This is a genomic window from Kibdelosporangium persicum, assembly GCF_013280595.1.
Taxonomy (GTDB): domain Bacteria; phylum Actinomycetota; class Actinomycetes; order Mycobacteriales; family Pseudonocardiaceae; genus Kibdelosporangium; species Kibdelosporangium persicum.
Map to the genome: position 1 here is coordinate 113,168 of NZ_JAAATY010000021.1, position 47,952 is coordinate 161,119.

Here is a 47,952-nt window from a genome sequence, read left to right on the forward strand (position 1 = left end):
ACTCGTAGCCGTGCACTACGTGAATCCGTCGCTCGTGGACGGTCCTGGCCAAGGTGGCGAGCACCTGGGGAGACGGCCGACGACGACTCAACGGGATCTCGATGTGTTCCAGACCGAGGTCGTGCACGCGTTTCACCAACGGGCCCGGCTCGGACAAGACGATCACCTCGTGCCCACGGTCCCGCACCGCGCCCGCCAGCTGGATGGCGTTCAGCTGGGAACCGCCGATCTCCATGGCGTGCGGGTAGACCAGAATCCGCATCAGAGCGTGACCCATCGCTCGTCCGGCAGGAAGATCCGCTCCCGGACACCCGGATCACACGCCACGAGACCAGCGTCCGGCAGTTCGTAGACCAGGTCGAGCGCGCCGAGCACCGGCACACCGTCGATGTCCTTGCCTTGCAGAGCGGTATCGTCGTCCAGGAAGCCGACCGGAATCCAGGCGTGCGGCCGTTGCCGGACTGCCGCCAGAGCTGCTTTCGCGCGCTCGCCCGCACCTAGCAGGAGTATGGGAGCCACGCCTGCATCATCGTTGCGAGACCGGGGTTTCTTACCGTTCATGGGACCAGACCGGCCAGACGGGTGAACGTGTCGGCCCGGGCGGCCCAGGAATGCCGTGCCGCGACGGAACGTCGTTGCCCGGTCACGGCCGGCGACGCCTCGTCGATCGCGGCTTTCACCACCGCGTCGGCGAATCCCCGCGGGTCGCCGCCGATCTGGATGCCGTCCGTTTCCTCGGCCAAGCGTTTGCTCGCGGGCAGGTCGGTGCTCACCACGGGCAGTCCCGCCGCGAGGTACTCCAAGGTCTTGAGCGGGATGGACGCCCGGTTGAACGCACTGTCCGCATAGGGCGTGAGGCCGACGTCGATCCGCGCGAACCACTGCGGCAGTTCCTCGAACGGCACCGCGCCGACATGGTGGACGTTCGGCCGTCGCAGCAAACCGTCCGACCGGCCGGGTTCCCAGCCGGGCTCACGCGGGCCGACCAGCAACAGGCCGAGACCGGTCTCCGCGACCGCCTCCAGCAACGAGATGTCGATCCGATCGCTCAACTGGCCGATCACCCCGGCGATCCTGGCCGGGAACCCGTCCGGCACCGGCCCGGGTTCCACGTCCCCCTGATACGCCCGCGGATCGCACCCGTTGGGGAAGACCACGGGATGTGCCCCGAGTTCCTGCCAGCGTTCCGCGAGCTCCGGTCCGACGGCGAGCACCAGATCCGCGCGGACGATGGCCTCCCGCTCCTCGCGCAGCACGAAATGCGCGTCCTGGTTCATCAGTGACGCCCCGGCGACCCAGTCGTCCGTGCCGTACAACACGTCCACGCAACGATCCCCCCACCTGCCGAGAAGATCATGTTGCGTGCACGCGACGAACACGTCCGGCCTGCGCCGGGCCCGGCGCAGCGCCCAGCCGATCTGTGCCCGGACCATCGGCCACGTCAGTGACCTGACGCCCGGCCGGGTCCAGCCAGGCGGACCGACCGGAGTGAGGCGGGCGATCCCTAACCGGAGCGGCCGCAGCAGCGGCCGCCACACTGGGCCTGACTCGCCCCGGAACCGCGCCGGTGTCACCGGGGACACCGGCGGGTCCACCCACAGCACGTCGGCGTGCCGGGTCAGGGCCTCGGCGAGTTGCCGTTCCGAGCCCTTGACCCCGTCCCACGTCACTCCCGACGCGACGACTACCAGTGGTCTCATGGTGTGAAGATCACGTCCACCCAGTAGTTGCCGCCCTGGAACGTCGACGTCGGGAAGCCCGGCCCGACCTTGTAGACGCCGTTGGCGTTGCCCGGCCCGGACAGTGGTGCGCTCAGCGGGTTGCTGGTCACCGCGGTCCGGTTGAAGTACCCGTTGTCCGCCGCGTACCGGCCGTTCGGCGCGGTGTACGAGGCGATGTAGGTCTGGTTGGCCTGGACAGGCACCGGTGTGGCGAACATCAGCGTCTGCCAGCCCGTTGCCGTCTCGTTGACGAACGTACCCGTGGCGAGTTGCTCGCCGCCGGCCGTCCACAGTGAACCGGTGTGCGTGCCGGTGTTGCCCGTTCCCTTGTAGAACTTCACGCCGGTGACGAAGCCGTTCGCCGAGGTGGTGAACCTGACACCGAGCTCGTAGTTGCCTGAGTCGTTGGCTGCCGTGACCGTCGGAACGGTCGCGTCGCTGAACAGGCCGCACGGGCATGTCTGCGTGAGTGTCGTGGTGAACGACCATGTCGTGGCGTTCGTCATGATGTTGCCGTTCACGTCAGCGATCTTGACGCTGCCCGTGTACGTCGCACCGGCCGTCAGGCGTGCCGCCGGGGTCCAGGAAACCGTCATCTGGTCCGCGGACAACAAAAGCGTGCCGTTCAGTTTGGCACCACCGGAGTCGGCCACCGTGAACTGTGCGGTCGACAGGTCCACCGGCTCGCTGAACGTGGCACTGAGCGGAGCTGTCAACGACACACCCGCGCCTGCGTTCGGCGGGTTCGTGCTGGTGACGGACGGTGGCGTGCTGTCGCCGTTGGCACCGGCCTGCCAGATCACGTCGACCCAGTAGTTGGTGTTGCCGTACGAGTTCGTCGGGAACCCTCCGCCGGTCCCGTATCGGTACACACCGTTGCTGCCGTCGACACCGCTCGGCAACGCGTGCATCGGGCCGTAGTCGGCGCCCACGCCGTTGAAGAACCCGTTTGTACCGGAGTAACGGCCATTGGGCGCGTAGTAGGAGACGACATACGTCGTTCCGGATTGGACACTCACCGGCGAGCTGAACAGCAGCGTCTGCCAGCCGCCGCCCGACTCGTTGGTGAACGTGCCGGTGGCCACTCGATCGCCGTCTCTTGTCCACAGTGAACCAGTGTGCGTCCCGGTGTTGCCGGGTCCCTTGTAGAAGCGGACGCCGTGCACGGTCCCCCGGCTGTCGAACCGGACCTTGACGCCCAGTTCCACCGCGGCTGGATCGTTCACCGCGGCGACCGCCGGGGTGGCGAAGTCGTCCCAGATCGTGCACGGACATGTCGCCGGACGCGGGTTTCCTGTCGTGAACGACCAGGTGTACGGCGGATTCGCGATCGAGTTACCCGCGTTGTCGGTCGCACGGACCTGCGCGGTGTACGTCGTCCCGGCCACCAGCTGTTGGCTTGGTGTGAACGTTGCCGTCTTGCCGTCGCCGGACAGGGCGTACGTGCCGGACACCATCCCGTTTGGACCACTCAAGGCGAACTGCAGCGACGCCGGGGCGATCGGCTCGTCGAAACTGATCGTCGGTTTCGCGTTCAGCGCCACGCTACCGCCGTTGGTGACCGGGTTGGTCGACGCCACCAGGGGTGCACGGGTGTCCGGCCCGGGGTCGTAGCCGTAGACGACGTCGACCCAGTAGTTCGCGTTCTGGTAGCTGCGGTTCGGGAAGCCGGACGCGCCGACCTTGAACACACCGTTCGGGTTCGTGGCCGTGCCTTGCGGAGCCGTCAACGGTTCCAGGCCGGTCGCCGAGTTCGTGAAGTAGTTCGCGTCGGCCGCGTAATGACCCGTGCTGGTGTGGTACGAGGCGATGTACGTGGTGTTGGCGGTGATCGGCACCGACTCCGGGAAGGTCAGCGTCTGCCAGCCCAGCGCCGTCTCGTTGAGGAACGTACCGGTCGCCATCAGCGTGCCGTCGGTCCTCCACAGTGACCCGGTGTGGGTGCCGGTGTTGCCGGTCCCCTTGAAGAACCGGACACCGCGGACGTAACCGTCGGACGACGCCTGGAACTTCACACCGAGTTCGAGCGCGGCCCCGTCACCGGAGTCGGGTGTCGCGGGCACCGCGTTGTCCGGCCAGATACTGCACGGACAGGAGCGCGGGTTCACCGTGACCGACTGGGTGAACTCGCCGGACAGGTTCGCCGAGTCGTCGACAGCACGGACCTTGAGCGTGGCCGGACCGGACTTCGACGGCGTGTACGTGTAGTTCCATGTGGACGCTCCGGCCTGCCAGTTCGCCGCGTGCCAGGACGTTCCGTCCACCGAGACCTCGACTCCGGCGGGCTTGCCACCGACGTCGAGGACCGTGCCGGAGAACGTGTACCCGGAACCGACAACCGGCGACGGAGTCGTTCCAATGGTGACTGTGGGCGCGATCGTGTCCGTTGTCATCGTCGCCGGCGTGATGTCACGCGGTGTCCTCGGCTGGACGTCGTCCATGTCCGCCAGGAGGTTCGCCGTCGCCTGCTGAATCCGCGGATCGGCCGTGTCGCCGTGGTTGCGGATGTGCTTGTTGTCCAGGCCCCACGACCACTGCACGGAGCCGGCGGCGAAGACGAGCGCGCCACTGGGCTGGTGTTTGTAGAGCGTCAGCGCGTGCGTCTTCGTTCCGGGGGCGTAGACGTCACCCTCGTTCTGCAGAACGTAGTTCCCGTCCGACATCTCCACGGTGGTACGAGACAGCTGCGCCACACCCGGAGGCTGGAAGCTGTTCTCCTCAACGGTGTCCCACTCGTACCCGAGCGTGCCGGGCTTGAAGACGTACGCCTCGGTCAGCTGGGTGCCCATGGTCGGGGTGTTGCGCCACAGCCGCTGCTGCCGGTTGCCCGGCGGGACGACCAACTGGTCCCAGCGCTCGCCGTTGACCGTGAAAATCTGGCCCAGCAGCGCGTTCTCCGGCCTGTTGCCGTCCTTCGGCGGGCTCTTGCGGCCGTCCCGCCAGGTCCCGGTCCACTCGGTCGGGTGCGGGTCGACCTGGCCGGGCTTGGTCTCCTTGTAGCAGACCAGGGTCCGCCAGTCGGTCGCCGGACCGGCCTGGCTCGGTTCCCAGCGGGTCTTCCAGAAGATCTCGTTGCCGGTCATGAAGGCCATGTTCACGCCGGCGTCCCTGGCGTCCTCCACGGCCGCGCGCTGTTCGTTCGACCAGTACTCGTCGTGCCCGACCGGCATGTAGACCTTGTGGTTCCTCAGCAGGTGCCCGCGACGCGACATGTCCACGTTGGTGGTGTAACTGACGTCGTAGCCGTTCTTCTCCAGCCAGCGCAGCATCGGGTACTCGGCGTTGAAGAAGAAGTTCTCCTGCTCGCCACCGATGATCGGCCGGTTGTAGCTGACCTTGTACGCCGAGCCGCCGTTGCCCTGCGCGGTCCCGGTGTAGAAGCTGTTGCCCCTGAGGGTCCCGGTCTGCGGATCGCGGTTGCCGAACGTGTTGTACGCCTGCCAGGTGGCGTCGGCGGTCTGGAAGAGGATGTCCGAGTGACTGGCGTCGTCGCGCACGATGAAAACGATGTCGCTCTCTCCGATGACACCATTTCCGTAGTCACGTCTGAGCACGGTGTAGTAAATTCCGGAAACCGATTCGGCCGGCACGGTCCACGTCATCGAGGTGGACCAGTTCCCGCAGTCCACAATTCCGGTGTCCTGCGCGGCGGTCGCCGGATTGTCCTCGAAGCAGTCCGGCTGGACGACCGAATTCTCCACCTGCTGGTTGTCCACGATCTTGCGGGCACCGGCACCGCCGTAGTACCCCAGCCGGTAAATGTCGAACCAGAACCGCGGCGCATCGGTCCTGACCTTGAAACCGACCGTCTCACCGGGCAGGTAGCTGATGTTGTCGGTGAAGCCCGCGATGGTGTCGTCGATCGCGCTGATCATCCAGTTGTCGCCGGTGTTCGGCGCCAGGGTGTTCTCGCAGGCCACCGGGTTCGCGGGCAGGGCACACGGCGGCGCGGGGGTCTCGGCGGCACCGGCGCCGGGCAGCACGCCGAGCACCGTCACGTTGGCCGCGAGCACCGCGGCACCGGCGAAGTGAGCAATTTTTCGTCGCGATCGTCTGAATACCGAACGCATTGTTCCGCCTTCCAGCCCACACCTCTGCACCCCTGCCATCGCTGGAAAAATCGGCTGCCCGGCAGGTGACGTTACGACTTTCGGGGGAGACCGCCCGGCAGGGAGGTCAAGATTCCGTCACGCCGCGTTCACAGGAATCTCGTGGATTCACCGAATGGCGAACCCACGAGTTTCTTTCCACCGCGGCCGGGGTCAGCCACAGCTGACCAGCAGCGGCGTCAGCACCTTGCACGTGGCCGACGCCGAATCGTTGGCACTGTTGGGATCATTCGGGCTTGACGCCGTTCTCGTCGCCGAGAACTGGTACGGCAGTCCGATGTGGAGCAGTCCGAGCGGGACGGAGAACGTGGCCGTCGCACTCGCGCCGGGCGCGAGCTCGCCGTACGCGCAGACCGGCACCGAGCCGCCGGTGCACCCGGGGCCCGCGTTCGCCGTCAGGCCGGGCGTGAGCCCGCCCCGGACTTCGGCGGAACGCAGCTTGCCGGGCCCCTTGTTGGTGATCCGCACGGCCACGTCGATCTTCGGCACCAGCAGGCTCTGCTTGGTCGTCGCGGTGATCCCGACCGCGACGTCGGCCTGGGTGAACACGGTCAGCGTCGCGAAGCCGACCGGGAAGATCCCGTAGTTGCGGCCGAACAGCTGGGCCTGCAACGTGTGCGTGGCGTCGGCCGCGTTCTGCTTGACACGCAGGGTGAACGTGGCGGTCGCCGGCTGGAAGCCGCTCAGCGCCTCGGCGAGCACCGCCTGGTATCCGACCGGTCCGCTCGGTCCGTCCACAGTGGTGCATGACGCGACACCGGCACCGGCGCAGCCGATCAACTCGGCGTAGTCGGTGAGGTTCGTCGGCGTGCTGAGCACCCGGATGGTCGGGTTGAGAATGCTGAACGAGTGGATGTTGTGCACGGTTTCGGTGACCGTGAACGTGTCACCCGGTTGCACTTCGTTCGGCGACACGGTCGCCTCCACCTCGGCGGGTTCGGCGAAGGCCGGTGTCGCCGCACACAGCCCGGCGACCACCGCGAACACGAGCAGAACGGGCCTGATCCTCATCGGTGAGTTCCCATCAGTAGGCCCCCTGCCCGGTAACCACGGCTCGCACTGTCTTCCACAGGATCACCGCGTCGAGGGTGAGCGACCAGTCCTCCACATACCGCAGGTCCAGCCGGACCGACTCCTCCCACGGCAGGTCGCTCCGGCCGCTGACCTGCCACAGGCCGGTCATGCCCGGCTTGACCAGCAGCCTGCGCCGCATGTCGGGGCCGTACTTCTCGGTCTCCTCCGGCAACGGCGGCCGGGGCCCGACCAACGACATCGACCCGGTGAGCACGTTGAACAGTTGCGGCAGCTCGTCCAGTGAGTACCGCCGCAGCACCGCGCCGACCCTGGTGACCCTGGGGTCCTTGCGCATCTTGAACAGCGGCCCGGCCCCTTGGTTCGGCAGACCGCCGCGCAGCGCGTGCGCGTTGCGCACCATCGTCCGGAACTTGATCATCATGAACGTCCGGCCGTCCTTGCCGACCCGGCGCTGCCGGTAGAACACCGCACCCCGGCTGCCGGTCACGATCAGCAGGCCGATCAGCAGGATCAGCGGGGAGAACAGGGTGAGCAGCAGGGCGGAGCCGACCCGGTCGACGATCTCCTTGACCAGGCGGCGCGCACCGCTGAAAACCGGCGCGCTGACGCGTAACAACGGCATGCCGAGCACCGCGCTGACGTGCAACCGCGGTCCGGCCACCTCCATCAGCACCGGCGCGACGACCATCTCGGCCTCGCTGCCCTCGAGGTTCCACGCCAGCTCCTGGAGCCTGCGCGGAGTCCAATATGGATCCGAGGCGATCGCGACCACGCGATAACCACCGCGGCGCACGTGCTCGGCGAGATCCCTCAACCGTCCGACAACGGGAACGCCTTCGAGGTCGGCGTCGGTGTCGCCGCGGCCGTCGAACGTGCAGACGGCTTCCACCTTCCACCCGAGGTGTGGCGTCAGCTTCGTCCGCACGATCAGGTCACGCGCCGTTTCGGTGCTTCCCGCGACGAGCACGGGCAGCATGCACCGGCCCTCCTTGCGGGACTTGTGCAGGAACCGGCGCAGAAGATAGCGCTGGGGGAACGAAACCAGGGCGATCACGGGGATCGCCACGAAGACCCATAACCGGATGTTGGTGGAGTCGACCGCGAGGCCTCCGAGGGCGAGCACCACCGCCGCGGAGAACAACCCACGGCCGAGCCTGCCGAACTCGTCGGCGCCGTGCCCCAGGACGTTCGGGCTCCAGGCCCGGTTCATCAGCAGGGAACACAGGACGAGAGCCACGGTGGTCACGCCGAGCACGATCCACAGGTGCCGCCAGTTGTCCGCACCCCGTGCGCCGAACAGCAAACCCACCACGGTGACTGAGAACACAGTGGCGATGACGTCGCTGAGCACAACCGAACGGCGGTAGCGCGGCTCCCACGCCGCGATCGGAGCCTGACCGGGTTCGCCGATCGGCAGCACCGGCCGTGCCCTTTCCGGCGACAGGCGGCCGTGTACGCCATGGCGAGTCGGACTGACTTGCTCACCCATCGTCTTGATCCCCCCGGTTATCGGGTTCGGGCAACGGCTTTCCGCACGGATGACCGGTGATCACCCGCCTCGTTCGGCGAAATCATTGGTAGCTAACAATCTGGTTGCCGGTGCTGCGGCGCGTCGGCAAACCATCAGTCGCTCGGGTAGTTCCAGCCGTTACGGGCGGCCTTAACCGGTTTTTCGGCGGCGTGGCACCACATCCGGTCGGTGAGTTGCCGACTGATCAACGAACCGGCCCGTGGATTCACCCGAACCGGACCGGAAAACGGGCAAATGGTCCTGCCATCCCCGGCACGGGGTAGGCCGAACGGGGCCTTGCCTCACCGCGGGTGCCGGGCGGAACACCGCGTGACGTCAGCAAATACGCCCGGCCAGGCGGGTGTCAAGCTGAGAATATTTACCTTTGTCATGTCGGCTGTTAAGACGAGCGGCCGCGTTCCAACCGGCGCGGAGCGGCGAACCGGCGCAGTGCCGGGGCAACCGGACGGCCGTCGAGCAAGCCGGTCACGCTCCCGGCCTCCAACGCCTTGCGATAGACAGACAACGCTTCGGCGGCAGCGTCCACTGTGTGCTGTACGTCCGACTCGGTGTGCGCGGCCGAGATCACGAAGGACTGGCCGAGCACACCACGGCGCAACAACTCCTGGAGGAACAGCGTCCGGAACGCCTGGGACGGGTGGCCTTCCGGGTCCCTGGTAGTGAAGACGAGGCACGACGGCCTGCCGATCACCGAGACGTGCGCGGCGATCCCGAGGTCGGTGGCGGCGGAATTCACGCCATCAGCGAGAGTTCTGCCCGCCCGTTCCATTGCCCTAACGGGCTCTTCCGAGGCGTAGGCCTTGACAACGGCCCGGAAAGCCGCCAGCGACATCGATTCAGGGCCGTGTGTGGTGGACAGCAGGAAGACCCTCGGCTCACCGGTGCGCAACCCGCCGAGTTCCATCAGCTGCCGCTTGCCCGCCAACGCGGAGATCGGGAAGCCGTTGCCCATCGCCTTGCCCCAGCAGGACAAGTCCGGCGTCACCCCGTAACACTTCTGCGCACCACCGGCCGACCAGCGGAAACCCGTGATCATCTCGTCGAAGACGAGCACCGTCCCGTGGTCGTCGCACAGTTTGCGCACCCCTTCGAGGAAACCCGGTGCCGGCTCGGCGAGCGCGGTCGCCGCCTCCAGCACCACCGCGGCGAACTGTCCACTGTGCGCGGTCAAGAGGTCGTGCAGGGAATCCAGGTCGTTGTACCGGAATCGGTGAACGCTGTCGACCGTCGACTGTGGTATGCCCGCGTCCATCGGGGTCGTGCCGATGAACCAGTCGTCCACGGAGTAGAACGGCTGGTCGCAGATCGCGACCAGCTCCCGGCCGGTGGCCGCGCGCGCCAGCCGGACCGCGGCGGTCGTCGCGTCCGAGCCGTTCTTGGCGAACTTCACCATGTCGGCGCCGGGCACCAGGCTCAGGAAGTCCTCGGCCGCCCGGAGTTCCAGCTCGGTCGGCCGGGAGAAGCTCAGCCCGTTGGCCAGTTCGTCCCGTACGGCCTCGATGACCGGTTCGTAGGCGTGTCCCAAAGTGACACTGCGCAGGCCCATGCCGTACTCGACATAGGAGTTCCCGTCGACGTCCCACACGGTCGCCCCTTTGCCCCTTGTCAGGACGGGAGCCATGCCCTCCGGGTACTGGTCGGCACCGCGCGCATAGGTGTGCGCACCGCCGGGCACCAGTTCGTGCAGACGTTGTTGCAGCTCGGTGGACCTGCGGAAATCTCCGTTCACGTGCACAACCTCCCACACTTCGTAGCCGCGCTGACACGGAGCGGTACCCTGCGCCGGTGACGAGGCGCGTACCAATTGGCACGGTAGTGGTCGACGCCCTGACCGAGGCGGAGGTCGTCCACCAGGTACGGGAGACCTGGCAGGACGGCGGCTGGATCCTGACGGCCAATGTGGACATCGTGCGTGCCATCAGCCGTGACCGTACCTTGGTCGAGCTGGCCTCCACCGCCACGCTGACCGTCGCCGACGGCATGCCGCTCGTCTGGGCCGGCCGCATCGCGGGCGAGGAGATCCCCGAGCGGGTCACCGGAAGCTCGTTGGTTCATACGCTCAGCCGCGCGGCCGCACTCGACGGCCGGTCGGTGTTCCTGCTCGGCGGCGCTCCTGGCGTCGCGGAGCGTGCGGCTGCCGTGCTTCAGGCCAACTCACCCGGCCTCAAGATCGCCGGTATCGCCGCGCCGCCCGTGGGCTTCGACGAGGACAAGGACAGCCTCCAGTCGGTGATCGACTCGGTCGTGCTGGCCCAGCCGAACCTCGTGCTGATCGGGATGGGCTTCCCCAAGCAGGAGAAGCTGATCCAGCGGCTGCGCGCGATCATGCCGAACGCCTGGTACGTCGGCTGCGGCGCGGGCATCCCGATGGCGTCCGGCGACGCGAAGCGCGCACCGGAGCCGTTGCAGAGGATGGGCCTGGAATGGCTGCACCGGCTGGTCATGGAGCCACGCCGGCTGGCCCGCCGCTACCTGCGCGACGACCTGCCTTTCGCGCTCACGCTGCTCGCCGGGGCAGCCGTCCGCCGGCTCCGCCGCTGATCAAGCCTCGTGAGTGTTTATCGGTGTTCTAACCCTGATAAACACTCACGAGCAGGTCAGCGGGTTCGTGCTACTTCTTTGAGGACCTCGGCCAGGTGCTGGGCCTGGACGTCGGTGGTCAGCTCGCGCTCCAGCCGGGCACGGCCGGCCTGTCCCATGGCGTCCGCACGCTCGGGGTCGGCCATCAACGCGCCGACGGCGGACGCGAACACCTCCACATCACCTGGCGGCACCACCAAACCATCGTGCCCGTGATTGAGGTAGCCCTCCAGGCCCTCGCTGGCGGTAACGACATAGGGACGTCCGCAAGCCATCGCTTCCAGGATCACGGACATGCCCGACCCGTGGATGTTGGGTTTCGTGGCGACCGCGACCACGTTCGCCGAGCCGTAGAACTGCCGTCGCCTACGGCCGAGGTGCCCTCGGTGCAGCACGCCCAGATCGGACGGCAGTTCGACGTCGAGCTGAGTGGCCAGTTCCAGCCGGGTACCAGGCCTGTGGCGGCGAACGTCCGCGACGGCCTTGATCAACGTGTCGTGGTCGCGGTGGCCGTCGTCGCCGACGCTGGCCACGAGGTCACGGTCGACGTCGCCCTCGATCGGCCGGAACCAGTCACTGTCCACACCGAACGGGACGAACTTCAGCTTGTGCACGGGCACGTTCCACTCGTCACGCAGCACCGGGATCATGCCGTGCGCCTGGACGAACACCGCTTCCATGTTCTCGAGCGCCCGGCGAGCGGTGCGCAGGAACCTCTTCGAGCGGTTCTGCGGGTCGGTCAGCAGCTGCACACCGCTGACCACCGGTGGGCCGCCCGGCAACGAAGCCGCTGGGATACCGGTGAATTCGTCCCAGCAGAGCACGACGTCCGCACTGCGCCGGAGCGGGTTGTAGTGCGACGCGACGGCTTCGAACCACTCCAGGCCGCCGGCCCGGTCCCGTACCCGCCGGGCGATCGCGTTCGGGACCCGTCCGGTCAGGACTTCGCGGAACGCCACGTCGACACCGTGCCCGCTCAACTGGTCGATGCCGAACGGGGTCGCGTTGGGGACCTCACCGGTAGCGTTACGGGCCGGCCATCCGGCCGCGTCGAGGTAGTGGATCAGCTCCACCCAGGCACGCACGCGCGACAAAGTCAGACTCCTGATCAGGTCGTGCGGATGAGTTCGGCCAACCGGGCGGCTTGCAGCTCGGTCGAGAAGTGCTGTTCGACCTTACGGCGTGCCGCCCGGCCCATCTCCTCGGCCATGGCGTCGTCGCCGAGCAGCCGCTGCACGCATTTGGCCAGCGCATCCTCGTCGCCGACCGGGTAGACGAGCCCGGTTCGCTCGTTCTCGACGTAATCGGTCAGGCCGGGGGTATCCGGAATCACTACCGGACGGCCACTGGCCATGGCCTCGAGGGTGACGGTCAACCCCGAGGCGTGGACGTTCGGTGTCGTCGCGATCGCGACGACACTGGCTCGGTGGTACAGATCCCTGATCTGTCCCTCGTTGAGGCCGATCCTGGCGAACCGCTGGGGAATCGGCAACCGGGTCGCGATCTCCAGGCGGGCGCCGGGCACCTTGGTGACCGCACGGATCAACGTGCCGTGGTCGCGGTGCCGGTCGTTGCCCGCGCTGACGACCAGGCCTTCCTCGGTTCTCGGGCGGGCCTGGAAGAAGTCCACGTCGATGCCGAGCGGGATGTGCTGTGCCTTGCGCACCCCCCAGTCCCGTTCCAGCCTCGGGATCATCGCGCTGGAGGACGCCCAGACCCGCGCCGCCCTGGGCAGGGCCCGTTTCGCAAACCAAGCAGTTGTTCTGTCCACTTCGTCGGTCAGCCAGACGACCCCGGTGATCACCGGCTTGCGGCGCTCCCGCAGTGCGGCGGGCACTCCGGAGTACTCGTCCCAGCACAGGATCACGTCCCCGGTGTTGCGCCGGAACGCGTCGGCCCATTCGTAGCCACCGAGCCGGTGCCGTGCCGCCCGGCCGATGCGTTCGACGACACGCCCCCGGGCCGGAATTCGCATGATCGGCTGCACTCCGTGGTTCACCATCCGGTCAAGCCCATACGGCCAGTGATCGGGAACCTCGCCACGCGCGTGCCGGATACTCCATTCGGCGGGATGCAATCCATGCGACAACTCGAGATAAGCGCGCACCGTGTTGACCTCCACTCGCCCGCGGCACCGCATGGGAACTGCGGCAACGCGAAGTTACTAGACTACGGCCCGTGTCCAGGGCGGCGGCGATCGCGCGAGGGGTCGCCCTCCAAGTGGTGGCGAGGGTGACGGCGCTACCCCTCGCCATCGTCACTCTGGGTGTAGCCACGCAATATTTGGGCGAACACGGCTACGGCGTCATGACCACCGCGATCGTGTTCGTCGGCCTGTTCGAGACCCTGACGTCACAGGGCATCGGCACGGTGATCGTGCGCCGGGTGAGCGGCCGCGAACGCGCGTCGCTGTCCCACCTGATCGGTCTGGACCTGACGTTCTCGATGGTCTACGCGATGCCGTTGGCGCTGACCGCGGCGAGCATCGGGGTGCTGACGTACCCCGATCCCGAGGTGCAGGGCGCGGTGCTGGTGCTGTCCGCGGGCCTGGTGTGCAGCGCGATCTCTTCGTGCTTCGACGCGGTGTTCGACGTCCATGTCCGATATGGAACGGTCGCGACCGCCGAGTTCTTCTCGCGCGTCGCCACTCTCGGCTGCGCGGGGGCGGTGGCGCTCACCGACTCGGGCCTGCTCGCCATGTGCGCGGTGCAGATCCTGCCGCAGGTGATCAAGATGGTGGTGACGGGCTTCGCGGCGCACCGGCTCACTCCACTTCGGCCGGTCGGCGACGTGAGCGCGATCATGGGCCTGGTCCGGGAAAGCATCCCGTTCACGTTGATCATGCTGATCGCGGTGATCTACTGGCGTGTCGACGGGGTGCTGTTGTCCCTGCTGTCCGACACCCGCCAGGTCGCGGCGTACGGCATCGCCGTCCAGCTCGCGTTCACCTTGAACATGTTGCCGCAGGTGTTCTCCCGGACGGCGTTGTCGACCATCAACGAGGGCTACGCGACCGACCCGGAACGCTTCCGTCGAGCGGTGGCGAGTGGATACCGGTTCCTGTTGCTCTTCGCCACACCCGTTGCGGTTCTTGGCATTCCCCTGGCCGAACGCCTGGTGACCGCGGTCGGTTCGGACGAGTTCGCCGGCGGCGCGACACCCGTGCTGCGCCTGTTCTTCATCGCGTGCGCCATCAGCTTCCTGACGTCCATCATCAGTGACGCGATGGTCGCGGCCCACCAGCAGAAGTTCCTGACGCGGCTGTCCGCGGCGAACCTGATCGTGAACATCGCGCTGAACATCGTGCTCATCCCGCACTTCGGCGCGGTCGGCTGCGGCATCGCGCTGATCGTCACGGAGTTGTCGGGGGTGGTGTTCACCCAGGTCCGGCTGCGCAGGGTGGGCGTGGACCCGCTGCCGGTGAAGTACCTCGTCCGGCTGATCCCCGGCCTGAACCTGTCCCTGCTGGCGATGTTGCTGACGTGGTCGCTGCCGCTGGTCGTCCCGATCGTGGCGGGCATGATCGGCTACTTCGCCGGCGCGTGGCTCGGCGGCGCCATCCCCGACGAGATGCGCAGCGCCCTGCTCGGCGCGATGAAGCCCGGCAAGAGCACCGCCCCGGCATAACATCACCCGACCGTGTGATCTCGACGCATACCGGGCAACCAGTGAGAACTTTGGTGCGGCCCACCGGTTTCTCGGCACGGTACCGAGAACGCACGCGGTTCGGGTACTGGGACGCTGTCACTGTGCACATGTTCGTCGACGAGTCGGAGCGTGGTTGCTACCTGCTCGCGGCGGCGCTGATCCCGGTGCCCCAACTGCAGAAGGCTCGGACGCTGCTGCGCGGCCTGTGTCTGCCCGGAGAACGCAGGCTGCACTTCAAGATGGAGAAGGACTCGCGCAGGCGATTCATCATTTCCCGGCTGGTCGCCGCCGGGTTCCACGTCCGGGTCTACTTCGGGAAAGGACCGAGCGAGGCGGTTCGCGGGGTGCTGCTGGAACAAGTGGTCGCCGACGCGATCGATCTCGGGGTGCGACGGCTCATCCTGGACTCACGGGACCCGGGCGGAAACGCACGTGACCGGTCGCGTCTGGCAAGGACACCTGTCCGCGAACACGACCTCATGTACGAGCATCTGCCCTCATCGAGTGAACCCGGGACCTGGATCGCGGACGCCGTCGCCTGGTGCCACGGCGCGGGCGGCGACTGGAGAAGACGGGTTGACCCGCTGGTAGAGCACGTTTTTGATGCCGGAGTCATCCAGTAAGCGCGAAGCCCAGGCAGCGACCGTCCGGACGCGCACCTGGGCTCACTTCCTCCGCCTACTGGCTGAGGCACTACCTGCAGCGTACCGCTCACCGGCATGAGTCACCAACTCGACTACCACGGTGCCGGAGCATGCATCTCGGGGTGCCGGAGCGCGCATTTCGGGGTGCCGGAATGGTGGACACGGCGGGTGGGGTGGGGTGGTCGTGAGTAAGGTGGATCGACGTGATGGACGGTCAGCCTGCTCGCCCGCTCTCGGTGCTGGTCGTCAGCTACCGGCGGGCCGATCTTCTGCGGCGTTGTCTCGACAGTGTCCACAAGCACCTGTCGGGCTGCCCGGTTCTGGTGTGGGACAACCTTTCCGAGGGCACGCCCGCGATCCGTGAGTTGCAGTCGGAGTATCCCGACGTCGAGTGGGTGTTCTCCGATCGCAACGTGGGTTACGCGATGGCCGTGAACGGGCTGGCGGAACGCGTCCGGACCGACATGGTGTTGCTGAACCCCGACGCCGAGCTGACCGGGCCGCTCACCAGATCGAGGGCCGCGCTCACCCAGGAGAGGGTCGCGGCGGTGTCGCCGAAGGTGCGGGACGCCGAGGGCGGGCCGGACTGGGATGTGGCCAGGCGCAGGCAGACCGTGCTGCGCGGCCTTGTCAGCCATTCGGGTTATGGGAAGCGCCTGCGGGGCAAGGCTGTTTCCGACTACTACGCCGAGCAGCCCGTCGAGGTGGACGGCTATCTTTCCGGCTGCTGTCTGCTCATCGCCCGGGAGGCCTGGGACCGTCTCGGCGGGTTCGACGAGAAGTTCTTCCTGTACGGCGAAGAGTCGGACTGGCAGCGCAAGGCGCACGACAACGGCTGGCGGCTGGTCCTGGCGGACGAACAGGACGTCAGGCACGGCGCCGCGGGCACGCTGGCGGGCGATCCGTTGGCGGAGCGCCGCGCCCGTGATCTCCTCCGCGCCGGGCACGCCGAGATGCTGGGGATGAGCAACTACGGTCCGGGCGCGATCTTCACCGCGGGCCTCACCGTCCTCGATCGCGTGCAACGGTCACACCGCCGGAAACGGGCGACCGAGAAAGCCGCCGCACGAGCGAAGGCCGATCTAGCCAAGCCGAGCATTCTGCTGACCAGCAACGAGTTGTGCCAGGGCGGTGCGGAGCGGCAACGCGTGCTGCTGGCCAACGAGCTGAGCAGGCGCGGGTATCCCGTCACGGTGGCCTGCCTGCAGCACTTCGGGCCGCTGACGCCCGAACTCGACCCGAGTGTGCGGCTTGTCCTCACGCCCTGGTGGCAACCACTGGTCGACCTGCCGACGAAGGACGCGGTCCTGATCACCGGTGTGACGAACACCGAAGCGGGATTCGCCGCGGGCTGGAAGGTGCTCAACCCCCAGGGCCGGTGGCTCGCGGCCACACACGAACCCGCGGAGCCGGACCGCCCGACATACGGCGGGAAACTGGCCAAAGTGATCAGCCGGAGTGACGGGGTGATCGCCCTGTCGCCACGGCACTGGGCCGCCATCACCCGGCATCAGCACCTGAACGAGCGGCATTTCGTCGCTCCCAACGGAGTACCGAGGCAACAGGACCGCGGCTTCACGGCGAGCACTCCGGTACGGCTGGGCATGCTCTGCCGGATGGTCGAGCACAAGAACCCGCACCTGCTCGTCGCGGCGCTGGACAGCTTGCCGGACCTGGACTGGACCCTCGACCTCCACGGCGACGGGCCCGACCGGGCGAAACTCGAGGCCAAAACGCCAGGCCACCTCAGGGACCGGGTTCGCTGGCACGGCGCGTCGCCGGGACCGGACCACGCGTTCCGGACGTTCGACGTGCTGTGCGTGCCCAGCAGGGCCGAGGCCTTTCCGCTGGTCATCGTCGAGGCGATGGCACGAGGTCTGCCTGTTGTGTCGTCCGCCGTGGGTTCCGTGCCGGATCTGCTGGACAACGGACGTGCCGGGGTGCTTGTCGAGCCGGTCACAGCGGCGGCGTGGGCCGCCGCGCTGCGTCCGATCCTCGAACAACCGGCCCGGCTTGAGCCGCTCGCCGCGGCGGGCGCGAAGCGGGCCGCTGAGCTGTACACAGTGGACGCCATGGCGGATGCGTACGAGACCGCGATCGCGGCGGCGCGATGAGGGTTCTGTGGCTCTCGCCCTGGATGCGCACGCTGTCCAGGGTGCATGTGGAGACGTTGCAGGACGCCGGGCACGAGTGCTTGCTGGTCACGTCCGATCAGCACTACGAGAAGATGGAGCCGCTGCCGTACGAGCGCGTGCTCGATCCGCGCCCGAAAGATCCACGCACCCTCGGTCCGCTGCTCAGGACGGTCAGCGAAGCCAGGAAGTGGCGGCCGAATGTGGTCGTGGTGGAGCTGGTCTGGGATCCGCGCTGGTTGATGCTGGCCAGGCTCGCGCCGATGGTGCACCTCGTGCACGACGACGCGCCGCACGACGAAACCGAACTGCGCCCGGCCTGGCAACGCCGGTTGTTCAGCAGGTTCAGCAATCGGGCGACTCGGGTCGTGGCGTTCAGTGCCTACGTCGCCGCGCAACTGCCGTACCCGGCCAGTGTGGTTCCGCTGACCAGTGACGTCCGGGAGAAGGACCTGCCTGCTGAGGCGGCCGAACGGCACGACTTCGTGTTGTACGGCCGGATGTCGCCGTACAAGAACGTCCCGGTCGCGCTCAGGGCGTGGCAGCGGCACCTGGCTTCCGGACAGCACAAGGGCGACCGGCTGATCCTGCTCGGCGACGGACCGCTGGACGTGTCCGAACAGGACCTTCCGGCCCACTGCGAGTGGCGGCGCCGGCGGTACTCCTATCCGGAGGTTCTGCCGATCCTCGGCCGTGCCAAGGGTTCGGTCGTGCACTACCGGCAGGCTTCGCAGAGCGGTGTGCAGTTGCTGTCGATGCAGCTCGGCGTCACGCCGATCGTCTCCGATTCCGGCGGGTTACCGGAATTCCAGCCACCCGGCGAAGCGGGCATCGGCATCGACGACGTCGACGGCCTCGCCCAGGCGTTCGCCGACCTGTCGGATTCGCAGGCCGCGAAGCAGCGCGGCGCGGCGAGCCGCAAGCACTTCGAGGAGACGTACAGCGCGGCGCGGGTCGTCGACAAACTCGCCGACGTCCTCGCCCAGGCCGCCAGGTAGCCGCTGTCACCCGTTAGGGGCTCTCCCGGCGCGAGGCTGCGACAGTTGGCCTAATGTCGTGTTTTTATGGTTCGCATGGCTGAGGAGATCGGACGGCGCCGGTTCATCGCGGCAGCAGCCGGGGCGATCGCACTCGGCGCGGCCGGTGGGGTCGTGCTCGGGCAGCAGCAGTGGTTCGGGCCGGACGAAAGAGCTGAGCAGGAGACCAAGCCGGTCGCCGCCGACCCGTCGGCGACGGCGGACGCGCAGGCGGTGTTGCGCTGGTTCAAGCAGCTGCCGACCCGCGACTCGCTCCGGGTCGTCAGCGGCCAGCAGATCGACGACATCACCGCGGCTAGTTACGACCGGTTCATCGAGGCGTTGGTCAAGCGCACCGGCAGGTACCCGGCCATGGTCGGCGTGATGGTCCGCGAAGGCTGGACCAGGGCGGACACCAGGATCCTGATCGACCACTGGAAACGCGGCGGGTTGATCACCGTGGACATCCACCCGAGCAACCCGTGGAACCCGGCGGGTGGCGCGAGCTCGGCGTGGGTCAAGGACCCCAAGGCCGCCAAGCCCGATCTGCGGGCGCTGCTGGCCACTTCGGACGCCAGCCCGCCGCGCAGCGCGTGGCGCGCCCAGCTGGAGAAGCTCGGCGACCTGGTCGAAGAGCTGGGTTCCGCCGGTGTGGTGGTGCTGCTGAGGCCCTTGCACGAGGGCAACGGATCGTGGTTCTGGTGGGGCCAGGACATGGTTTCCCGCAAGACATACCTGCGTGACCTCTACCGGGATGTCTTCTTCTACATCACGCAGTCCCGGCGTCTGCACAACGCGCTCTTCGTGTACTCGCCAGGTGCGTCGTGGGACGGGCCCGCGCTCTCGTACTACCCGGGCGACGAGTACGTGGACATCGTCGCCCCCAGCCGGTACGACGACGACTTGCTGATGTTGGGCGAGCGCAGAGGCCAGTCGCCGAACAACGACTACAAGGACGTCGTGTCCACCGGCAAACCGCTCGGTTTCGGCGAATGCGGCCCGTCGACCAAACTGGACGGTTCGTGGGACGCCCGCACGATCATCCGGCGAATCCGCGAGAACTACCCGGCCATGACGTACTTCCACTGCTGGCACGGCTGGGACGACAAGATCATGGAACTGGCCAGGAACAGGTACACCGAGGAGCTGATGAACGACCCGTGGGTGATCACCCGGGACAAAGTGGACTGGCGGCCGGAGAACGGCACCACGGCCACGTCCACCTCACGGCAGGCCGTGGTCACGTCCGCGCCGCCGACCGCAACCACGAAGCGCTACACGTTCGTCCGCCCGCACGTCACGCGGTGACGAGCCGCTCCCAGTGCCGCCCGAGCGTGCGCATGTAGTTCTCGATCGCGAACGGTTCCACTGTGGAGCGTGCCGCCTTGCCGAGCCGGGCCAGCAGCGCCGGATCGTCCATCAGGGACTGCAACGCACGGGTCAGCCCGGGAACGTCCCCCGGCCGCACCAGCAGGCCGTTCTCGCCGTCCCTGACCACCTCGCCGATCGAGCCGACCGGGGTGACCACCGGGACCAGGCCGTGGCCCATCGCCTCCAGCAATGCCATCGGCAGGCCTTCGTCCTTGCTCGGCAGCACGAACACGTGTGCACCGGCCAGCAGGGCGTCCCGTTCCCCTGGCGAGATCCACGACCGGATCTGCGCGTCCACGCCCAGCCAGGCCGCCAGTGCCCTGGTTTCGGTGACTTCACCGTCCCCGGCCATCACCAGCTCCACCGGTGCCGACAGACCGGCCACAGCGGACAGTACGTCGGCCGAGCCCTTCCGGGCGCCGAACCGGCCGAGGAACACGATCCGGAAACCTGGCTTCGTGGACGGGACCGTACGCGGCAGTTCGACCGGATTGCCCAGCGACACCACGCGACGAAGGCCGAGCAGCTCGATGTACGTGGTACGCCAGGAAGATCCGAGCACGGCGACCAGGTCGGCCTGCTGGAACGTCGACGCGATCAAGCGCTTGGCCAAGCCCGGCAGGCCCTGGTACCAGTCGACGAACTCAGCGCCGTGGCAGTGCAGGAGCACAGGCTTGCCGAACAGCTTGGCGATCCAGACGAGCACACCCTTGCGGACCACGCTGCCCCGCTCGGACACGTGCGCGTGCAGCAGGTCGGCGTACCGCAACGACTTCACCACCTGAGCCGTCCCGGTGAGCCACAACCGCAGCCGCATCGCGGCCGGGCCTTCCCGGTGCGTCGGCACCATCCGGATCGATGCGACCTGGGAGCCGTGACGCAGCAACAGGTTCGTGACCGTCGCCATCCCGCCGCGCTCGGTCGGGGACGACCCGACCATCAGCACTCGGATCATGAAGCGCGCTTGTTCTTCTGCTTCGGCCGCCGCACCGGCAGCATCTTGCCGGTCTCCTCGCCGGCCGATTTCTTCTCACGCCGCAGTTCCAGCGGGAAACGCTGGGGGTACAGCCAACGCAGCAGCAGGATCGCGATCACGGCGACGACAAGACCGCCGAAGAACCCGCCGAGAAGCAGCAGCCACATGCCGGGCACCGAACGCGCGGGAGGGACGGTCGGGTCGGTGATCACGTTGACCACGACGCGGGAGGAGCCGCCGGGGATCGTCTCCAGCTTGGTGACCGCGTTGATGAACGACTGCGTCACGGCGACGGCGTTGCGCCGGGCCGTGTCCGGGTCCACGCCGGTGACTTCGAGCGACAGCACGGTCGTGTCGCCGTTGACGGTCGCGGTGATCTGCGACTCGAGCGTGGTGGCGTCCATGCCGAGCACCTGCGCGGCCGGACCGGTCACCTGAGTGCTCGACGCGATCTGCGCGTACGTGGTCATCCGCTGGTTCACGTACTGGTTGCTGGCGTACGCGGTGTCCGGCTGGGCCGGGTCGCTCTGCCCGGTCATCAGGACCTCGGACGACGACGTGTACATGGCGTTGCCGAGGCGGTTGCCGAAGTACGCACCGCCAAGCAGGCCGACCACGACACCAGCCGCGAGCAGCCACTGCCACCACGCCACGTTCCTGAGCAACCTCACCGTGTCATTATCCTTTTCGCTGATAGGGGTGTTGTCCCACCCTGCCGCACCTGCGGCCGCCAGTCGGCCGCGAGCCCCAGCATCGCCAGGGTGAGCGCGACCACCACCAACGACGGCCGGTCGATCAACGTCGTCTGGAAGATCGACTGCGTGGCCATGCAGGCCAATCCGAGACCCAACGCGACGACCAGGACCGTGCCGGGTGCGCGTCTGCGCCAACCATGCACGACGGCCGACGCGACCCGGACCATCAACAGGCCGACGGCCAGCAGTCCGAAAGCCCCGAACCACAGCCAGATCCGCAGATACTGGTTGTGAATCCACGGCCTCGGCTCGACGACCGTCCGGTCGTGCACGGCGTCGTACGAAATGATCTCTCCGCCGTACGGAACGCCGACACCGGTGCCCAGGACCGGATGTTCGAGCAAGGTGTTCAGCGCGGCCGTGTTCTCCCGGACGCGGTCGGCCAGGCTGTCCTCGACCAGCGCCTCACCACTGAACACGCTGGTCACGCGCCCCGCCAGGGCCTCCCCGGTCTGGCCGAGCGCGCCGCCGCTCGCCAGTCCGAGCGTCAGCAGGCCCAACACCGCGGCCGCGAGCAGACGCTTGACCACGCCGCGCGAACCGAACCGGGCGACGGCGACCAGCACCACGCATGCCAGCAGCGGCGCCCACGTCGACCGGTTGAAGCTCAACGCCTCGTGCGCCAGGCCCGGCAGCGCGATCAGCAGCAGCCGCCACCTCGGCCGCGCCGGGAAGGCCCCGGACGCCAGCAGGATCAGCAGCGGTCCCCAGAGCGGCAGCACAGGCGCGGACAGCCTGGCCACTTCGGCCGTGTCGTCACCGGTGATCACGGAGCTGCGCTGGTCGACAAGCAGCCGCTGCCAGTCCATGACCGCCGCGAGCAGTTCGACGGCGCTGGCGACGGCCGCCCCGACGGCCACGATCGCCACGAGTTGCGCCAGCCTTCCGGCGAAGGCGCGGTAGACGATCAGGAACGCGAGCGGCACCAACAGCAGCGCCCTCATGGCGTCGGCGACTTCGGAGAACTCGCCACCGCCGGTGACGCCCAGCATGCCGCCGATCGCCACCGCGGCCATGAGCAGCACCAACGGCACCGTGAAGATCGATTTCCCGGGCCGTTTCCAGAGCACGACCAGTCCGATCAGCACGGCGACCTCAAGCACGGTCGGCGTGACCGGGCCGATCTGCACCAGCTCCAGCTTGGGCGGGAGCACGGAAATCCCGAGCACCAGCACCGCGCCCGCGATCCACCTCGGGTCACGGACGGCCGCCAAACCCGCGACCACCAGCACGACAAACGGCGGCCCGACCGAGCCCGTGGCGGCGTAACCCGCGATCGCGAAGAAGCCCAGACCGACGACCAGCAGCCCGCGTCTCGTGCGCACGGCCGCCCACAGCGACCGCATCTCCTGGTCGACGTCGGTCGCAAACGCTTCCGCGCCCACGATCCGAGAGCCGCCCTCGGCCACCTGGGACACCCAACGGCCCGGCCTGCGAAGTGAAACACCGAGCCAGCCGAGCACAGCACCGAGCACCGCGCCCAGCACCGCGCCCCAGACCGCCCAGGCACCCGACGTGCTCTCCGGTTCGCTGCCTGTTTCGAAGACCACGCCCGACACGCGGTTGAACTCCATCCGCGTGATGACCGCGATGACCGTGTTGGCCGCGGCGGTAGCCCGTTCCGCCAAACCGTCCCGGTCGGGGCTGTCGAGCTCGATGCGGAGCGACTGGACTCCGGAGATCTCGTGCGCGGTGATGGATTCGCCGCCGCGCAGGCCCGCTTCGCCTGCCACGGCACCGCTGGCCGCGACCTTCGCCCAGCTGGGCATCCGTTGCGAGATGTGCCGGGCGACCGAGGCAGTCGCCGGCCGGGCCTGGACCTGCACGGCGGTGAACACGATCGTCGCGCCGCTGCGGTAGGCCGGCCCGCTGAACGTGGGCACGGCGAAACCGACCAGGGCCCCGAAGACCACACCGGCCAGAACGATCAGGACGGCAGGCCGATTCACCGATTGTCACCGGCCAGCCGGGCGGGCGGGATGATTCGCCGGGTCTGCGGGTCCTCGGTCGGCACCGGCTCGGCGACCACCCAACGACCGGCCAGCGTGGGCAGCGCCGTCCGGACCTCGTCCAGCAGATCCGGCACGAACAGCAGGACGGCGTCCGGCTTGACGCGGACCAGTTCGGCAGGGCTGATCACCGGGATCGCCGTGCCGGGCATCCGTCTGCCCCACTTGGCCTGTGACGCGTCGGCCACACCGGACAGCATGGTGTCGTCGATCCCCGCAGCGGCAAGCAAAGCGACCGCACGTGACGCGGCGCCGTACCCGTACACCCGGCGACCGGTGCCACGCTGCCGTTGAAGCCAACCGCGCAGCGCGTTGATGCTGTTCTCCGCCGTCTCCTGCAAGGACTTGACGATCCGCGGGTCGTCGACGCCGCAGCCGGTCTCCTCGGCCATCAGCGCACGGACCTCGGGATCACTCTGGCCGCCGCGACCGGCCGCCAGCAGAACCGTTCCGCCGTAGAGGTCGAAACGCCACGCCGTCCACGGGGTCAGGCCCGCGATCGCCAGCATCCTGGTCAGCGCCGCGGTCGAGTAGTAGGCGTAATGCCCGTGCCGCAGGGCGTTCCACTGTCCATTGCGGATGATCGTGGCCAGCGAGTGGTACTGGAGCAGCAGGACTCCGCCGTCGGACAGTTTCCTGGCGCGTTCGGTGACGGCCTCGTGCTGGTCCGGGTTGTGCATCATGCCGAAGCAGTCCAGCACGACATCCGCCTGATCTCCTGGCTGCTCCACCGCGCGCAGCCCGTGCTCGGTGAGCAGGGAAAGCCACGAACCACCGTGCGGGCTGCCGTACTCGAACACCTGGGCTCCGGCTTTCACCAGCCCTGACCGCATCACGCGGCTGATCGCGTCCTTGGCCTGCGCCACCAACGCCGCCGGTTCGACCCCGCGCGGTTCCTCCGGCACGGTCGGGTCCTCGGCCAGTTGCGCCAGCCCGCACTCCGCGCACAGCCACATCCGCAACGGGTACACCGGGTCAGGCCCTTGGTCGGCCAGCGGCGGGAAGAAGTCACTGGCCGGCTGACGACCGAGGTCCAGCACGACCTCGCCGCGCCGCGCCCGGCAGGACCGGCAGATCGGCGTCAGCATGGGCACGCCATGATGGACCGATGCATGTGCGGACCACCTCGATCGACGGCGTCCTGTTGTTCGTGCCCACCCCGCACCACGATTCGCGTGGCCTGTTCACCAGGACGTTCGACGCGACCATCGCGGCTGAGCACGGCATCGACCCGAACTCGTTCGTCCAGGACTCGCAGTCCCGCTCGAAGCAGGGAGTGGTGCGCGGGCTGCACGGCCGATCCGGGCGCGGTGAGGCGAAACTCGTGCGCTGTGCACACGGCGCGGTGTCCGATGTGGTCGTCGACGCCCGGCCGGACTCGCCCACGTTCGGCCGGCACGAGATGTTCCGGCTGGACGACGAGACCTTCGTGACCCTGTACGTCCCGCCCGGCATGCTGCACGGCTTCCAGGCGCTGACACCGGTCGCGGACGTCTGCTACCGGATCGACCGGCCGCACGACCCGCGCGAGGACATCGCGGTGCGCTACGACGACCCGACGCTGGCCATCGACTGGCCGGTGCCGGTCACCGAGATCAGCGCCCGCGACTCTGCTGCCGGCCCCTGGGCGGCTGGTCCCTGGCCCCATTAGAGGCCGCCGTTGTTCTTCAGCCACGCCAGGCGTGTGAACTTCTGCTCGAAGTCCGCACGCGTCAGGCCGTGTTCGGTGTAGGCGTCGAACAGTTCGACCGCGCCCGCCTTGACCGTCCACTGTGCTGTGAACGGCATCGCGGCGCGAATCCGGGAGAAGTCCACCCGGTACGAGCGCGGATCGGCGCCCGCCTCGCCGGTGATCACCAGCTCGGACCCGGCGACCGCTTCGACCACGTGCTGGGCGATCTGGGCGACGGTGAGGTTGTTGTCCTCGGTGCCCACGTTGAAAGCCTTGCAGTGCACGGCTTCCCGAGGCGCGTCGAGCGCCGCGGCGAACGCGTCCGCGATGTCCTGAGCGTGCACCAACGGGCGCCACGGCGTGCCGTCCGATAGGACCTTGACCTCGCCGCTGAGCACCGCGTGCCCGACCAGGTTGTTCAGCACGATGTCGGCACGCAGCCGCGGCGAGAACCCGAAAGCCGTGGCGTTGCGCAGGAAGACCGGCGTGAAGCCGGAATCGGCCAGGCCGAGCAGGTCGTCCTCGACACGGACCTTGCTTTCGGCGTACGGCGTCACCGGCCGCAGCGGCGCGTCCTCGTCGACCAGCCCGTCGCCCGCGGCGCCGTAGACCGAACACGTTGACGCGTAGAGGAACCGCTTGACCCCGGCGTCCTTGGCCAGCCTGGCCAGCCGCACCGAGGCGTGGTGGTTGATGTCGTAGGTCAGTTCGGGCGCCAGCGAACCGAGCGGATCGTTCGACAACGCCGCCAAATGGATCACGGCGTCCACACCGGACACGTGCTCGGCCGTGACGTCCCGCAGGTCGGCCCTGAACCCCGGCGGGTCCTGCGGCACGGGCCCGAGGACGCAGGTCGCGAACAGCCCGGCGTCGAGGCCGACCACCTCGTGCCCGGCGGACGCCAGCCGCGGCGCCATCACCGTGCCCAGGTAGCCCTGGTGTCCGGTCAGCAACACACGCACGTCACGCCTCCAAGCCAACGAGCAGTTTGTCCAGGTAGAACGCTTCCGCATAGCGTGCCCGGCACTGCACGCCACGGACCCTCGCCAGCCCCAGGAAGGTCTCGCGGTCGAACCAGTACCGCCCGGACTGGGTGGGGTAGTACCGGAGCAGCCTCTCCACCTTGGCCTCGGCGACGTCTTCGGGCAAGGGCTGGTACACGGTCGGCGCACCGAGGTCGCCGTCCCACTTGAGGATCTCGTAGCCGAGCGCCCAGTGGTCGCGGAACGCGGTCGGCACGAGTTCCGCCAGCGTGCGGTGGTCCTGATGGGCGTCCCGGGCGTGCGGGCCGATCACCAGGTCCGGCTCGGTCCGTGCCCGCAACTGCTCGATCGCTTCCTTGGCCCGCTCCCAGGTGGCCGGGAACCGCCCGTCCGGCAGGTCGAGAACGGTGAGCTTGAGCTCGGCGCCGGGGCAGAACGCCGCCAGCGCCGCGTGTTCCTCGGCTTCCCGCGCAGTGCCGCCGCCGCTGAGCACCAGGGCGTCGATCCTGAGGCCCGGCCGGTTCCGGCAGAGCGTCAGCAGAGTGCCGCCCGCGCCTATCGCGATGTCGTCGCAGTGCGCGCCGAGCAGCACGACCTGGTCAAGGGCATCAGGCCGGAGCGCCCGCATTGTTCTCCCACACCATCCATGGCCGGACGCCTTGCGCGTACGCGGCATCGAGAGCGGCCCGCTCCTTCACCGTGTCCGCGGGCTGCCAGAAACCACGGTAAGGGTAGGCCAGCAGCCGCCCCTCCTTGGCCAGCTCCCCGCAACCGTCCTGGACCAGGTCCCCGCCCGGCGGCAGGTGGTCGAACACGTCCTGGCGCAGGACGAAGTAGCCGCCGTTCTCCCACAACGGGAGTTCGCTGACCGGCATGATGCCGCTGACCCTGCCGTCCTCGCCCATGTCCACGCAGTGGAATGACGACTGCGGCGGCACGACCATCATGGACGCACCCGCATCGGTGTCGGTGAACCGTTTCACCATCTCGTCGAGCGGCGCGTCGGTCAGTACGTCCGCGTAGTTGGCCAGGAACATCTCGTCGCCGTCCAGCAGATGCCGCACGCGGCGCAGGCGTTCGCCGATCGGCGAATCCTGTCCGGTGTTGACGAACGAGACCGTCCAGTCGCGGATGTCCGTGGACAGCAGTTCGACCGTGCCGTCCCTGAGCACGAAGTCGTTGGACGCGGTCTCCTGGTAGGTCAGGAAGAAGTCCTTGATGTAGTGCGCGCCGTACCCAAGGCACAGCACGAACTCGGTGTGGCCGAAGTGGGCGTAGTAGCGCATCACGTGCCACAGCAACGGCCGCGGCCCGACCATCTGCATGGGCTTCGGCACGTCGTCGGCCACCCCGTTGCGCATGCGCATCCCGTAGCCGCCGCAGAACAGCACGACCTTCACGGCCGGACCTCCTCCAGAGTCGGGATCGGGAAGACCAGCCTGCCGCCCCATTCACTTATGTAGGACAGCTGCGCGGTCAGTTCGGTCCGCAGGTTCCACGGCAGGACCAGCACGTAGTCCGGCTTGTCGTCGGCGATCCGCTCCGGGGGATGGATCGGGATCCGGGTGCCCGGGGTGAACCGGCCGTGCTTGTACGGGTTGCGGTCCACTGTGTACTTCAGGATGTCCGGCCGGATTCCGCAGTGGTTGAGCAACGTGTTGCCCTTGCCCGGCGCGCCGTAGCCGACCACCGTCTTGCCGGTGGCGGCGGCGCCGAGCAGGAACCGCAGCAGGTTCTGCCGGACGGTGTCGACGTTGCGAGCGAAGTCCTGGTAGCCGGACATGTCGTGCAGACCGGCCCGGCGCTCCTCTTCGAGCACGAACCCGACGGACTTCCCCGGCTGTGCTTCGACCGGCCGTGCCCAGAGGCGGATCGAGCCGCCGTGCGTCGGCAGGAGTTCCACGTCGACCACGTGCAGGCCGCTCGAAGCAAGCGCTCGCTGGGCGGACGCGACCGTGTAGTACTGGAAGTGCTCGTGGTAGATCGTGTCGTACTGGTTGTACTGGACCAGGCTGAGCAGGTGCTGGACCTCGATGGACACCCAGCCGTCGTCCTTGACCAGTTCCCGCAGGCCCGCGGTGAAGCCCTGGATGTCCGGGATGTGCGCGTAGACGTTGTTCGCCACAACGAGATCCGCCGGGCCGTGTTCGGACCGGACACTCGCGGCGGTGTCCTTGTTCAGGAACGCCGTCCTGGTCGGCACGCCCTTGTCCCGCGCCGCGGCTCCGACGTTCACCGAGGGCTCGATGCCCAGGCAGCGGATTCCCTTGGCCACCACGTGTCGCAGGAGATAACCGTCGTTGCTGGCGACCTCCACCACGAACTCCGGCTTGATCTTCTCGACCGCCTGGTCCACGAACTTGCGGGCGTGCTCGACCCAGGACGTGGCGAACGACGAGAAGTAGGCGTACTCGGTGAACGTGTCCTCCGGCGTGATCAACGGAGGGATCTGGGCCAGCAGGCAACTCCGGCAGACGCGAAGGTGCAGCGGGTACGTGGGTTCCGGCTCGTCCAGCTGCGTGGCGGCGAGGAACCGCTCGCACGGCGGGGTGGCGCCCAGGTCCACCACGCTCTCCAGTTCGGCCGAACCGCAGAGTCGGCAGATCATCAATATGCTCCTTGGCCCTTCAGCACGGCACGAACCGTCTTCCACAGGATCAGCGCGTCCAGCGCCAGCGACCAGTCCTCGACGTAGCGCAGGTCGAGCCGGACGGCTTCCTCCCACGGCAGGTCGCTACGCCCGCTGACCTGCCACAACCCGGTGAGTCCCGGCTTGACCAGTAATCTGCGCCTGGCGTCGGAGCTGTAGCGCTCGGTCTCCTCCGGCAACGGCGGGCGCGGACCGACCAGCGACATCTGCCCGGCGATCACGTTGAACAGCTGGGGCAGCTCGTCCATGGAGAACCGCCGCAGAACGGCGCCGATCCTGGTCACCCGCGGGTCCTTGCGCATCTTGAACAACGGGCCCTCGGCCTCGTTCGCGTCCAGCAACCGGCACCGCTGGGCGTGCGCGCCCGGCACCATCGTCCGGAACTTGATCATCGTGAAAGCCTTGCCGCCCTTGCCGATCCGGCGCTGCCGGTAGAACACCGGCCCGCCGTCGCCCAGCTTGACGGCCAGCGCGATCGCCAGAAAGAACGGGGAGAGCAGCGCGACGAGGATCGCGCCGCCGACCCGGTCGACGATCTCCTTGACGACCCGGCGCGTGCCGGTGAAGACCGGCGCGGACAGCTTGAGCAGCGGCATGCCGAGCACGCCCGTGACGTGCAGCCGTGGCCCGGCGACCTCCATCAGCACGGGCGCGACGACCAGGTCCGCTGAGGTGTTCTCCAACTCCCAGGACAATCGCTGCAGGCGCCTCGGCGTCCAGTACGCGTCCGCCGTGACCGCGACAATGCGGTAACCGCCGCGTTGGACCTGCTCGACCACGTCCTCGAGGCGCCCGACCACCGGCACGCCGTCGACCCGGCCGTCCGGCCCGGTGCCCAGTCCGTCGGCCGTGCAGACCGCTTCGACTCGCCAGCCTTGGTGCGGCGCTTTGCGGGTTCGTTCGATCAGGTCCGTGACCGTGCCGACGCCTCCGGCGGCGAGCACCGACAGCAGGCAGTGGCCTGCCTGCCTGCGCTTGTGCAGCAGGCGCCGGAGCAGGTAGCGGACCGGAAAGTCGATCACCGCCATGGCCGGGACGGCGAGAAAAACCCAGGGACGCAGGCCTTCGAGGCTCAGGGCGTAACCACCGATGGCGAGGATCACCACCGCCGTGAACAGGCCGCGGTAGAGCCTGCGGAACTCTTCGGCGCCGTCGCCGAGCGCCGCGGCACTCCAGGCGCGGGACCCGCCCAGGCCGGCGAAGACGGCGGCAAGGGTGAGCGACACGAAGACACTGGCGTGCAGCGCGGTCAACGCGCCGACGACGGCGTTGACGACGATCACGACGCCGAGAATGACGGAAAGATCCGAACCGATGACGGCAAGCTGGTAACGGCGTTCCCAGGTGGCCACCATTGGCCGGGCCGATTCGGGCAAATGCCACGGGAAGACAGGAGGAAAACGACGCACCGACCCGGCCCGTTCTCTCATGCAGTCTCTCCAGGTGTCCAGCCGTGGCGGGGCGGGAGCGTCGAAAAAGATGATCAGGCCCGCGCCCCAAGGGGAGTCGCTCCATCTTCGGACACCGTTACCGCTCGCGCGAAAGATTACGAAATGGCGCGTCTCCTCATTCACGTGGGTCGCCGGAAAAAAGCCACTCAGTGTGATCACTGATGGCGACTCTCACCCGGTCAGCGCAACCCCGGCGGCCACGTTCGTCACACAGCATTACCTTCCTACGCCATCCTGGTGAACAACGCTGGGCCGTTCGCCGATCCGCGCAGCGGCCTGACAACGCCCCACATGGCCTGTTTCACCCACCAGAACACCAAGAACCACCCGTGGGGGTGACATTCGGAATTCCCGCGAGCAAATTGGCAAACGTGAACGCCACTGGTAATGCGCGACCAGAATACTCACCCACCGAAAAAGCCATCGACCCAGGTCGAGCCCCCTTTTCCCGCGAACCCGCCCCGCCTTCGCCCGCGGACCCCACCTCCGGGCCGCCCACACGCACCGAAGATCATCCCGCCCGGCCGACGCGGAGCCCTGCGGACGAGCGGACCGGCAAGGCCCGCCCAGCGTGAACACCCGGCTCCGCGTGCCGACCGCCTACCCGAAACCCTTGCGGCACAAGGAACCCAGACCCCAGCGACACTGGTGCGCCTAGGGAATGTGGGCCACGCCTAGGACTTCTTCGTCATGGCGCCGGTCAGCCGAAAATGGACAATTTTCCTGTGAGTGAATCAACGAAAGAAAACCCTGCACGTTTCACTCGGCGAGGATTCATCGGAGGCGTTACCGCCGGTGCGGCGGCCGCGTCATTGCCCGGGACGACGGCGTTCGCGCAATCGGCACCTGAGGTGACCAATCCGAGGTTCTTCGGTCGGATCTTCCGGCTTCCGCCGTTCGCGCAGCCCACCCAGCAGGTGCTGGAAGCGTTGCGGGAGCTGGGAAAGCCAGGCGGCCTGATGGACGCCAGGGATCCGCTGCACGAGGGGCCGGTCCGCTTGATCACGAACCCGGAACTGAGCCCCAACAATGTGGACAATCCATTCCATACGGCCGGGACGACGTTCTTCGGCCAGTTCGTCGACCACGATTTCACGTTCGACCTGAATTCGCGGCTCGGGGTGCCGACCGAGCCGGAGACGTCACCGAACACGCGGGTCCCGACGTTGTCCCTGGATTCGGTGTACGGCGGCGGCCCCTCCGCGAACCCTGAGCTGTTCGATCCGGGTGACCGGATCAAGTTCCGGGTGGAGAGCGGCGGCGTGTTCGAGGACCTGCCGCGGCGGTCCGACCGGGTCGCCGTCATCGCCGACCCGCGCAACGACGAGAACCTGATGATCGCCGGCCTGCATGCGGCGTTCCTGCTCGCGCACAACCGGGCCGTCGACCAGTTGCGGGCCCAGGGTGTCCCGGCCGACCAGGTCTACAACGAGGCCAAGCGGCTGATCACGTGGCACTACCAGTGGATCGTCGTGCACGAGTTCCTGCCGCAGATCATCGGTTTCGGCCTGACGCAGGACATCCTGCGGCACGGCCGCAGGCACTACCGGCCCGCCGCGGGCCGGCACTTCATGCCGGTGGAGTTCCAGGGCGCGGTGTACCGCTTCGGCCACAGCATGGTCCGGCCGTCCTATCGGGCCAATCTGGCCGGCGACAACGGCAACCCGTTCTTCGGGTTCATCTTCGACCCGGCCGGACAGGGCCAGGCCGATCCGGTGGACCTGCGCGGCCGCGCGCGGGCCCGGCGCCGGTTCATCGGCTGGCAGACGTTCTTCGACTTCGGTGACGGCGAGGTCCGGCCGAACAAGCGGATCGACACCAAGGTCTCGACGGCCTTGTTCACCCTGCCCCTGCAGGCCATCCCGACCGGCGACCCGCCGACCGCCCTGCCGCAACGCAACCTGCTGCGCCACGTCACCTGGTCGCTGCCATCAGGGCAGGCGATCGCCCAGGCCATGGGCATCCCGGTCCTCGGCCCCGACACGTTCCCCGAACTGCGCCCGCTGAACGTGGGCTTCGACGCGAGCACCCCGCTCTGGTACTACATCCTCAAGGAGGCCCAAGTCCTCGGCGACGGCCTGTCACTGGCGGGCATAGGAGCCCGAATCGTCGGTGAGGTCTTCATAGGCCTGCTCCAGCTGGACCCGTCGAGCTACCTCGCCGCCCAACCAACCTGGCGCCCAACCCTGCCCAGAAGGTCACCGGAAACCTTCACAATGGTCGACCTCCTGACCTACGCCCGCGTAGACCCCACCTCCCGCCGCCAGTAGCGAACAGAACCAAACCCCCAGAAATGTGCCGAAAGCACAAGCCCGACACCCGAAGCCACCCCAACCAGAGCGAAGCCGCGAAGCAGCGAGCAAGGACAAAGAGGTGCTGAAAGCACAAGAGATCTGTAAACAAGGGCGCCCCGCGCCCGTTCGCTGGTCAAACCAAAAGCACCCAGCGCTGGAAGGTAAGGAGCTCGCACCGTGGGGGCTTGGGGGGCTCGGCCCCCCAAAATAATCGCACGAGATCCCGAGCGAAGCCGCAAAGCGGCGAGTAAGGGACCCCAGATCGAGTGGCCAGGGGCGGGGTCGAACCGCCGACCTTCCGCTTTTCAGGCGGACGCTCGTACCAACTGAGCTACCTGGCCGTGAGGGTCCGGGATGTACCCGGACCCTCGGTGGCGACCCAGACGGGACTCGAACCCGCGACCTTCGCCGTGACAGGGCGACGCGCTAACCAACTGCGCCACTGGGCCTTGCTTCTTGCATTTTACCGCGTGCTCCCAACGGGATTCGAACCCGCGCTGCCGCCTTGAAAGGGCGGAGTCCTAGGCCGCTAGACGATGGGAGCCCAGTCCCTTTGGCTTGCCGCTGGGAGCAAGGAGAACTATAGGGCACGCCCCCATGGTCCTACAAAACGGGTTATCCAAAACGCCACGACCTGCGAAAACGTCTCCGCAACGGCGTGTTTCCGGGTCCATGGGCGCCTCGTTGAGCCCATGGACCGGCCAGGTGGTCCTCGTCACATCTTTCGCGTGACCACCGCGCCCCCCAGTCCGCGGCCGCCTGACCTGGTGTCATCGGCCGACTGGCGGGATTCCGTCGTCGCCCGGCACCAGGCCGAGCATGTCCAGCAGCAGTCGGCAGTCCTCGGCGTCCAGCGCGCCACGGGCCACGGCTAGCCGTGCCTTGCGGATCTGCTCGTCGGTCACCCGCGAGGTTTCTCCGCCGCGCTGGGCCGGGACGCCACCGGCGTAGCCGGCCCCGCTCCCGGTCATCGTGTCTTGCTGCATCAAGAAGTTGCGCACTTCGAGGGACCCGCTCATGACGCCTCCCCGGCTCGGCTGTGGCCGTGAGGTTATGGGAGGAAAAGCCCTGCCCACAGCCCCCCGCAGAGTGAACCGTCTACAACCGTGGGTAGCCGGATGAGCGCGTTTGGCAGCGGTCTCAGTGGGTACTACGCGGCTGGGTCGCGTCCGGGTAGGTCCATTCGGGTGAGCGCGGTGGACGATATTGTGTACACAAACCGTCCGCTTACCTCTACCCCCTATGGGTACTTGAGCGTTACGAAGGGATACTCCGGTGCAGACCACCTACACCGTCTCGGGCATGACCTGTCAGCACTGCGTCACCTCGGTGACCGAAGAACTGTCCGAGATCGACGGCGTCACGGACGTCACGGTCGACCTGGCCACCGGAGCGGTCACCGTCACCAGCTCGGCGCCCCTCGACGAGGTCGCGGTCAAAGCCGCCGTCACCGAAGCGGGATACGACCTGGCCGGCTAGAACAAGGCCACTTTCGCCGGGAACAAGCGAATGTCGTGTGCTTGGAACACCCAAGAACGGGGTACCCCGTACGCCTTCACCAGTCAGGGAAACATCAAGTGAACAGTTCCCCGGAATTTTCGGCGCGGACATCTCGCCTACGACAGGTGAGCGTGCAACAATCTAGGAGCTGACACACCCCCGGTCAGCGCCTGTGGAGATCCCCTCCGGCCCCCGCGTTCCTCCCCCTGGCGCGGGGGCCTCCGCATCCCTGCTCGGCTCCTTCGTCGCCTTCGCAGGTGGCCCCCGCGAATCATTTTGGGGGGCCGGGCCCTCCAAGCCCCCCACGGTGCGAGTTCCTCCGGAACCAGCGTGGGCACTTTTGGGTTGGACTAACGCAACTTTTTTGCAACAGCGCTTCCGCGCTTATTGCTAATGGTTACTACGCGTTGTCGGGTGGGGATCTTTTGTTCGTATTCAAGTTTGGGTACTGATGAGGCTGCATCTGGAGTTGCAGCTTTTTGGTGTGGACCTCACCTTATCGGGTGATCACGGACGTGTTCACTGGGGGTGTTCGGTATGTGAACGGATGGTGTTCCGTGACTGTGATGCGGGGCATGACAGTCTTCTGGTGCGGGTCCACCTGCGGAGATGACGCTTAAGTAGGCGAATGGTTGCGTCGTGTCGGTGTGTCGCGGCTCACAGACACTGTCTTCCCGCAACCGAACCGTTATCGTGACCGGGTGCCTTTGCCATCACTGGGACGCAGCCGCAGCAAGAGCGCCAGTCCTCGGCGCGCACCAGCCGACCAGCTCGCCCCCGACACCGAGCTGGAAAGCTACCTGGCCGCCATCGCGCCTGAGGCCGACGTGGAGACCACCGCGTCCGGCCGCCGATTCGGCAACGCCGAGGTCTACCAGCTGCGCCTGTCCCTCATCGCCAACGAGCAGCTCCGCGAACTGGCCGCGCACCGCCAGACCTCCCCGCACGCACTGGCCCAGGAGTGGGTCATGGAGCGGTTGTCCTGGGAGGCCCAGCAGCTGCGCTACCCGCAGAGCTGACACACCGCGACACACACCCCGAGAGAACAACAAAGGGCCCTGGGCGAACTTCGGTCGCCCAGGGCCCTTCGCTGTCAGGTCAGATCGGCCGTACGTTCGTGGCCTGCGGACCCTTGGTGCCCTGGCCGACCTCGAACTCGACGCGCTGGTTCTCCTCGAGCGTCCGGAAACCCTTGCCCTGGATCTCCGAGTAATGCACGAAGACGTCAGCCTCGCCGCTGTCGACCGCGATGAAGCCGAAGCCCTTTTCCGAGTTGAACCACTTGACAGTGCCCTGAGCCATACATCTGCCTCCGTCGCCGGATCAGCTTGGGATTACACCGTGCAACCCCGGGCCGTCCCGGGCGTCGCCCTTCGCCAACTGCAGCGAGAAAGCAGCACGCCCGCGTTTTGTTCCGCGAGCGTGATGGAGCACGAACACAGAAACTTACGGCCTGCGAGAACGAGCCTATCGCCTGCAAACGAGCCGCACTACTGCCTCAATTCACTATCCATTGGGCCGTTCGTGTGATCCTCCTTCGTTACCGAACGTACCGAGGTGCGCGCTGCCTGCCACAATCTTTCGCCTGGCGACCTTGCTGCCACCCGGCCACGAAACTGTGATGTGAGTCACAGTGACGCCCTGTCAACGTCGCCACCGTCGACGGCGTCGTGAGTGGTGTGAGGACGGGGGCAAGCACCATGACCAATCGACGTGGTTTCAAGCTGATCGCGAGCCTGGCGATCGCAGCCACACTGGGGTTGACCGCGTGCAGCGGGGATGACGGCGCGAAGGCGCCGAATGCGGGCACATCGACGGACACGGGAGTGGCTCCCGCGGCGGCACCCACGGTGCCGACGGTGACCACGCAGCCGGCCAACGGCGCGGCGGACGCGAATCCCGGCGGCACCATCCAGGCAGCCGTGGAGAACGGCACCATCAACGAGATCCGGCTCAGCAACCCGGAAGGCAAGGAAGTCAAGGGAACGCTGGCGGCGGACAAGAAGACATGGTCGGTCGGCGAGCACCTCGGGTACGGCAAGACCTACACCTGGTCGGGCACCGCGGTCGGCGGCAACGGCCAGCAGGTGCCGATCACCGGCTCGTTCACCACCGTGAAGCCGAAGCGCACCGAGCACGGCACGCTGAACGTCGGTGACAACAAGACGTACGGCATCGCGATGCCGATCAAGCTCGACTTCAAGAACCCGGTCGCGGACAAGGCATCGGTCGAGAAGGCGCTGAAGGTCGAGACCTCCGTGCCGACCGAGGGCGCGTGGGCCTGGCTGGGCGACTCCGAGGTGCACTGGCGGCCCAAGGAGTACTGGAAGCCGGACACCAAGGTGACGGTGACGGCCAAGCTGTACGGCACCTCGTTCGGCAACGGCGTGTACGGCAAGAACGACGTGTCGTCCACCTTCTCCATCGGCCGCGACCAGCGCGTCGAGGCCAACACCCAGACGCACCGGCTGATCGTGCGGCAGAACGGCAACGTCGTGCACGACTTCCCGGCCAGCTACGGCCTCGAGTCCGACAAGGGCCGCGTCACCCCGAGCGGAATCCACGTGGTGATGGAGAAGCACAACACGTACTCGATGAGCAACCCGCGCTACAACTACGAGAACGTGGTCGTGCCATGGGCCGTCCGGTTCTCCAACCACGGCGAGTTCATCCACGGCTACGCGCCTTCGATTCCCGACCAGGGCAAGCGGAACGTCTCGCACGGCTGTGCCAACCTGTCGCCGGCCAACGCGAAGATCTACTTCGACAGCGCGATGGTCGGCGACCCGATCGAGGTGACCGGCAGCAGCGTGCCGATGTCCGACACCCAGTTCGACTACTTCGACTGGGCGGTCAGCTGGGACAAGTGGCTGGAGAAGTCGGCGCTGACCTGATCCGCAGCACGGTGGCTGCCCACCTGGGCAGCCACCAGTTCCACCGGCCCATCATCGCGACCACGGCCGGGACGAGGACCGCACGGATCAGCGTGGCGTCGATCAGAATGCCCAGCCCGACCGCGGACGCGAAGATCGCGACGTCCAGCTCGCCACCGCCGGCCATCGACGCGAACGAGAAGAACAGGATCAACGCCGCGCACGTGACCAACCGGCCGGTGCGGCTGATTCCCCGCACGACAGCTTCCCGGGTCGAGCCGGTGCGGTCGTATTCCTCCCGCATCCTGGCCAGAATGAAGACCTCGTAGTCCATGGACAGGCCGTACAGGAACGCGAACACGGTCACCGGGACGAACGTGCCGATCGCACCGTCCGGCTGGATGCCCAGCAGGACCTCGGTTCCCCAGCCCCACTGCCAGAGGACCACGGTCGCGCCGAGCACCGCGCCCAGGGAGAGCAGGTTCATCACGATCGCCTTGAGCGGCAGCACGATCGACCGGAACGCCCTGGCCAGCATGACGAACGTGATCAGCGCGATCAGGCCGAGCATCCACGGAAAGGCCTGATACGTCACGTCGACGTAGTCCATCTGCTGGGTGACGTTCCCGCCGACCAGGACACCGTCCGGCACGGCTTCCCGGACCCGGTGAACAGTGTCCTTCCCGGCTTCCGCACCGCCTTCGTCGAAAGGCAACACCGTGATCAGTCCGTCCCATGGCGCGGCGACGGCGTAGACGCCTGGCAACGAACGCACGGTTTCCTCGACATTCGCTTCGCCTGTATAAACGTCGAACGACGTCAGCACACCGGAGGGAATTCCGGCCTGTGTCAGCGCGGCGAGTCCGTCACGTCCTTCGCCGGAACGCGCGAGAGTATCCGTCGTCGGGACGTTGAGATTGATACCGAATGCGGCAACGGACAGCGCCATCAGGATTCCAGCGGAAACGCCGGCAGCGAGCCACTTGTGCCCGACGATCAGCCGGGCCCACTTCGCCCACGCCGTGCTTTCCCTTTCCGGTTTGGCCTTTCGCAGCAGCAACGGAAGAACTGTGAGGGACACCAACGCACTCGTAGCCGTCACGATCATTCCGCCGACTCCGAGACTGCGCATGATCGGAATCGGTAACACGATCATCGCCAGCAGGCCGATCGCGACCGCGGCGCTGGAGAACACGATCGCGTGCCCGGCCGTGGCCATCGCCCGGTGCACACAGCCTTCCTCGCGCCACCTGGTGACCAGGATGAGCGCGTAGTCGATGGCGATGCCCAAACCGAACAACGGGATCATCGTCAACGTCGTCTCGTGGATCTCGATGACCAGACTGGCAAGCAGCAGGCCGACGAACGACGCGGGCAACGCGATCAACGCGGTGAGCAACGGGACGAACGCGAGCGCGGACCGGAAGACCCAGACCAGGATCACGATCGCGGCACCGATCGTGATCCCCAGCTTGACCGGGACGTTGAGCCCGCCGGTGTCCGCGCCGGTCGCGAGCGTGTCGAGACCCGTCACGCGCAGGGTGCTGCCGGGCGGCAGGAGCGGCCGCATGATCTCGCCGATCGTGGTGTCGAGCTCGGCGCCTTCGCCGAGCGCGCTGCCCGGGATGCCGCCCTGCTCGACCGGTCCACCGAACACCAGACCGAAGGTCGTCCGGCCGTTGACGAACCGTTCGTCCCCAGTGTTCGCATATGACGCCACACGGGCCTTGATCTGGTGTTCCAGCGCGTCGAAGGCCGGTCCGGCGTCTTGCGCGGACGCCCCCGCGGGCAAGGTGATGACCGGGATGAACGGGCGTTCGTAACCGCCTGTGCCGTAGGTTTCCATGATCTTCTGGTTGGCCTCGTACCCGGGCAGGCCGGGGTAGGCGTTGCGTTCGGAGACGTTCGGCAGCACCAGGGCCAGGGCTCCGCCGCCGAGCAGGACGACGAAGACGGTGAGCCAGCCGACCAAGCGTTTGTGCGCGACGACGTACCGGGACAGCTTTTCCATGCCTCACAGGGCACCAGCCCGATCACCGAACGGGATGTGAGTGTTCTGTGGGTTCGCTGTCACAGAGTTCTCTAAGAACGGCCTGGCACACTCCTGCCGCATGGGGCGGATCCTGGTCGTGGACGACGAGCACTACCTTGCCGATCTCGTGGCCACCGCGTTGCGGTACGAGGGCTTCGAGACGGCGATCGCGGGCACCGGCCGTGCGGCCGGTGAGCTGGCGGCGTCGTTCGGGCCCGACCTGATCGTCCTGGACGTGATGCTGCCGGACGGCTCGGGCATCGACGTCTGCCGCAGGCTGCGGCGCACCGGGTGCCTGGCCCCGGTGGTGTTCCTGACCGCACGGGACGCCACCGAGGACAAGATCGCCGGCCTGACCGTCGGTGGTGACGACTACGTCACCAAACCGTTCAGCCTGGAAGAGCTCGTCCTGCGCGTGCGGGCGGTGCTGCGCCGGACCAAGGGCGACACAAGGACACTGAGGTTCGCGGACCTGGAGATCAACGAGGACGCGCACGAGGTGCGCAGGCACGGCGAGGTGATCGACCTGACGCCGACCGAGTTCAAGCTGCTGCGGTTCCTGGTCGCGCACGCCGGGAAGGTGTTGTCCAAGCGGCAGATCCTCGACCACGTCTGGGAGTACGACTTCGCCGGCAACGACGGGGTCGTGCAGACGTACGTGTCCTACCTGCGCCGCAAGGTCGACGCGTTCGACCCGCCGCTGATCCATACGGTCCCACGGATCGGCTACATCCTGCGAGTTCGCTGATGTCGCTACGTACTCGGCTTATCCTCACCGTGCTGGGCCTGCTGGCCCTCGGGCTCTTCATCGCGTTGGGCGCGACCTGGGGCGCCTTGCAGGACTGGAAGAGCAACCGGTCGGCGGACGAGCTGCTGTCGCGGTCGTTGAACGTCGCGTTGATCTCCGGCGGCGTCGCGCTGCTCGCGGTCGGCGTGCTTTCGTGGCACGCGGTGCGGCGCGGCCTGCGCCCGTTGGACGACATCGCCGACACCGCCGCCGAGATCGGTTCCGGCGATCTGTCCCGGCGGGTGCCAGGGGCACCGGCGAACACCGAGATCGGCAAGCTTTCCACCGCGTTGAACGGGATGCTGGCGCGGCTGGAGGCCTCCGAGGACCGGTTGCGGCGGTTCGTCGCCGACGCGTCCCACGAACTGCGGACACCGATCGCCACGATCCGTGGCCACGCCGAGCTTTTCCGTCGCGGGGCGGCTTCCCGGCCGGACGACCTCGCCAAGGTGATGCGGCGGATCGAGGCCGAGGCCGAACGCATGGGTCTGCTCGTCGACGAACTGCTGTTGCTGGCCCGGCTGGACCAGGGCCGCCCGTTGGAACGATCCCCTGTCGACTTGCCGCTCCTGGCGACCGACGCCGTCACCGACGCTCTGGCCACAGACCCTTCCCGCGACATCTCGGTGGAAGCCGCACCGGTCACCGTGCTCGGTGATTCGGCGCGGCTGCGGCAGGTGCTCGGCAACCTGCTGAGCAATGTCCTGCAACACACGGATTCCCCGGCCACGGTCCGGGTTTTCGCCGACGGTCCGCGGGCCGTGATCGAGGTGCGCGACAGCGGTCCGGGGATAGCCGAGCCGTCCCGGGTTTTCGAGCGCTTCTACCGGGCCTCGGAGTCTCGTACCCATGGTGGTGCCGGGCTCGGGCTGTCCATCGTGGCCGCCGTCGTCGAGGCCCACGGCGGCACCGTCGCGGTGGAGTCGGAACTGGGCAAAGGCAGTACGTTCACCGTTTCCCTGCCGTACCGGTGAACGCGGTCAGGCCGCGGCGATGACCTCGATCTCCACGAGCCAGCTGCTGTCGAGGGTCTGCGCGACGATCGCGGTCGTCGGCACCGCCCGGCCCTGCAACGCCGTGACGCGAGCACGCGCGTTGGCCTCCGCGTAGGCGGGATCACGCAGGTAACTGGTCAACCGGACGATGTTGTCGACGGTCATGTCCGCGGACGCCAGGATCGTCCTGATGTTGTTCCAGATCAGCTCCAGCTGCTCCTCGACGGTCGCGGCGGGCGTGCCCTGCTGGTCCAGGCCCATGGTGCCGGCGAGGTACAGCAGGCGCCGCGGATCACGGACCTCCATGGCGTGCACGTAGTCGTCCGTCGCCGGGTACACGCCGGAGGTCGGGTTGTGCGGAACGAGTTCCATCAGCCGATCATGTCAGCCCGGCACCTTCGTCGGCATCGGAAAATGTCCGGAAGCACGGCTGATCACGTGAAGGCAGGGCAGAACAACCAACGGGCGAAGCAGGTGTCCTCGTCCGGCTGAGTCATCCAGCGGACCTGCAACTGGTAGTCACCACGCGGCACGTCGAAGCGCAGGCCGCTCGGGGCGGGCACACCGGCGGGTTCCCAGTGAACGGGCGCTTTCCCGGGTTTGGCCTTCGGCCAGACGCAGTCGCCGTTGAGCACCGCGCTGAAGAAGTACATGTTCCCGCTGGGCACCGGGACGATGTCGCCGCCGACATGGTCGCCGTCGATCGGGTAGGCCAGCGCCTTTCCCAGCGCCCGTTCGTACGGCTCACCGAGCGCCTGGACGATCGCGATGCCCGTGCGGTTCTGGAAGACCTCGAGCCAGCCCACGTCGTTGACCGTCCCGTCGATCGCGACGACCGCTGCCATGCCGGTGCCGACCTCGGTCGCCGTCACCGACCAGTGCAGCTCGGCGAGCGCGTCCACCTGGGCTTCGTCGCCTTTCCAGGCGTACAGGAAATACCTGTCCATGACCAGGAACTGCTCGCCGTTCGTCCACACGCGACCTATATGTCTCCACATCAGGTGAGCGTCCTCGGGCGGATGGCGTTGGCGCGGTCGACCAACTCGTGGCGTTGTTCCGGAGTGCCGGCCAGCCGCGCGAGTGCCCGGTAGCAGCGCTCCAGACCAAAGCGTAATTCACGCTCGGAAAGGCTGCAGCCCAGGACGGTTCCGGTGGCCTGGCCACCACCCGGACGGCCTGCCTTCACCCACCCGTATGCCGCCTCGAGCACCTCGGCCGACAACTGTGTGCGACGTTCCGCGTCCAGCGCCAGCCTTTCGAGCCGGCGCGCCGCGTCGTACAGGTCGGGCTCGGCGAGCTTGGCGACCTCGGTGGCCCGTGCCTTGATCTTGATCGCGGTGACCTGCGCGGCCACGTAGTGCGTCGAGCTGTCCGGAACGGACTCGAGCACCTCGATGGCACCCGCCCGGGCGCCTTGGGCCAGGTACACGCGCACCAAACCGAACGCCGCGCTCACGTACGACCTGTCGGTACGCCAGACCTGTTCGTAGAAACGAGCCGCTCCGAAATAGTCCCGCAGGTACTCGAGGCTGATCGCCAGCGCCAGCTTCGGCGCCGCCTCACCCGGCAGGGCTTCGTACACGGCCTCGAACGCGGCCCGTGCCTCGGCAGGACGGCGCATCGCGAGTTCGAGCAGGCCACGGTGCCAGTGCAGACGCCAGTCGTGCGGGTCCGACGCCATCCGGCGGGCCAGCTCCAGCTCGCCGGACGCACGGGCGATGTCGCCGAGTTCGGTACGGGCGCGCAGCATCCGCAGCCGCACCTCGACCGAGTTCTGCGGCGCGTGCGCGAGCGCCTCGGCGAGTTCGTTCAGGTCTGTCGCCACAGTCGCGGCGAGCACACCGGCGGCCGGGTCGTCGGTGTCCACCTGGGGGACCGGCAGCGCACCGACCACTTCGGACGGATCGGGAACCGCGAGCGAGACGCCCCGCTCGCCGGTCTGCACTGTGGCACCGAAAGTCCTGGGCTCCGGACCGAACACTGTGGACAGACCGGGCCGTGGCCGGTTCGTACCGAGCGCCATCACCTCGCGCAGCACACCGGTCAGCTGCTCGGCCATCTCCTCGGCCGAGTGGAACCGGCGCTCCGGGTCGGGGTGCGTGGCGCGCTTGAGCACCCGGTAGTACGAGTCGAACAGCTTGAACAGCGGGACCTCGTCCGGGCCCGGCAACGCGTGCCGGTACTTGCCCGTGTACCCGGTGAACTCGATCGACAGCACAGCCAGCGTGCGGCCGACCGTGTAGATGTCGGACGCGACCGAGGCACCCCGTTCGGCCAGCTCGGGAGCGCTGTAGCCGAGCGTGAAGAACAACGGGCTCTCGTAGTCGTCCTCACGGCGGACCGCGCCGAGGTCGATCAGCTTGAGCGTCTCGTTGGTCTGGATCACGTTGTCCGGCTTGAGGTCGCAGTACAGCAGGCCGATGCTGTGCAGGTACCCGATGGCGGGCAGGATCTCCAGCCCGTACGCGATCACCTGGCCGATCGGCAACGGCTCGGCCCGGCCGACCGTGCGGTGGTGCTCCAGCGCGATCTGCCGCAGCGACTGGCCGCCGATGTACTCCATCACGATGTAGCCGACCGAGGTCCCGGTGGCCGGGTCCGGCGCCTGCACGAAGTTGTAGATCTTGAGGATGTTCGCGTGCTCGACCTGGGCGAGGAACCGCTGCTCGGCGACGGCCGCGGCCAGCGCGGTCGGGTCGCCGGTGTCGATCAGGCCCTTGAGCACCACCCAGCGGTCGCTGACGTTGTGGTCCTTGGCCAGGTAGATCCAGCCCAGACCGCCGTACGCCAGGCAGCCGAGCACCTCGTACTGGCCGCCGAGCACGTCACCACGGCGAAGCCGTGGCTTGAACGAGAAACGCGTGCCGCACTTGGGGCACTCGCCCTCCGCGGGCCCCGGTTCGCCGTCGACGCCGCGACCGACCGCGGCACCGCAGTTGCCGCAGAACCGCTTGTTCTCCGCGACAACCGGGTCGTCCATCACCGCGGATGCGGGATCCCGGTACGGCACAGGCGGAACGTCGACGAGGCCGGCGCCCAGCCCACGGCCGCGAGCGGCCCGGGAACCGGTCCGCCGCGATCCCGTGCCACGGCCGGAACCGGGGAACGGCACCGAATCGCTGCGCGGCTGGGAATCCTGCGACGGCGGCGCTTCCTCGACGACCGGCTTCGGCGGCACGATGCTCTGTGTCGGCTCGACCGAGGCCAGCACGCTGGTCGGCTGCGGCACGTCCGGCACGGGCACGTACGCCTGTTGCGGCTGCACAGCCGGGACCTGAACGCCCTGCGCCCATTGGCCCGGCGCCGGTGCGGGCTGCCCGCCCGGCGGCGTGACCGGATTGATGATCACGGTCGGCGCTTCCGGCTTCTTCCGCTGCTGGGGCTGCTGCCGGGGCTGTTGTGGCGGCATCGGCTGGGACCGGGGGTTCGGGTCCTGCCGTTGCGGCGGCTGGGGTTTCGGGGGCGACGGCTGCGAACCGCTGAGCACGTCAGGGTGGCGGAACCAGCCCGTCCCGGCTTCCTCCTCCTGCCGTGCGGGTTGGTTCTGCTGTGCCTGCGGGGGCGTCCAAGCCGCTTCCGGCGCGCCACACGTGGTGCACTTGCCGAACGCCGTCTCGCCGCCACATCCCGGTCGCTGACATCTGGCCATTCGTGCTTCCCCTTGTCAGTCCCGGTACTTCGGCGTCGGCGGGCTCGCCGGCTCGCCGAGCCGGTCGGCGATCCACCGGTTGTAACTCTGTTGCCACGAGCCGTCGCCACGGCTGCGCTCCAGCACGGCGTTGACGAACTTCACCATGTCGGTGTTCGCCTTGGGAATGCCGATGCCGTACGGCTCCTCGGTCAGTTTCGGGCCGACGATCTTCACGGCCGGGTCCTGCGCCGCCATCCCGACGAGGATCGGCTCGTCCGTGGAGATCGCGGAGACCTGGCCCTGCTGCAGCAACACCAGGCAGTCCGACCAGTTGACCACCGACCACGGCACCGGTTTGGCCGGGTGCCTGGCGATCTGGGTGAGCGAGGTGGACCCGGAGCTCGCGCAGATCTTCTTGCCGCCGAGGTCGTCGATCCGGGTGATGGTCGAGCTTTTCGGCACGAGCACGCGCTGCCCGGTCGTGTAGTAGACGGCCGAGAACGCGACCTTCTCCAGCCGCTCGCAGTTGATCGTGTACGTCCGGACCACGATGTCGACGTCGCCGTTGGCCAGCACGTTCTCCCGGTCCCGCGAGCTGATCGCCTTGAACTGGATCTTGTTCTCGTCGTTGAAGATGGCCTTGGCGACCTGCTTGGCCATGTCGATGTCGAAGCCCTCGATCTTGTTCGTCGAGGGGTTGCGGAAACCGAACAGGTACGTGTTCTGGTCCACGCCGGCGATCAGCCTGCCGCGTTCCCTGATCTTGGCCATGGTCGAGCCCGCGGGGATGCCGAGGCCGTTGGGCCGCAGGCTGGCCGTCGGGTCGCCGCAGTCGGGCGCCTCCGTGCCGCCGGAGCCCGCCTGGCCCGGCCCCGATCCCTCCGGTTCGGGGCGGTCGGCGGACGTCACCACGGCGAGGTCGACGGGCCTGCCCGGCCCGCCGCACGCGGTCAACGCGAACGCCGCCACCAGCAGCAGTGCGACTCGTTTCATCACCGGTACTCCCGCAGCCGTTGCCGAATCCCCACCAAGGCCCCGCCGGCGGCGATCAACGCGAGCACCGCGACCCCGGGCACCAGTCCGATCAGCGCGTTCTCCGCCGAGGACGTCGACTCGACGAACTTCTCCCTGCCCTTCTGAATAGCACTGGAGAGGTTCTCGTCCAACCGGTTGAAGGCCTTCGCCGCGCCGGTGTCGTCGTCGCCGATGGCCATCGCGACCGCCTGGTCGTACTGACCGCCGTCGTCCAGTTCGCGCATCTTGCGGTGCGCCTCCTGCCAGGCCTGCGCGTTGTCGATGGCGCTGCGGACCTCACCGCTGACCGCCGAGTCGGTCGCCGCGTCCCGGGCCTTGACCAGCAGGTCCTTGTCGCCGTCGCCCTTGCCGGAGATGGTCGGGGCGAGAACTTGCCATTCCTTCTCGTACTCCGCGCCGCCCTCACCGCGCGCCACCAGCGTGAGCGTCTCGTCGGCACGGCACTTCAGCGCCACGATCCTGGCCTGGACGAGGACGTCCACCTGTTGCGAGCCTTCGTCCCTGGCGTTGCCGACGGCCACCGCGGAGACCCACCCGGCGGCCACGCCCCAGATCAGCCCGATCCCGACGGCGACGGTCGAGACCAGCAGGCCGACGTTGATCAACCGGTTCGTCCGGCGCGTCAGGTACACCTGGGTCGCGATCAACGCGCCCAGCAGGATGACCGTCAACGCGACCGTGAGCCAGGGGAAGCTCGCCGCGTCGTCCTGTTCGTCGGTCAACCTGCCGACGTCGATCCGGTACAGCTCCTGCGCGGCGGGCAGCAGCTTGGTCCGCATCAACGTCGACGCCTCACGCAGGTACGCCGAACCGATCGGCAACCCGAACCGGTTGTTCGCGCGGGCCGTCTCGACGAGACCGGTGTAGACCGGCAACTGCTGACCGAGCGTGTCGACCTGCTTCTCGGCGTCCGGGATTCCCTCGACGTCGGACGCGGCCTTGACCAGCGCCGCACCGGCCTGCGCCAGGTCGACCTCGTAGCGCTCGCGTAACTCCACCGGCTCGGACCCGCCCGAGAGGAACGCGCTGGCCGCGGTCGCGTCAGCGTCCGACAACGACCGGTAGATCTGTTGTGCCGCAGCCGAAAGCGGCTCGCGATGCTCGGCCAAGCCGCTGATCGTGTCCTGTTTCGTCTGCAGCGCCAAGGCCGCGACGAAACCCGTCAGCACACTCAGCACCACGAGCGCGCTCGCGATGATCCCCAACCGACCTGGCGTGGTCCGCGCGGAACGGGCCATCCGTCGCACGGAGTCACCCCGTTGCGTCGGCGGCGCACTGACCGGAGCTCCCATGGTCACAGAGTCAACACCACGCCGGTCCGGCCACGTGCGGATACCGGCACGGAGTAACCGCCCTGTGATCCGTTACGACCCGTAATCCCCCATGTGTGTCGGCCAATCGCCTGATTGCCTGATGGTCGCGGGCACAGCGGCTCTGCTTTGGTTGCTAGTCGGAATTTCCGCCGCACCCGAGGACGGCAAGGACAATGAGCAAGCTCGAACGGATCGCCACCTTCTGCGGGCAGTGCAACTGCGGCTGCCCCGAGCTGTGGATCGACGCGGACGCGACCGAGGAGCAGCGGGTCGTGATCACCGACGACTTCGGGCAGCGCATCCAGATGAGCCTCGTACAGCTGCACGCGCTGGTGAGCGACGTGAAGGACGGCGCACTGGACGCATTGCTGGCCACGACCTCGTAACCGGGGGCATGGCCGGCCCGATCTGGATCCGGTGGCTGCTCACCGTGGCGTTCCTCGCGACCGCCGGCTTCCACGTCCGCCGCCTGGCCACAGCCGGGCGGCACCCCACCTATCCCGACCGCGACCGCGCGACCGACGTCGCCCACGTCGTCATGGCCACGGGCATGGCGGTGATGTCCTCCCCGGTCGGCGGCCCCCTGTCACCCGCCAGTTGGCTGACGCTGTTCTGCGTGCTCACGGCCTGTGCGGCATTCCGCGGCCGCCCCGACCTCGCCCTCGCAGGCGCGGCGATGGCGTACATGCTCGCCGCGGGACAGCATGACGCTCACCACATGTCTGGCCCATGGGTGATCCACCAGCCAGGCCTCGCGTTGCCGTTCATCGCCTGGACACTCGCCGTTTACTTCCTCGGCTATGCCGTGTGGACGGTGACACGCCCCGCTTGCGTGCCGCGCGTGGTGATGGCGCTGGGCATGAGCTACATGCTCGCGACGGCCGTGTGAGGCCTCCGGATAACTCGGTCGCGTGACTAGGTAGGCTATGGCGTGTCAGGGCCTCTAGCTCAATTGGCAGAGCAGCGGACTTTTAATCCGCGGGTTCGGGGTTCGATCCCCCGGGGGCCCACGGGCTCGGGGTGACCCTGCTCGGTTGCGGTGCAACCTCGCGGGGTCGCCCCTTGTCATGTTGGGGGGCCAAGCCCCCCAAACCCCCACGGTGCGAGCTTCTCCCAACCCAGCGCTGGGCACGTGCGCTAGACCAGCGCGGCTTCGACCATGTCGAAGGCCTTTTCCGCCCCACGGGACCGGGGTGCTCGGTTGCGGTA

Annotated in this window: 41 protein-coding genes and 4 tRNA genes (1 of these 45 running past the window's edge); 16 read left to right on the plus strand and 29 right to left on the minus strand. The window is 67.7% G+C overall.

Annotated elements, in window-relative coordinates:
* The 7 genes from GC106_RS31215 to GC106_RS31245 form a co-directional block, all read right to left on the minus strand.
* On the minus strand, positions 1-277 hold the 5' portion of the coding sequence (locus tag GC106_RS31215) for a glycosyltransferase family 4 protein (protein WP_246367167.1). Its footprint begins 974 nt before the window's first position; 277 of the gene's 1,251 nt are visible here — the first part of the coding sequence; it begins with the start codon at positions 275-277; its stop codon lies off the left edge, out of view.
* On the minus strand, positions 262-519 hold the full coding sequence (locus tag GC106_RS31220; protein WP_173138063.1) for an LbetaH domain-containing protein: 258 nt from the start codon (positions 517-519) through the stop codon (positions 262-264). The genes GC106_RS31215 and GC106_RS31220 overlap by 16 nt, the downstream gene beginning before the upstream one ends.
* Positions 520-557: 38 nt before the next feature.
* On the minus strand, positions 558-1,700 hold the full coding sequence (locus GC106_RS31225; protein ID WP_173138065.1) for a glycosyltransferase: 1,143 nt from the start codon (positions 1,698-1,700) through the stop codon (positions 558-560).
* Entirely contained in the window at positions 1,697-5,791 is a 4,095-nt protein-coding gene (locus GC106_RS31230) for a DUF4082 domain-containing protein (protein ID WP_173138067.1), read from the minus strand. Before GC106_RS31230 ends, GC106_RS31225 begins: the two co-directional genes overlap by 4 nt.
* A gap of 192 nt (positions 5,792-5,983) precedes the next feature.
* Complete coding sequence (locus GC106_RS31235) at positions 5,984-6,841, minus strand: COG1361 family protein (protein ID WP_173138069.1); 858 nt, start codon at positions 6,839-6,841, stop codon at positions 5,984-5,986.
* Positions 6,842-6,854: 13 nt separating this feature from the next.
* Complete coding sequence (locus GC106_RS31240; RefSeq protein ID WP_173138071.1) at positions 6,855-8,354, minus strand: sugar transferase; 1,500 nt, start codon at positions 8,352-8,354, stop codon at positions 6,855-6,857.
* Between the two features lie 421 nt (positions 8,355-8,775).
* Positions 8,776-10,125 (minus strand): glutamate-1-semialdehyde 2,1-aminomutase, encoded by a 1,350-nt coding sequence (locus GC106_RS31245; protein WP_312873015.1) that lies wholly within the window; start codon positions 10,123-10,125, stop codon positions 8,776-8,778.
* 56 nt (positions 10,126-10,181) lie between these two features.
* Here GC106_RS31245 and GC106_RS31250 point away from each other — a divergent pair, with 56 nt between their 5' ends.
* Entirely contained in the window at positions 10,182-10,937 is a 756-nt protein-coding gene (locus tag GC106_RS31250; RefSeq protein WP_173138075.1) for a WecB/TagA/CpsF family glycosyltransferase, read from the plus strand.
* Between the two features lie 56 nt (positions 10,938-10,993).
* Here the strand turns inward: GC106_RS31250 and GC106_RS49480 are convergent, their stop codons facing one another.
* Together GC106_RS49480 and GC106_RS31260 are read right to left on the minus strand one after the other, a co-directional pair.
* The gene (locus tag GC106_RS49480; protein ID WP_173138077.1) at positions 10,994-12,061 is read right to left on the minus strand and encodes a glycosyltransferase family 4 protein; all 1,068 of its coding nucleotides are present in this window, start codon (positions 12,059-12,061) and stop codon (positions 10,994-10,996) included.
* A 23-nt stretch (positions 12,062-12,084) separates the two neighbouring features.
* Positions 12,085-12,951 (minus strand): glycosyltransferase family 4 protein, encoded by an 867-nt coding sequence (locus tag GC106_RS31260; protein WP_173138079.1) that lies wholly within the window; start codon positions 12,949-12,951, stop codon positions 12,085-12,087.
* Between the two features lie 203 nt (positions 12,952-13,154).
* On the opposite strand from GC106_RS31260, the gene GC106_RS31265 reads away from it, so the two are divergent.
* The 5 genes from GC106_RS31265 to GC106_RS31285 all read left to right on the plus strand — a co-directional run bounded on the left by GC106_RS31265 (position 13,155) and on the right by GC106_RS31285 (position 19,724).
* Positions 13,155-14,603, plus strand: a complete 1,449-nt coding sequence (locus GC106_RS31265; RefSeq protein ID WP_173138081.1) for a flippase — start codon at positions 13,155-13,157, stop codon at positions 14,601-14,603.
* 41 nt (positions 14,604-14,644) lie between these two features.
* Positions 14,645-15,247: a hypothetical protein gene (locus GC106_RS31270; protein ID WP_312873017.1), complete on the plus strand. Its 603-nt coding sequence runs from the start codon at positions 14,645-14,647 to the stop codon at positions 15,245-15,247.
* Between the two features lie 227 nt (positions 15,248-15,474).
* Positions 15,475-17,382, plus strand: coding sequence for a glycosyltransferase (locus tag GC106_RS31275; RefSeq protein ID WP_173138083.1), 1,908 nt, complete (start codon positions 15,475-15,477; stop codon positions 17,380-17,382).
* Entirely contained in the window at positions 17,379-18,398 is a 1,020-nt protein-coding gene (locus tag GC106_RS31280; RefSeq protein WP_173138085.1) for a glycosyltransferase family 4 protein, read from the plus strand. The genes GC106_RS31275 and GC106_RS31280 overlap by 4 nt, the downstream gene beginning before the upstream one ends.
* 75 nt (positions 18,399-18,473) lie before the next feature.
* The gene (locus GC106_RS31285; RefSeq protein WP_173138087.1) at positions 18,474-19,724 is read left to right on the plus strand and encodes a glycosyl hydrolase; all 1,251 of its coding nucleotides are present in this window, start codon (positions 18,474-18,476) and stop codon (positions 19,722-19,724) included.
* Here GC106_RS31285 and GC106_RS31290 read toward each other — a convergent pair.
* The 4 genes from GC106_RS31290 to GC106_RS31305 are packed head-to-tail and all read right to left on the minus strand — an operon-like array spanning position 19,714 to position 24,615.
* Entirely contained in the window at positions 19,714-20,742 is a 1,029-nt protein-coding gene (locus GC106_RS31290) for a glycosyltransferase family 4 protein (protein ID WP_173138089.1), read from the minus strand. The genes GC106_RS31285 and GC106_RS31290 overlap by 11 nt on opposite strands.
* The gene (locus GC106_RS31295; protein WP_173138091.1) at positions 20,739-21,434 is read right to left on the minus strand and encodes a YveK family protein; all 696 of its coding nucleotides are present in this window, start codon (positions 21,432-21,434) and stop codon (positions 20,739-20,741) included. The genes GC106_RS31290 and GC106_RS31295 overlap by 4 nt, the downstream gene beginning before the upstream one ends.
* Positions 21,431-23,467 carry an O-antigen ligase family protein gene (locus tag GC106_RS49485; protein WP_173138093.1) on the minus strand — a complete coding sequence of 679 codons (2,037 nt, stop codon included), beginning with the start codon at positions 23,465-23,467 and terminating at the stop codon, positions 21,431-21,433. The genes GC106_RS31295 and GC106_RS49485 overlap by 4 nt, the downstream gene beginning before the upstream one ends.
* Positions 23,464-24,615, minus strand: coding sequence for a class I SAM-dependent methyltransferase (locus GC106_RS31305; protein WP_173138096.1), 1,152 nt, complete (start codon positions 24,613-24,615; stop codon positions 23,464-23,466). Before GC106_RS31305 ends, GC106_RS49485 begins: the two co-directional genes overlap by 4 nt.
* A 20-nt stretch (positions 24,616-24,635) precedes the next feature.
* On the opposite strand from GC106_RS31305, the gene GC106_RS31310 reads away from it, so the two are divergent.
* Positions 24,636-25,178 carry a dTDP-4-dehydrorhamnose 3,5-epimerase family protein gene (locus GC106_RS31310; protein WP_173138098.1) on the plus strand — a complete coding sequence of 181 codons (543 nt, stop codon included), beginning with the start codon at positions 24,636-24,638 and terminating at the stop codon, positions 25,176-25,178.
* Here GC106_RS31310 and GC106_RS31315 read toward each other — a convergent pair.
* From GC106_RS31315 to GC106_RS31335, 5 genes are read right to left on the minus strand one after another with little or no spacing between them, the layout of a single operon-like run.
* Complete coding sequence (locus tag GC106_RS31315; protein ID WP_173138100.1) at positions 25,175-26,161, minus strand: NAD-dependent epimerase/dehydratase family protein; 987 nt, start codon at positions 26,159-26,161, stop codon at positions 25,175-25,177. The two genes, GC106_RS31310 and GC106_RS31315, sit on opposite strands and share 4 nt — an antisense overlap.
* A gap of 1 nt (position 26,162) precedes the next feature.
* On the minus strand, positions 26,163-26,810 hold the full coding sequence (locus GC106_RS31320; protein ID WP_173138102.1) for a PIG-L deacetylase family protein: 648 nt from the start codon (positions 26,808-26,810) through the stop codon (positions 26,163-26,165).
* The gene (locus GC106_RS31325; protein WP_173138104.1) at positions 26,791-27,582 is read right to left on the minus strand and encodes a glycosyltransferase family protein; all 792 of its coding nucleotides are present in this window, start codon (positions 27,580-27,582) and stop codon (positions 26,791-26,793) included. The genes GC106_RS31320 and GC106_RS31325 overlap by 20 nt, the downstream gene beginning before the upstream one ends.
* Complete coding sequence (locus tag GC106_RS31330; RefSeq protein WP_376777774.1) at positions 27,579-28,790, minus strand: methyltransferase domain-containing protein; 1,212 nt, start codon at positions 28,788-28,790, stop codon at positions 27,579-27,581. Before GC106_RS31330 ends, GC106_RS31325 begins: the two co-directional genes overlap by 4 nt.
* A complete protein-coding gene (locus GC106_RS31335) occupies positions 28,790-30,187 on the minus strand; it encodes a sugar transferase (RefSeq protein ID WP_446684948.1) in 1,398 nt (465 codons plus the stop codon). Before GC106_RS31335 ends, GC106_RS31330 begins: the two co-directional genes overlap by 1 nt.
* A 947-nt stretch (positions 30,188-31,134) precedes the next feature.
* Here GC106_RS31335 and GC106_RS31340 point away from each other — a divergent pair.
* On the plus strand, positions 31,135-32,553 hold the full coding sequence (locus tag GC106_RS31340; protein ID WP_173138110.1) for a peroxidase family protein: 1,419 nt from the start codon (positions 31,135-31,137) through the stop codon (positions 32,551-32,553).
* Between the two features lie 291 nt (positions 32,554-32,844).
* On the opposite strand, the gene GC106_RS31345 is transcribed toward GC106_RS31340, so the two are convergent.
* From GC106_RS31345 to GC106_RS31360, 4 genes are all read right to left on the minus strand, one after another.
* A tRNA-Phe gene (locus GC106_RS31345) sits at positions 32,845-32,918 on the minus strand.
* Positions 32,919-32,949: 31 nt separating this feature from the next.
* A tRNA-Asp gene (locus GC106_RS31350) sits at positions 32,950-33,026 on the minus strand.
* 22 nt (positions 33,027-33,048) lie between these two features.
* Positions 33,049-33,121 (minus strand) — tRNA-Glu (locus GC106_RS31355).
* 226 nt (positions 33,122-33,347) lie between these two features.
* Positions 33,348-33,596 carry a hypothetical protein gene (locus GC106_RS31360; protein WP_173138112.1) on the minus strand — a complete coding sequence of 83 codons (249 nt, stop codon included), beginning with the start codon at positions 33,594-33,596 and terminating at the stop codon, positions 33,348-33,350.
* A gap of 256 nt (positions 33,597-33,852) precedes the next feature.
* Between GC106_RS31360 and GC106_RS31365 the strand changes: the two genes are divergently transcribed.
* Both GC106_RS31365 and GC106_RS31370 read left to right on the plus strand, forming a co-directional pair.
* Complete coding sequence (locus GC106_RS31365; protein WP_312873020.1) at positions 33,853-34,056, plus strand: heavy-metal-associated domain-containing protein; 204 nt, start codon at positions 33,853-33,855, stop codon at positions 34,054-34,056.
* A gap of 722 nt (positions 34,057-34,778) precedes the next feature.
* The gene (locus GC106_RS31370; protein ID WP_173138114.1) at positions 34,779-35,096 is read left to right on the plus strand and encodes a hypothetical protein; all 318 of its coding nucleotides are present in this window, start codon (positions 34,779-34,781) and stop codon (positions 35,094-35,096) included.
* Between the two features lie 79 nt (positions 35,097-35,175).
* Here the strand turns inward: GC106_RS31370 and GC106_RS31375 are convergent, their stop codons facing one another.
* Positions 35,176-35,379, minus strand: coding sequence for a cold-shock protein (locus tag GC106_RS31375; protein WP_037265614.1), 204 nt, complete (start codon positions 35,377-35,379; stop codon positions 35,176-35,178).
* Between the two features lie 398 nt (positions 35,380-35,777).
* Between GC106_RS31375 and GC106_RS31380 the strand changes: the two genes are divergently transcribed.
* Entirely contained in the window at positions 35,778-36,971 is a 1,194-nt protein-coding gene (locus GC106_RS31380) for a L,D-transpeptidase (RefSeq protein ID WP_173138115.1), read from the plus strand.
* Here the strand turns inward: GC106_RS31380 and GC106_RS31385 are convergent.
* The gene (locus GC106_RS31385) at positions 36,931-38,961 is read right to left on the minus strand and encodes an MMPL family transporter (protein ID WP_173138117.1); all 2,031 of its coding nucleotides are present in this window, start codon (positions 38,959-38,961) and stop codon (positions 36,931-36,933) included. The two genes, GC106_RS31380 and GC106_RS31385, sit on opposite strands and share 41 nt — an antisense overlap.
* 100 nt (positions 38,962-39,061) lie before the next feature.
* Here GC106_RS31385 and GC106_RS31390 point away from each other — a divergent pair, with 100 nt between their 5' ends.
* Entirely contained in the window at positions 39,062-39,730 is a 669-nt protein-coding gene (locus tag GC106_RS31390) for a response regulator transcription factor (protein ID WP_173138119.1), read from the plus strand.
* Positions 39,730-40,743, plus strand: a complete 1,014-nt coding sequence (locus tag GC106_RS31395) for a sensor histidine kinase (protein WP_173138121.1) — start codon at positions 39,730-39,732, stop codon at positions 40,741-40,743. The genes GC106_RS31390 and GC106_RS31395 overlap by 1 nt, the downstream gene beginning before the upstream one ends.
* A 6-nt stretch (positions 40,744-40,749) precedes the next feature.
* Here the strand turns inward: GC106_RS31395 and GC106_RS31400 are convergent, their stop codons facing one another.
* The 5 genes from GC106_RS31400 to GC106_RS31420 all read right to left on the minus strand — a co-directional run bounded on the left by GC106_RS31400 (position 40,750) and on the right by GC106_RS31420 (position 46,668).
* A complete protein-coding gene (locus GC106_RS31400) occupies positions 40,750-41,136 on the minus strand; it encodes a RidA family protein (RefSeq protein WP_173138123.1) in 387 nt (128 codons plus the stop codon).
* Between the two features lie 62 nt (positions 41,137-41,198).
* Entirely contained in the window at positions 41,199-41,762 is a 564-nt protein-coding gene (locus tag GC106_RS31405) for a hypothetical protein (RefSeq protein ID WP_173138125.1), read from the minus strand.
* Positions 41,762-44,173, minus strand: coding sequence for a serine/threonine-protein kinase (locus tag GC106_RS31410; RefSeq protein ID WP_415830093.1), 2,412 nt, complete (start codon positions 44,171-44,173; stop codon positions 41,762-41,764). Before GC106_RS31410 ends, GC106_RS31405 begins: the two co-directional genes overlap by 1 nt.
* A 255-nt stretch (positions 44,174-44,428) precedes the next feature.
* Positions 44,429-45,388, minus strand: coding sequence for a glutamate ABC transporter substrate-binding protein (locus GC106_RS31415; protein ID WP_173138129.1), 960 nt, complete (start codon positions 45,386-45,388; stop codon positions 44,429-44,431).
* Complete coding sequence (locus GC106_RS31420; RefSeq protein ID WP_246367252.1) at positions 45,388-46,668, minus strand: GlnX family signal transduction membrane protein; 1,281 nt, start codon at positions 46,666-46,668, stop codon at positions 45,388-45,390. Before GC106_RS31420 ends, GC106_RS31415 begins: the two co-directional genes overlap by 1 nt.
* A gap of 248 nt (positions 46,669-46,916) precedes the next feature.
* On the opposite strand from GC106_RS31420, the gene GC106_RS31425 reads away from it, so the two are divergent.
* The 3 genes from GC106_RS31425 (at position 46,917) to GC106_RS31435 (ending at position 47,753) form a co-directional block, all read left to right on the plus strand.
* A complete protein-coding gene (locus GC106_RS31425; RefSeq protein WP_173138133.1) occupies positions 46,917-47,129 on the plus strand; it encodes a hypothetical protein in 213 nt (70 codons plus the stop codon).
* 8 nt (positions 47,130-47,137) lie between these two features.
* A complete protein-coding gene (locus GC106_RS31430; protein ID WP_173138135.1) occupies positions 47,138-47,632 on the plus strand; it encodes a DUF5134 domain-containing protein in 495 nt (164 codons plus the stop codon).
* Positions 47,633-47,680: 48 nt separating this feature from the next.
* Positions 47,681-47,753 (plus strand) — tRNA-Lys (locus GC106_RS31435).
* Positions 47,754-47,952: the final 199 nt, after the last annotated feature.

What these genes read in the sequence shown, in the direction of transcription:
- GC106_RS31225 (WP_173138065.1), bottom strand. Translation starts at nt 1,700, where the DNA reads ATGAGACCACTGGTAGTCGTCGCGTCGGGAGTGACGTGGGACGGGGTC.
- GC106_RS31230 (WP_173138067.1), bottom strand. Translation starts at nt 5,791, where the DNA reads ATGCGTTCGGTATTCAGACGATCGCGACGAAAAATTGCTCACTTCGCC.
- GC106_RS31235 (WP_173138069.1), bottom strand. Translation starts at nt 6,841, where the DNA reads ATGAGGATCAGGCCCGTTCTGCTCGTGTTCGCGGTGGTCGCCGGGCTG.
- GC106_RS31240 (WP_173138071.1), bottom strand. Translation starts at nt 8,354, where the DNA reads ATGGGTGAGCAAGTCAGTCCGACTCGCCATGGCGTACACGGCCGCCTG.
- GC106_RS31260 (WP_173138079.1), bottom strand. Translation starts at nt 12,951, where the DNA reads ATGCGAATTCCGGCCCGGGGGCGTGTCGTCGAACGCATCGGCCGGGCG.
- GC106_RS31275 (WP_173138083.1), top strand. Translation starts at nt 15,475, where the DNA reads ATGGACGGTCAGCCTGCTCGCCCGCTCTCGGTGCTGGTCGTCAGCTAC.
- GC106_RS31280 (WP_173138085.1), top strand. Translation starts at nt 17,379, where the DNA reads ATGAGGGTTCTGTGGCTCTCGCCCTGGATGCGCACGCTGTCCAGGGTG.
- GC106_RS31285 (WP_173138087.1), top strand. Translation starts at nt 18,474, where the DNA reads ATGGCTGAGGAGATCGGACGGCGCCGGTTCATCGCGGCAGCAGCCGGG.
- GC106_RS31290 (WP_173138089.1), bottom strand. Translation starts at nt 20,742, where the DNA reads ATGATCCGAGTGCTGATGGTCGGGTCGTCCCCGACCGAGCGCGGCGGG.
- GC106_RS31305 (WP_173138096.1), bottom strand. Translation starts at nt 24,615, where the DNA reads ATGCTGACGCCGATCTGCCGGTCCTGCCGGGCGCGGCGCGGCGAGGTC.
- GC106_RS31310 (WP_173138098.1), top strand. Translation starts at nt 24,636, where the DNA reads ATGCATGTGCGGACCACCTCGATCGACGGCGTCCTGTTGTTCGTGCCC.
- GC106_RS31320 (WP_173138102.1), bottom strand. Translation starts at nt 26,810, where the DNA reads ATGCGGGCGCTCCGGCCTGATGCCCTTGACCAGGTCGTGCTGCTCGGC.
- GC106_RS31330 (WP_376777774.1), bottom strand. Translation starts at nt 28,790, where the DNA reads ATGATCTGCCGACTCTGCGGTTCGGCCGAACTGGAGAGCGTGGTGGAC.
- GC106_RS31335 (WP_446684948.1), bottom strand. Translation starts at nt 30,187, where the DNA reads ATGGTGGCCACCTGGGAACGCCGTTACCAGCTTGCCGTCATCGGTTCG.
- GC106_RS31360 (WP_173138112.1), bottom strand. Translation starts at nt 33,596, where the DNA reads ATGAGCGGGTCCCTCGAAGTGCGCAACTTCTTGATGCAGCAAGACACG.
- GC106_RS31375 (WP_037265614.1), bottom strand. Translation starts at nt 35,379, where the DNA reads ATGGCTCAGGGCACTGTCAAGTGGTTCAACTCGGAAAAGGGCTTCGGC.
- GC106_RS31380 (WP_173138115.1), top strand. Translation starts at nt 35,778, where the DNA reads ATGACCAATCGACGTGGTTTCAAGCTGATCGCGAGCCTGGCGATCGCA.
- GC106_RS31385 (WP_173138117.1), bottom strand. Translation starts at nt 38,961, where the DNA reads ATGGAAAAGCTGTCCCGGTACGTCGTCGCGCACAAACGCTTGGTCGGC.
- GC106_RS31390 (WP_173138119.1), top strand. Translation starts at nt 39,062, where the DNA reads ATGGGGCGGATCCTGGTCGTGGACGACGAGCACTACCTTGCCGATCTC.
- GC106_RS31395 (WP_173138121.1), top strand. Translation starts at nt 39,730, where the DNA reads ATGTCGCTACGTACTCGGCTTATCCTCACCGTGCTGGGCCTGCTGGCC.
- GC106_RS31400 (WP_173138123.1), bottom strand. Translation starts at nt 41,136, where the DNA reads ATGGAACTCGTTCCGCACAACCCGACCTCCGGCGTGTACCCGGCGACG.
- GC106_RS31405 (WP_173138125.1), bottom strand. Translation starts at nt 41,762, where the DNA reads ATGTGGAGACATATAGGTCGCGTGTGGACGAACGGCGAGCAGTTCCTG.
- GC106_RS31410 (WP_415830093.1), bottom strand. Translation starts at nt 44,173, where the DNA reads ATGCCGCCACAACAGCCCCGGCAGCAGCCCCAGCAGCGGAAGAAGCCG.
- GC106_RS31415 (WP_173138129.1), bottom strand. Translation starts at nt 45,388, where the DNA reads ATGAAACGAGTCGCACTGCTGCTGGTGGCGGCGTTCGCGTTGACCGCG.
- GC106_RS31420 (WP_246367252.1), bottom strand. Translation starts at nt 46,668, where the DNA reads ATGGCCCGTTCCGCGCGGACCACGCCAGGTCGGTTGGGGATCATCGCG.
- GC106_RS31425 (WP_173138133.1), top strand. Translation starts at nt 46,917, where the DNA reads ATGAGCAAGCTCGAACGGATCGCCACCTTCTGCGGGCAGTGCAACTGC.
- GC106_RS31430 (WP_173138135.1), top strand. Translation starts at nt 47,138, where the DNA reads ATGGCCGGCCCGATCTGGATCCGGTGGCTGCTCACCGTGGCGTTCCTC.